Genomic DNA, 47,573 nt, shown 5'->3' on the forward strand with positions numbered 1-47,573 from the left:
CCATGGCTCACCCACGGTTGTGGCCTGAGGGGCGTCGGGCGCCGTCCGCCTCGCGCCGGGTCCGGTGGCCACCGGACCCGGCGCTATCCAAGTTCCATCACGAAACAGGGACCCATTCCAGATACAAGGGGGATGCACCGCAGGATTTTTGCAAAGGTCCCGCAATGCGTCCCCCTCACCCTAACCCTCTCCCCGGGGGGGAGAGGGGACTGTCCTAACCATCGACATCCTGCACAAAACAAAAGGGCGCGCGGTTGATCCGCGCGCCCTTCCCATTCATCCGCCTTTAAGATCAGCGTGCCGTGCTGCCGGTACCCGAGGACCCGCCCATCGAACCGGACGGCTGCTGCGTGCCGACCGGGCCGTCGGAGCCCGTGCCCATCGAGCCGCTGTTGCCCAGGCTGTTGCCGCCCGTGCCATTGGTCGAGCTGGATGAGCCGGAGCCGGTCATCGAACCGCTGCCCGTCGTCGAACCGCTGGAGCCGGTGGTGCCCGAGTTGCTGCTGTCCATGCCGCCCATGCTGCCGCAGCCCAGTTGGTTGTTGGAGGTGCAGGGCGGATTGGCCTGGTTGGAGTTGGTGGTCGAACCGGTGCTCTTGGCGGCCGGGCTGCCGGAAATGGAGTTGCTGTCGGCGGCAAAGGCCGGGGCGGCCATCAAGGCCAGAGCGGTAGCGGCGCCGATGATCAGGCTCTTCATGACGATTCCTTTCGCTGTGCTGCCCGTCGACGCCGGTCAGGCGGGCGGGCAGCCATGGTTTGGGGAACATCGAATTCCGTATTCCACGCCACCAACAGCGATGGAGCCGAATGATCGCGCCGCTTTCGTGTCCGTCCTCGAATGGCTCACCGATGCCACACCCGCGGACGCCGGAAATAAAAAACGCCCACCGAAGGGCGGGCGTTTTCTACTGGAAGACGCGTGTGCCGGTCAGGCCGAACGCACCTTGGGAAGGCTGGCGGCAAAGGCGGCGGAGCCGTGGAAAATCTCCAGCGCGTCCGGCTTGGACGACGGGCGCAGTCCGCCCAGGATCTCCCCGGCGGCGCCGATGGCCTGGACCAGCGCGTCCGGCATCACCGGCTTGCGCAGCAGGCCCATGGCGAAGCTGCGGGCTTCCGCCGCATGGTGATCGAAACCGGTCATCAGCAGCGACGGAATGCCATTCTCCTGCCACAGCCGCCGGGCCAGCACGAGGCCGTTCTCCCCACCGGCGAGATTGACATCGACCAGCGCCAGGTCGGGACATTCGCGGGCACCGACCCGCGCGGCCTTGGCGGCGTCGCGCAGGGGTCCGACCACGGTATAGCCCGCATTCTCCAGAACGGCCTTCACGGCCGGACCGATCAGCGGATCGTCCTCGACGACAAGCAACTTCAAGACGGCATGCTCCCTTGATCTAACCGAGCGGGCTTATAGCCCGCCCCGTCCGGTTTTCGAAGCCTGTTCGGCTTCGATCCACTGAACCGCCCATGTTTGTTGCGGTTCCGTCCCGTTCAAGAGGTCGAAGGGGTACCCCCTTCCGGTCATGCAGCCCTACTGAACGTCCGGTCTGGAAACATACACCATCTCCGCCTGTTTTACCCTTACGCGTGAGAGGAATGAATCCATGGCATTCGTTGAGTTGACCGAGATATCGGGGGATACCGTTCTGGTGAACCCCATCGCCGTCGCCTATCTGCGGAGCACCGCCGATGGCGGGACGGAGCTTCATTTCACCGGACAGACGGAGCCGCTGCGGGTGCCGGGCGCGCCGACCGACGTTGCCCGTTCCCTGGAAAACGCGGCCCCCACACCACCCGACCCTACCCTGTCGTTGCTGGCCTGAGGAGCAGCTCAGCCGCGGGGATAATCGGGCGCCCGCTTCTCGAAGAAGGCGGTGATGCCCTCCGCCGCCTCCGCTCCATGCAGGGCCTCGACGAAGAAGGCTGCCTCGCGGTCGAGCTGGTCGTCGGGGGCGCCGAAGCCGCTCTCGATCAGCCGCTTCGCCCGGCCGATGGCCAGCGTCGGACCGTCGGCCAGCCGCTCCGCCCAGGCCATCGCCTCGGCGAGAGCGGTGCCGGGCGCCACCACCCGGTTGACGATGGCGAGCTGCGCCAGCCGCACCGCACCGATCTTGCCGCCCTCGAACATGATCTCGGCCGCCAGCTGCGGCGTCGCGGCACGGGCCAGGAAGGCCGACGCGCCGCCGTCCGGATTCAGCCCGACCTTCACATAGGCCAGCGTGAACACCGCATCCTCCGCCGCGACGATCAGGTCGCACCCCAATGCCACCGAGAAACCGGCCCCAGCGGCGGCCCCCTCCACCGCGGCGATCACCGGCTTGGGGCAGGCCCGCATGGCACGGGTCCAGCCATGGAAGCGCTCCAGGCTGCCGCGGGTCACCTCCGGGTCGGCCTTGGCATTGCCGAGCAGCCGGCCCAGGTTGCCGCCGGAACAGAAGGTGCCGTTGGCGCCGGTCAGGACGATGGCCCCCACTCCCGGATCTTCGGCCGCCTGGGTCAGCGCATCGCGGGCGGCGGCCATCATCTCCGGCCCCAGCGCGTTCTTGGTGGCCGCGTCGTCCATGGTCAGCACCATCACGCGGCCCTGGCGCGCGACGGTCAGTTGTCCGCTCATATCTCGGTTCCCTCCCGGTTTTCGCTGCCCGGCCGGTATTTGAACATGCCTTCCGACGTGGCGATCAGGGCGCCGGTGTCGCCATGGCGGATCTCCGCCGCGATTCCGATGATCTTGCGCCCGCCGCCCCGCAGCCGGCCGGTGGCGACCAGCGTACCGGTGCGCGCCTGTCCCAGGAAGCTTGTCGACAGCGACAGCGTCACCACCCGCCGCACCCGGCCGGGGAAGGGACAGTATGTTGCGGAGAATCCGGAAACCGTGTCCAAAAGCGTCGCCAGAACCCCGCCATGCACCACCCCGGCCCGGTTCAGGTGGCGGTCGTCGATGGCCATCGTCAGCTCCGCCTCCCCCTCCTCCCAGCGACTCAAGGCGTAGCCCAGCAGGCGCTGGAATCCCGATTCCGGCTCCCCGTTCAGCAGATCGTTCATACCCTGTCCCATCACGCAGCTGTTTCGTGCGCGAAGTAAAGCGCGTGCAGGCGGTCCAGGTCCACCCGGTCGCCGCGTTCCGAAAGCACGACCTTGCCCGATTGCATCAGATAGACATGGTCGGCGATCTTCAGGGCGCGGCTGGTGTTCTGCTCCACCAGCAGGATGGTCAGCCCCTCCGCCCGCAGCCGGGCGAGAATGCGGAAGATTTCGTCGACCACGACGGGGGCGAGGCCCAGCGACGGCTCGTCGATCAGGCAGACGCGCGGCTGTTCCATCAGGCCGCGGCCGATGGCGAGCATCTGCGCCTCCCCGCCCGACAGGGTGCCGGCGATCTGGCCGCGCCGTTCCGCCAGACGGGGGAACATGTCCAACACCATCGCCTTGTTGCGCTTCCAGTCCCTGCGGCAGCCGCGCGGGAAGGCGCCCATCATCAGGTTGTCCTCCACCGTCATGTCGGGGAAGATCATCCGGCCTTCGGGGATCATCACCAGACCGTCGGCCACCCGGTCCCAGGTCTTCACCGCCTTGCGGCTCTGCCCATCGACACGGACATCGCCGGAGGTGGCGGGGACCAGCCCCATGATGGCGCGCAGCAGCGTCGTCTTGCCGGCGCCGTTCGGGCCGACGATCACCGTGGTCTTGCCGGTCTCCACCGACAACGAGACGTCCCACAGCACATTGATCGCGCCATAGCCGGCCCGAAGCGTCAGGATATCAAGCGCGTTGGTCATGACGCCTCCGCAAGCGTGGTTTCGCCGGTGTAGCTGCGGATCACCTCCGGGTCGCGGAACACCGCGTCGGGGGAGCCGTCAGCGATGATCTGGCCGAAATTCAGCACCAGCACCCGCGGGCAGAGCGCCGCGATGGTGGCGATGTCGTGCTCGATGATGACCATGGCGAGGCGGTAGCGGTCGCGCACCGCCGCCAGCCTTTCCATGAAGGCGCGCTTGCCGCTGGTCTCCAAGCCGGCCAGCACCTCGTCGAGCAGGAGCAGGCTGGGCTCGGTCGCCAGAGCCTTGCCGACCTCCAGCGCCTTGTGCTCGGTCAGGGCCAGTTCGGTGGTGGCGTCGCGGTCGGCCTTGTCGCGCAGGTTCAGGATATCGAGGATCTCGTCGACCCGCCTGGGGTCCTTCTTCCCGGCGCCGAAGCGCTGGGCGACCAGCAGGTTCTCCCGCACCGTGCAGTGGCCGAAGGGGCGCGGGATCTGGAAGCTGCGGCCGATGCCGAGCCGCGCCCGCTTCCATTCCGGCAGCTTCAGCAGCGAGGTGCCGCGGAAGTCAAGCCGGCCCGCGGTCGGCCGCACCACGCCGGAGATGACGTTGAACAGCGTGGTCTTGCCGGCGCCGTTGGGGCCGACCAAGCCGATGCTCTCCCCTTCGGCAATGGAGAAGCTGGCGCTCTTCAGCGCCTGGACGCCGCCGAAATTGACCTGGACTCCTTCAAGCGTGAGCATGGCGGTTCTCCTTCGCCGGGCGGCGGCGCAAGGCCGGCATCAGGCCGCCGGGGCTGAACAGGATCATGGCGCAGAGCAGCACCCCCAGGATCATCTGGTGGCCGTGCGGCAGGATCGGCTTGAACAGCAGCTGATCGACCAGATAGATCGCCAGCGCCCCCACCACCGGCCCCCACACCGTGCGGTAGCCGCCGAAGATGGCTGCTGCGATGGGCAGCACGGTCCAGCCGCTGGAAAAGGCGTAGTCGGGGTCGAGGAAGCTGATGAAATGGGCGTTGAAGGCGCCGACCACCCCGGTGATGAAGGCCGACAGCACCAGCATCGCCGCCTTCAGATGGGTGCTGGGCACGCCGACCACGCGGGTCGCGACCTCCGTGTCATGCATCGCCTTCAGGGCAAGGCCCCAGGTGCTGCGCCGGATGGCGTCATAGGCGAGCGCGGCCAGCACCACGATGGTCAGCACGATCAGGTAGCCGCCCGTCTTGTCACCGAAATCGAAGCCCAGAACGGTGGGGAAGCGCGGGATCGACAGCAGACCGCCGGCCCCACCGGTGACCGGCGTCATCTCAGTCGCCAGGATCTGGAAGATGTGGGCATAGGCGAGGATGGCGAGCGCGAAATAGGGGCCGCGCAGCCGCAGCGCCGGCAGCATGGCGATGGACGATATCGCCGCCCCCACCCCGCCCAGCAGCATCGCGGCGAAGACCGGCACCCCGAGCTTCATCGCCAGCACGGCCGAGGTGTAGGACCCCACCCCGAAGAAGGCGGCATGGCCGAAGCTGACCATGCCGCCGAGATTGCCCAGCAGCGCCCAGGCCACCGCCACCCCGGCGATGGTCAGCGCCGCGACGATCAGCCCCAGCACATAGGCGTTGCCGCCGAAGACCACGGGCACGCCGACATAGGCGACGGCGAGCACTGCGATCAGAAGGATGCGGTTCATCAGGGAATTCCTCATCGCGCCAGCGCCCTCCCGCCGCCGAACAGGCCCGAAGGCGAGACGAACAGCACGACCAGGAACAGGATCATTCCCGCCAACTCCTGCAGCGAGGCCGACAGATAGGTGACCGTCAGCGATTCGATGACGCCGATCATGACGGCGCCGATCAGCACGCCGGGGATCGATCCCATCCCGGCCAGCACGGTGATGATGAAGGCCTTGACCGTCAGCACATGGCCCAAGGCCGGGAAGACGGTCTTGCCGGTGTAGATGGCGAAGCCGGCGAAGGTGGCGAGCAAGGCCGCGATCATGAAGGACAGGATCTCGATCTTGCGTGGGTTGACGCCCATCAGCGTCGCCGCCGCCCGGTTCGACGACAGCGCCCGCACCGCCCGTCCCTGCCAGGAATGGTTCAGCCACCACCAGACCCCGGCCATCAGCACCAGCCCGCCGACGAAGGCCGCAACCTCCGCATTCATCGCGAACAGCGTGTCGGCGACCACCATGGAATCCTGGAACCAGGGATCGGAGGTCGACCGGATATCGGCCGCCCAGATCGACAGGATGGTGTTGGTCAGGATGATCCCCAGCCCGAAGGTGAGGATCAGCGAATTGATCTCGCGGTCCTGATCGATGCGGCTGAGCAGGGCATAGACGAGAGCCGATGCCGCCGCCACGATCACCAGCGCCACCGGGATCGCCAGCACCGGAGAGACGCCATAATTTGATTCCGCCGCATAGGCGACATAGGCGGCCAGCAGCACCAGCTCGCCATGGGCGAGGTTGATGACCCGCATGGTCCCGAACACCAGCGCCAACCCGACCGCCACGGTCGCGTAATAGCCGCCGGCGAGCAGGCCGGAGAACAATGCCTGGAGCGTCAGTTCGAACATGGGTTGCGCCCTGTTGGGGGTGGCGGGAGTGCTTGGGACGGAGAGGTTTCGGCTCCGATTACCCCCTCCCTAACCCTCCCCCGCTTCGCGGGAGAGGGGATTGCCGTCGCTTCGGCATTTATAAGCCACGCCACCAAGGATCCTGCCCCCTCTCCCGCGGAGCGGGGGAGGGATGGGGAGGGGGCATTGGCATTTCCGCTGTTGCCCCCTCCACTCACCACGGCACTGCCGGGAAGTTCATCTTTCCGTTGGCGGCGTCCTGCGGCCAGACCAGGACCACCTTGCCGCCCTGGTGCTGGCCCATGCGGTGGGTGAAGTTCAGGTTGTCGCCGTTCTTGTCGAAGGTGACGCGGCCGATCAGGGTGTTGGCGTCGGTCTTGCGCAACTCGTCGGGCAGGCCGCCCTTGCCCAGCGTCCCGGCCTCGTCGGCGCGGACCACGGCGTCGATCAGCAGGCGGGTCTGGACATAGCCGAACTGGCCCAGATAGTCGGGTTCCTTGTTGAACAGCTTCTTGTAGGTCGCGGCGAACTCCACCGCCTCCGGCTGGGTGAATTCAACCGGGTAGGGCAGCATGGAGGTGCCGTAGACATTCTCCATCAGGTCGGGGAATTCCTTGGCCATCTGCGCGGTGGCGAGCGACCAGACGCCGACCACCGCCTTGACCTGCGGCTTCAGCACCTTGGACGCCCGCAGGATGCCGACATAGTCGTTCTCGTAGCCGACCATGGCGATGGCGTCGGGGCGGTCCTGCAGCTTCACCTTGTTCATCAGCGGCTTGAAGTCGCTGGTGGAGGCATCGAACTCGTGCATGCCCACGGTCACGCCCTTGGCGGTCAGCGCCGTGTTCACTTGGCGGGCGAGGCTGCTGGTGGCGTCCTTGTTCAGATAAACGATGGAGACCTTCTTGGCGCCCATGTCCTGCAGCAGGCCGATCATGGCCAGCGCATAGCCGTCGGTGTTGTTGATGCGGAAGAAGGTGGGATAGCCGCGCTGGGTCAGTTCCGGCGACACGCCGCCCGAGGTGATGTAGACCAGTCCGGCCTTCTGCGCCGCCTCCGACGCCGGACCGATGATGTTGGAGCCGTAGCCGCCGGTGATCGCCACCACCCCGTCGCCGACCAGCTTCTCCACCGCTGCCACCGCCTTGGCGGGGGAGGTCTCGTCGTCGATGGTCTGGACCTTGAAGCTGTGCTTGCCGGCATAGCTCCTGTTCGCCATCTCGACGGCGACCGAGATGCCTTCATGCATGCCCTGGCCGACGCGGGCGAGGCTGCCGGTCAGCGGCAGTTCGGACCCCAGCAGGAACTCCCTGGCCTGCGCCGCCCCGGCGCCGAGCGCCACGGACAGGGCCAGAGCCGAAACCGTGACGAGATGGGCAAGTGTCCGCTTCATGGTCTTGTTTCCTCCCACAGGATTTTGTTTGTTGACGTCAGGCGGCCATCACCTCGGCAGCCAAAGCCCTGAGGCCGCTTTTCAGCAGCTTGCCGGTCGGGCTTGCCGGCAAGGCGTCCATGGCGACGATGCGCGACGGGCGCTTGTAGGGGGCGAGCCGTTCGGCGGCCCAGGCCTTCAATTCCTCCTCCGAGGCGCTGCGCCCGGGAACGAACTGGACGAAGGCCACAACCTCCTCGTTGCCGGTTACGGCGTGGCCGACCACGGCGGCCAGCGTCACCGCCGGATGGCTGGTCAGCACGCCTTCCACCTCCTCCGGATAGACGTTGAAGCCGGAACGGATGACGATCTCGCGGATGCGGCCGACCACGGTGACACAGCCGTCCGGTTCCAGCCGGGCGACGTCGCCGGTCTTCAGCCAGCCATCGTCGGTGATGACCTGGGCGGTCAGCGCCGGCTCGCGGTAGTAGCCGAGCATCACGTTTGGGGCGCGGACCCACAGCTCTCCCGGCTCGCCATCGGCCACGTCGCGGCCGGTGAGATGGTCGACGAAGCGCATCTCCACCAGCGGCAGGGCCGGGCCGATGGAGGTGTCGCCGCGCGGCGCATCCAGCCGGGTCTGCGTCACCGTCGGCGAGCATTCGGTCAGGCCGTAGCCGTTGTGCAGCGGCAAGCCGAACACCCGCTCCACCACCAGCTTGAGGTCGAGGTCCAGAACCGACCCGCCCGAGGACAGGTAGCGCAGCGCCGGGGCATCCGGCGTCCGGCCGGTGACGGTGGCGTGCTCCACCAGCTTGGCGTACATGGCTGGAACGCCTTGGAACACGGTCACGCCATCCTGTTCCAACGCCTGCCACACCGCGGCTGGGGCGAAGCGGGGGACCGTATGCAGGCAGCCGCCGGCATAGAGCGTGCCGAGGCAGGTGGAGGCCAGCCCGAAGACGTGGCTGACCGGCAGCACGCCGTAGGTGCGGTCGCTGGGTCCCAGCCCGCGCATCCAGCCCGACACCGAGGCGACGAACAGCAGGCCGCGGTGCGACAGCATCACGCCCTTGGGCTTGCCGGTGGTGCCGGAGGTGTAGATCAGCGCGCCGACCTGCCGCTGGTTCCCGGCATGAACCGGCTCCGGATCGGCGTCGAGCAGCAGACCGACGGCCATCGCCGGCAACTCCGCAGCGCCCAGCGGTTCGGCACCGTGGCGGGCGGCATGGGCGGCGGCATCGGGGGATACCGTATCGGTATAGAAGACCCGGCGCGGTCGGCAATGGTCGCGGATGCTGTCGATCTCGCGGTCGGACAGCCGGGCATTGACGATCACCGGCCAGGCATCGCGTTCGCTCGCCGCCAGGATCAGGGTGACGGCGGCGAGGCTGTTCTCGCAGACGATCATCACCCGGTCGCCGCCGCGCACTCCCAACCGGTCGAAATGGCCGGCGGCGAGCTCGACCGCCTCGGCGAGGCGGCGATAGCTCCATTCCTGCGCCCCGTCGAACAGGGCGGGAGCGTCCGGCGTCCGCTCCGCCCAGGCGAGCGCCGCGTGGCTGATGCGCGGCGGCAGGGCCGCCACCATGCGAGCGAAATCGGGAACCGGCCGGCCTGAGGTCATGCGGCCTCCCGGATCATGTTGCGGGCGATGACGAGCTGCTGGATCTGGGTGGTGCCCTCGTAAATGCGGAACAGGCGGACGTCGCGGTAGAAGCGCTCGATCCCGTAATCGGCGATGTAGCCGGCACCGCCATGGATCTGCACCGCCCGGTCGGCGACGCGGCCCACCATCTCCGTCGCGAACAGCTTGCAGCAGGCGGCGTCGGTGTTGACGTTCTGCCCGGCGTCGCGGCGGCGCGCGGTCTCCAGCACCATGCAGCGCGCGGCATAGGCCTCGGCCCGGCTGTCGGCCAGCATCGCCTGGATCAGCTGGAATTCGGCAAGCGGCTGGCCGAACTGCTTGCGCTCCATCGCGTAGGACAGGCTGTCGCGGATCAGCCGCTCCGCCAGACCGACGCAGACGGCGCCGATGTGCAGGCGGCCGCGGTCGAGTACCTTCATCGCCGTCTTGAAGCCCTGCCCTTCCCGCCCGCCCAGGATGGCGCCGGCCGGAACGCGGCAGTCCTCGAAGATCACGTCGCAGGTGTGGGCGCCCTTCTGGCCCATCTTCTTGTCGATGGGGCCAAGCGACAGGCCGGGAGTCCCCGCCTCCACCAGGAAGGCCGACACGCCGCGGGCGTCGCGGCTTTCCAGGTCGGTGCGGGCGAAGACGGTGAAGAGGCCGGCCTGCGGCGCGTTGGTGATGTAGCGCTTGGTGCCGTTCAGGATAAAGTGGTCGCCGTCGCGCCGCGCCGTGGTGCGCAAGGACCCGGCATCCGATCCCGATTCCGGTTCGGTCAGGGCGAAGGCACCGACGATCTCGCCGGCGGCCAGACGCGGCAGGTAGCTGCGCTTCTGCTCCTCCGTGCCGTCGATGACGATGCCCTGGGAGCCGATGCCGTTGTTGGTGCCGATCAGCGAGCGGAAGGCCGGGGAGGTCTGGCCCAGTTGGAAGGCGACCTGCACCTCGTCAGCCATTGACAGGCCGAGCCCGCCATACTCTTCCGGAATCGACAGGCCGAACAGGCCCATCTCGCGCATCGCGGCGATCACCTCCGCCGGGATGGCGTCGTCCTCCGCCACCTTATGCTCCAGCGGGACCAGCTTCTCGCGGACGAAGCGCCCCAGCGTGTCCAGCAGTTGATCCAAAACGTCCTTGTCCAAGGCCATGCGTGCTCTCCGTCCGGGGAGAATGATTTCAGGGGGAAAACCATGCGTTGAGGGGGCTTCGAGGGGGCGCCCCCTCGTTTGTTCGTTGGCCACGCTGACAGATGCGGCGGAGGCTGTCAACAAAATGAAATTGCGTTCCGTTATGCGGAATAAGCTAACTGGGCCGAAGGGCTGCTCCGCGTCGGAGCGGGCTTGCCAGCCGGAACGAAGCGGTTAACCTTTCCCGCAAATCACTGGAGGGTTTGGGATGATCGACCTTTATTTCTGGCCGACGCCGAACGGCCATAAGATCACGATCTTTCTGGAGGAAGCCGGCCTGGATTACCGGTTCGAACCGGTGAACATCTCCACCGGCGACCAGTTCAAGCCGGAATTCCTGGCCTTCTCGCCCAACAACCGCATGCCGGCGATCATCGACAACGCCCCGGCCGACGGCGGCGAGCCGGTCACCGTCTTCGAATCCGGCGCCATCCTGGTCTATCTGGCCGAGAAGACCGGCAAGTTCCTGCCCACCGACCTGCGCGGCCGCAAGACGGTGCTGGAATGGCTGTTCTGGCAGGTGGGCGGCCTCGGCCCGATGGCCGGCCAGAACCACCATTTCGTCCAGTACGCGCCGGAACGCATCCCCTACGCCATGGAGCGCTACGTCAAGGAGACCGGGCGTCTCTACGGCGTGATGGACAAGCGCCTTGCCGACAACGAGTTCCTGGGTGGGACGGACCTGTCCATCGCCGACATGGCCAGCTATCCCTGGATCGTCCCGCATGAACGCCAGCAGCAGGATCTGGACAACTTCCCCAACCTGAAGCGCTGGTTCAACGCGATCAAGGAGCGGCCGGCGGTGGTGCGCGCCTACGAAAAGGGGCAGGCCGTAAACCCCAACCGCACGCCCACGGTGAACGACGAGAGCAAGAAGATCCTGTTCGGCCAGTCCGCCGACACGGTCAAGCGCTGATCCACCCTACCGCCGGCCCGGTTCCATCCGCCGGGCCGGCGTGTTCGTATAGTAACGTAATCTTTTGCGACACCCTTTCGCGCTGCACAGGCTTTCGGGTGCCCCCGGCGTAGACAGGACCGTTTGTCAGACCAGCGTGTTGTTTTCGGTAGGGAATATCTTCCGGAGACGCCGCGCCGATGAGCATCTGGCCCCGCACCGACTCCGACGGCATCGCCAGCGATACGGCGACCGGCACGGCCACCCAATCCACTCCCCCTGTTAATCCCTCCGCCACCATCGACATCGCCCTGCATCCGCTGCCTCCCCTGCCCCAGCTGGCGCAGGTCTGGGTGGATCTGGAGACGCGCGCCGATTCCTCCTTCTTCCTGTCCTGGTCCTGGATCGGTCCCTGGCTGGCGCAGATGCCGGCCGGGGTCGAGGCGCGGCTGCTGCTTGCCCGGCGGGGGGGCGAGTTGGTCGGGCTGGCCGTGCTCTGCCCGCGCAAGCGGCGGCGTCTCGGCCTGCTGCCCAGCCGGTGCTGGATGCTGCACGAGACGGGGGACCGCGGCTATGACCGCCTGTTCATGGAATACAACGGCATCCTTGCCGACCGCCGCTTTGCCGACGAGGTGACGGACGCCGCCCTGCACTGGCTGGGCGACCGGCTTTCCGCCAACGACGAGTTGGTGCTGGGCGGACTGACTCCGGCGGCGGAGCGTGCCGCCCGGCGCGTTGCGGCGCGGACCGGCCACTCTCTGCAACTGCGTATCGCCGATTCCGCGCAATGGGTGGATATGGCGCCGGTCAGGGCGGCGGGCGGCGATTTCCGCGCCGGGCTTGGCCGCAACACGCGGGCGGCGGTCAACCGCAGCGAACGGCTCTACCGTGCCCGCGGGACGCTGGACTACCGCGTCGCCACCACCGCGGAGGAGGCGCTTGAGGATTTCGCGGCGCTGGAGGTGCTTCATCAGGCCGGCTGGAAGGCCCGCGGGCAGGCCGGCGCCTTCGCCAACCCCGCCTTCCGTCCCTTCCACGAACAGCTGATCACGCAGGGCGTGCCGAGCGGCGCCGTGCGCCTGTGCCGGATCAGCGCCGGAGGCCAGCCCGTCGGCTACCTCTACAACTTCGTCCACCGCAACCGGGTCCTGAATTACCAGGGCGGCTTCGCTTTCGAGACTGACAACCGGCTGAAGCCGGGATTGCTCAGCCATGTGCTGGCCATCGAGGACGCGCTGGCTCGCGGCGAGGATTGCTACGACTTCATGTCGACCCCGGCGGGACACAAGCCGCTGCTGTCCAATGCCGAACAGCCGATGAACTGGCTGACGCTCGGTCCCGACCGGCTCAGCCGACGGGTGGAGGCGCACTGCCGACGGGCGCGCGGGCTGATGATCGATGCGGTCAAACGGTCTCTGCGCGGCTGGACCGCGCCGGCCAAGGGCATCTGAGGGGGAGGCGTGCGAATGACCAAGAGGAAGACCGGGGCGCTGGCCTGCGTGCTGGGCGACATGGATCTGGTGCGCCCGCTGGGGCTGGCGGGTATCCGCTGCGCCGTGGTCGGGCCGCCCGGCGGCGCCACCGCCCATTCCCGCTTCACCGAACGGCTGATCCCGTGGGAGGGCGGCTGTGACGAGGCTCTTGTGGATCGGCTGCTGCGTTTCGGCGCAGCCCAGCCCGACAAGCCGGTGCTCTATATGGAGGAGGATGCCCAGCTGCTGATGGTGTCGCGCCACCGCGACCGGTTGGCCGCGGTCTTCCGCTTCGCGCTCGCCGACGGCGATCTGGTGGAGACGCTGGTCGACAAGGGCCGTTTCCAGACACTGGCGGAACGGCTGGACCTGCCGGTTCCGCGCACCCGGCGGCTGCGCCCGCTGCCGGGCAGCGAGGCCCCGGACCTTGATCTGCGCTATCCCGTCATCGTCAAGCCGCTGACCCGCCGTCCGCCCTGGGACGAGATCGAGGGGCTGGGCAAGGCGATCCGGCTGGAGGGGCCGGAGGAGTTGCGCGCGCTCTGGCCGCGGCTGATCCCGGTCGGCATCGACCTGCTGGCCCAGGAGTTGATCCCCGGACCGGAGACGCGGATCGAAAGCCACCATGTCTATATCGATGCAGGCGGCACCGTGGCGGGCGAGTTCACCGGGCGCAAGATCAGGACCTATCCGGTCGATTACGGCCACAGCACCGCGCTGACCATCACCGACATCGATGGCGAGGGGGCCGACGTGGCGGCGCTGGGGCGGGAGATCGCGGCCCGCATCGGTCTTACGGGCGTCACCAAGTTCGATTTCAAGCGCGATCCGCAGGGCCGCCTCCACCTGCTGGAGATCAACCCGCGCTTCAACCTGTGGCACCATCTGGGCGCCGTCGCCGGGGTGAACCTGCCGGCCATCGTCCATGCCGACCTGACCGGCCGCCCCCGCCCTGCCCCGGCCAAGGCGCGGCCCGGCGCCTGCTGGTGCCATATCAGCAAGGACCGGCTGGCGGCGCGCGACAGCGGCGTGCCGACGGCGCAGTGGCTCGCCTGGGTCGCGCGGTGCGAAGCGAAGGCGATCACCCCCGACGACCCGATGCCCTTCCTGCGGCCGAAGCTGGACCGGCTGCTCGCCCGCATCCCCGGCGGCGCCCGCCCGCCCCGCCTCGCCAAGCCGTGACCGAGACTCATAAGATTGCACGGCCATGAAGATCGCCCTGATCTCCGACATCCATGCCAATCTGGAAGCCTTGCAGGCGACGCTCGACGCCATCCGGGCGGAGGGGGTGGAGCGCATCGTCTGCCTGGGTGACATCGTCGGCTACAACACCGATGCCGCCGCCTGCATCGCCCTGCTGCGGCAGGCGGGGGCGGTCTGCATCGCCGGCAACCATGACCGGGCGGTGACCGGCGCCATCGGGACCGAAGGCTTCAGCGGTCCGGCGGCGCGCGCCGTCGACTGGACCCGGCGGAGGCTGGACGAGGAGAGCCGTGCCTTCCTGTCCGGCCTGCCGCTGACCGCCATGGTCGATGGCGCGCTGGTCGCCGTGCATGGCGCCCTGCACCCGGACGAGGGGAAGGAGCTGGTTCGGCTGGACGACGACGCCAAGCGCGCCTTGAGCCTCCAGGCACTGGATGGCCACGCGTCGGGGGTCCGGGTCTGCGCCTTCGGCCACACGCACCGCGCCGGGCTGTGGGAGTGGCGCGACGGCGCGGTGCGGTCGATCCCGCTGGACGGCGGCGCGACGCTGCGGCCCGATGCGGTCTATCTGCTGAACCCCGGCACGGTGGGGGAGCCGCGCGGGACGGACCAACGCGCCTGCTTCGCCTGTTTCGACAGCGATGCCGGGCACGTCACGCTGCACCGCGCCGCTTATGCGCGCCGGGCGACGCTCGCCAAGACGCGGCGGGCCGGGCTGGCGCCACGTTTTGCCGCAGTCCCGGCGCCGTTGCGCATGAAGTTGATTGGAATTCTACGGACTCTCGGAGTGTATGAGTGGGTAAAACGGACACTTCCTTCCCGCGTGTCATCAATATGACAGTCCCGTAACGCGGCTTTGCTTCTACAGCGGCACCGAATTGCGCATAATCCGGCACGGGGGGCCAATGGTGACGCCGGGCTATGGACAACATCGGTATTGGAAGCGGCGCTGCCGGCGGGATCTGGTCCCGGCCCGGCAGGACATTGTCATCCCTGATCGCCCCGCTCGCGCTGGGTCTTTCCCTGTGCCTTGCGTTCGGCGCCGCCCCGTCGCGCGCCCAGCAGGCTGATCCCGCAGCGACGCCGCCGGCCGCGGAAAGCACCACGGTCAAGCTGACCATCCTTTACGCCCAAGGCACCACCGACCTGGAGGAGACCGGCGGGCGCGGCGGCATGGCCCGTCTGGCCGGCGCGATCCGGCAGGAACGGAACAACCGCAAGCTTGTCTTGGCCCTGCATGGCGGCCAAACGCTGGCACCGTCGGTTCTGGCCTTCTACGACCAGGGCGCTCACATCATCGACCTGCTGAACGGCATGACCATCGATGCGATGGCCGCGCTGAACCGCGAATTCCACCATGGCGACGACCAGCTGAGCGCCCGTGCCTTCGAGGCCGGGTTCCCAATCGTGACCACCAACACCGTCGACCGCTCGACCGGCCGCACGCCGGACGGGCTGGAGGAGGCGGTGGTGCTGACCGCCGGCCCTTTGCGCATCGGCGTGCTTGCCGCAACACCCGTGCTGACGCGGGAGACCACCCGGACCCAGCGCACGGAATTCCGCGATCCCGTCGCCGCACTGGCCGCCAAGGCCGCGGCGCTGCGGGCCGAAGGGGTGGATCTGGTGGTGGCGATGACCGGCTATGCCGGCGACACCCACCGCAGCATCCTGGCCGCCCGCCCGGCCGACATCGTTCTGTACCAGGACCGCAGCCGCCCCTTCGCAGTCGACTATGACGGCCGCTTCCTGTCCGCCACCGTGGGGCCGCAGGCGGGATGGGTGCTGGCGCTCGACCTGACGGTGGAGCGGACGGCGCAGGCGGACGGCAAGGCACGGGTGACCTGGGCCCCCTCCCCCCGGCTGATCGACACCGCCGCCGTGGCGCCCGACGCCGCATCCGACATCCAGGCCAAGGCCTATGCGGCACGGCTGGACACCATGCTGAGGATGGAGGTGGGACGTCTCACCGGGCCGATCGATACCCGCAAAGAATCGGTGCGCACCGGCGAAAACGCCTTCGCCAACGCGGTCGTCGACATGCTGCGCGCGGCGCTGGACGCCGACGTGGCGCTGATCAACGGCGGCGGCATCCGCGGCGACCGCCGTTATCCGGCCGGCACCCTGCTGACCCGCCGCGACATCTATGCCGAGCTACCCTATCACGATGTCGGCATGGTGCTGGACGTCACCGGGCAGCAGCTTTGGGACGCGGTGGAAAGCGGCGTGTCGGCAGTGGAGCAGCTGCAGGGCCGTTTCCCGCACCTGTCCAATGCCCGCGCCGAGATCGACCTGAGCCGCCCGCCCGGCCAGAGGCTGCGCAGCCTGTCGGTCGGCGGCAAGCCGGTCGGCCTCTCCACCCGCTACCGGCTGGCGACCAGCAGCTTCCTCGCGGCCGGCGGCGACGGCTATGGCATGCTGGCCGGGGCGCCGCGGCTGGTGGAGGACCGCAACACGGACTTCGTCTCCACCCAGCTGATCAGCCAGATCACCCGCGACGGGGAATTCCTTCCGCGGCTGGACGGCCGGATGACGGTGAGGCGCTGATGGACGGCATGGCTTCCTCGATCGCCGAGAGCCCTCCGCGGCCCGGCACATTGATCCAGCCCGGAGCCCAGCCGGGCACCCAGCCGCGGTTCCCGCCGCCGAACCGGCCACGCCGCTTCGGCATCGCCGTGCGCATCACGCTGGGGCTGTCGGTGATGGCCCTGCTGGTGGTGCTGATCGGCGGCGTGTCGATGTCGTCCTTCCGCCTGTTCCGGGCGGAGGTGACGGCGCTGTCGACCACCACCCTGCCGGAGGTCATCGCCAGCGCCGACCTGCACGGATCCCTGCAGAAGCTGGTGGCGCAACTGCCGCAGCTTGCCGCCGCCACCTCGACCCCGCAGCGCCGATCCATCTATGACGGGTTGGTGACGGAGCTGGATTCGATGCAACTCCTCGTCGCCCGCATGCGCGGGCTGATGAAGGAGAGCGGCAATGAGGACGGCGAGCGCGACGGCAATGTCCGCCTGCTGGAGCAGACCCGGTCCACCCTGTTGATCCTGGCCGCCACGGTTGCCGACCTGAATGCCGAGGTCACGCGCCAGATCGATTATGGCGACCGACAGGCCGAGGCGGCGCGGGGGTTGAGCCGGCTGGCCGCCTCCATCGAGAGCATGCCCGACACCGGCGCCTGGGCCGTCCGCATCGGCGCGCTGATGGCGCGGGCGGCGGGCGCCTCGCAACTGGACCATCTCAGCCGGCTGAAGGGCGAAGCGCGGGCGGCCGAACGCACGCTGGCGGATCTGGCGCGCCTGTCCGCCGACGCGCCGGACGCGACCGGACAGATGATGTCGACGGTGCAGGAGGAATTGTTCTCGCTGCTGATCGCGCCGGGCGGGGTATTCCACAGCGCCATCGACCGGCTGCAGGCGCGCAACCGCGCCCAGGCCCTGACCGGCCAAGCCCGCGTGCTGGTGGAGACCGTCGAACGGTCCACCCGCACGCTCAACGATTCCATTCGCGACCAGTCGGCCCAACGCACCGACGCCCTTGCCGAACTGATCGCCGAGCGGTCGCGCACGGTGATGATGCTGGCCGGCGCGTCGATCATCCTGGCGATCTGCGTCTACTTCATCTTCCGGCATTTCCTGTCCTCGCGGCTGGTGGCGATGAACCGGGCGGTGCTGGCCCGGCTGTCGGCGGGCCACGCGGATGCCGGCCGGCCGCGGACCGCCGGGTCGGTGGCGTCCGGCCCGGCGGCGAATGTTCCGGTGCCGGTTCCGGTGGATGGCGACGACGAGATCACCGACATCGGCGCCTCCATCCGCTATTTCATCGACGAGATCGACCGGCGCCAGCGGGCGCTGGCCGACAACGAGCGGCGGTTCCGCGATCTGGTCGAGGGGTCGATCCAGGGCATCATCATCCACCGCGACTTCCACCCGCTCTATGCCAACGACAGCTTCGCCGCCATGCTGGGGCTGACGGTGGCCGAGGTGATGGCCCTGCCGTCCCTGCTGGCGCTGGTGCCCGTGGAGGAGCGCAACGGGCTGATCGACAACTACGACCGGCTGCTGGACGGCGGGTCCACGCCACGCCGCCGCATCCGCGCCTGCCGACCCGACGGCGGCAGCCTGTGGGTGGAGCTGACCGGCCGGCGGGTCGACTGGATGGACGGTCCGGCGATCCAGGCGGTGGTTGTCGACGTCACCCGCGAGGTGGAGGCGGAGAATGCGCTGCGCCAGTCGCGCGACGCCGCCGAACGTGCGCTCTGCGAACTGAAGGCGACACAGGCCAGCCTGATCCAGGCGGAAAAGATGGCTTCGCTGGGTCAGTTGGTCGCCGGCGTGGCGCATGAGGTCAACACCCCCATCGGCATCACCATCACCGGCGCCTCCCAGCTGCAGGCGCTGATCGAGGAACTGTCGGAACGCCATGCCGCCAGCGCGCTGAAGAAGTCCGACTTCCAGCGCTTCCTCGGCGACGGCATGGAGATGGCGAACCTGATCCTGTCAAACAGCACCCGCGCGGCCAATCTGGTGCAGAGCTTCAAGCTGGTCGCCGTCGACCAGTCCAGCGACGAACGCCGCGCCTTCCTGCTGCGCGACTATATCGACGAGCTTCTGCGCAGCCTGCATCCGACCTACAAGGCACGGGCGGCGCTGACCATTTCCGTCGACTGCCCGGTCGACCTGGAGCTGGACGGCTATCCGGGCGCGCTGTCGCAGATCCTGACCAACCTGATCATGAACGCGCTGATCCATGCGCTGGACCCGGAACAGCCCGGCGGCATCGCGATATCCGCCCGGCCTTGCGACGGCGACATGGTGGAACTGTCGGTGGCCGACGACGGCAACGGCATCGCGCAGGAAGTTCTGCCGAAGATCTTCGATCCCTTCTTCACCACCCGCCGCGGCAGCGGCGGCAGCGGCCTTGGGCTGCACATCGTCTACAATCTGGTGACCGGCCGCCTGCACGGCACCATCGGGGTGGAGAGCCGCCCGGGCCAGGGCACCCGCTTCACCCTGCGATTCCCCCGGGTAACCGATCCCGCGTAAGAGGCGCTGGGCTGGTGGGCTGACGGATCAGCGCACCGGCCCTTCGAACCAGTGGCGGCCCTGGCGGTCCTCGACCTCCACCACCCAGACGTCGGGGTCGTAGCGGGTCTGGCGGGCGATGTAGGCGTCGGCATCGGCCTCCGGTACCGGATCCGGGCCAGTGCCGCGCGCCCAGAACAGGCGGTCGCCATCGCCCTCGCGGGTCTGGACCAGCACCGTGAAGCTGCGGTCGAGCCGGTTCAGCTTCAGGATCACCGTTCCGCGGCTGGGGTCGCCCTTGCGGACCACGGTCATCGCCACCCCCTGGGCATCGGCGGCGCGGATATGGGCCGAAACCCAGAGATGCGTCGGAAGACGGTCGTCCATTCCCGTATGCGGCTCCTGTTTTTGAGGCTGCGGCCCCGGCTTGGCAATGACGTCGCCCCTCGCCCTGACCGGCGCACCGGTGTAGAGAAGAGACCATGACGACACTCGTGGACGCTCTCAACGCCGCCGTCAACCACCACATGGCCGGTCACGCCGATGCGGCGGCCGACGGCTATGCCCGCATCCTTGCCGCGGAGCCGGCGCAGCCCGACGCGCTGCACCTCTCCGGCGTGCTGTCGGCGCAGACCGGCAACCTCGCCACCGCCATCCGGTCGATCGGCCGGGCCATCCACGTCCGTCCGGCGGCGGCCTCTCCCTGGGGGCATCTGGGGGCTGCCCTGCGCGCGGCCGAATTGCCGGAGCGGGCGGAACGGACGCTGCGGCGCGCCCTGGCGCTCGACCCGGCCAATGGTGACGCGCTGGAGGCGCAGGGTGCCTCGCTGCATGCGCTGGCGCGCTATGCGGAGGCCCGGCGCTGGCTCGACCGGGCTGCCCGCTTGCGGCCCGGCCATGCGGAGACGCTGCTCAACCTCGGCACCGTGCTGCGCGACCTTCGCCGCTTCGACGAAGCGGATGCCTGTTTCGATGCCGTGCTGGCCCACACTCCCGCCCGTTCAGAGGCCCATCTCGCCCGCGCGGTGGGGCAGTTGGTGCGCGGCGACCTGCGCGCCGGCTGGGAGGGCTTCGAGCACCGCTGGCGTCGCTTCGCCGCTCCGCCCTGGGACGGCCGGCCGCCGAAAGCCGCCACCATCCTGCTGCACATGGACCAGGGGTTCGGCGACGCCATGCAGTTCGTCCGCTACGCTCCGCTGGTCGCGCAGATCGCTGCTCGCGAAGGCGGACGGGTGATCCTGGAGACGCACCTGCTGCTCTACCGCCTGTTCAACCGGGCTTTCGGCCAGTCGGTCCAGGTCCTGGTGCGGGGGGAGGAGCCGCCGCCGCACGACCTCCACTGCCCGCTGATGAGCCTGCCACGCGCCTTCGGGACCGATCTGGCGACCATCCCGGCCACCATCCCCTATCTTGCCCCGGATCCCGCCGACGTTTCCCGCTGGCGCGACCGGTTGGCGGAGCAGGACGGGGGCGGGGAAGGGAACGGCGACGGAAGTGGCGCAGCCGGCCTGCGCGTCGGGCTGGTCTGGGCCGGCAACCCGCGCCACCGCAACGACCGCAACCGCTCGATCCCGGTCGCGGCCCTGCGCCCGCTGCTGGCGGTTCCGGGGGTGCGCTTCGTCAGCCTGCAGACGGGCGACGCCCGCGCCGACCTGACCCGTCTTCCCGGCGAGGGGGTGCAGGACGCGGTGGAGCGGGTGCGCGACTTCGCCGACACCGCCGCCATCCTCGCCAACATCGACCTGCTGATCACGGTCGACACCGCCATGGTCCATCTGGCCGGGGCGATGGGCGTGCCGTGCTGGCTTCTGCTTCCCCATGTGCCGGACTGGCGCTGGCTGCTCGACCGCGCCGACAGCCCCTGGTACCCGTCGCTCCGGCTGTTCCGCCAGCCGCGGCCCGGCGACTGGACCACGGTGATCGGCACCGCTGCCGCCGTGCTGAAGGCGCAGGCGCTGCGCGCCGCCAGAGCAGCGCAACGATAGCGGCGGGCGGCAACTTCGGCGGGAGCTTTCTGCCCGCCCGCCCCCACCGGCACTAGGCGAAACTTTCCCACCTCCCGGCAATTTCTGGCGCCGCCGTGCCGATCACGCGGAGAACCAAGCAAATTCAATAAGTTATTCGGGAAGTTCCAGTTGGCACTCCGCTTGCTAGGTAGGGCGCAGAAGACCTTTGCCCTATTCTTTCGGAGACCCCGGCCATGAGCATCTTCGGTTCGATGACAACCGCCGTTCTCGGCCTGAATGCCCAGTCGAAGGCGCTCGGACATATCTCGGACAACATCGCGAACAGCTCGACCATCGGCTACAAGCGTGTCGATTCGGCGTTCGAGACGATGGTCCTGCAGTCCAGCCAGCGCCTGCACGAGCCGGGCGGGGTCACGGCGCAACCGGTCTTCATGAACAACATCCAGGGCAGCCTGACCCAGGTGCAGAGCCCGACCAACATCGCCATCCAGGGCCAGGGCTTCTTCAGCGTCACCAAGGTGGCGACCCAGGGGTCCAGCACGCTGGTGCAGACGCAGACGGGCACGGTGTCGTCATCGGCGGCCTTCTACACCCGCGCCGGCGACTTCGAATTGGACAAGAGCCGCTATCTGGTCAACAGCGCCGGCTACGCCCTGAACGGCTGGCTGGTCGATCCGGTGACGGGCGTCCTGCACAAGGACCAGGTGGCGCCGATCCAGGTGAACTCGCTGATCGACAAGCCGGTGGCGACCAGCACCATCGACCTGGCCGCCAACCTGCCGGCGACGCCGAAGCCGGGTGAAAAGGTCCCCGACAGCAGCATCCAGATCTTCGACAGCCAGGGCAACCCGCGCACCGTGAACTTCAAGTGGCGGCAGCAGGCGGACAGCAGCTGGCGCATGGTCCTGGACGCGCCGGGCTCCAACACCAAGCCGGTCGACGGCACCTTCACCGGCAACCCCGCCACCGTGTCCTTCGGCCAGAACATCGCCGGCCAGACGGCGGTCGCGCAGGTGAACGTCATCACCATCTCCGGCAACAACAGCAATGGACAGGACAACCTGCGCATCGGCGACACCTATTCGGTCAAGGTCAACGGCACCAATTACAGCCTGAAGATCACGGCCGACAACATCGGGTCGATCCGCACCTATTCGGGCCTGGCCGGCGCGCTGGCCAACCAGATCAACTCCGCATCCCCGGCGGCATCGGTGCTCGCCACCTCGTCGGGCCAGACGATCCGCGTGACCGCCCGCGATGCCGGCACGCCGTTCAAGCTGAACACGGAGGTGCAGTCCGGCACCCGAACCGACAACACCATCGTCGCCCAGACCTCGACGGCGGCGACGGCCAGTGCCGGCGAGATCGACAAGTTCCAGTTCCCGCAGACCCAGGTCGAGGTCGGCGACTCCTTCACCATCACCGTGAACGGCACGCCGATCAGCTACACGGTGACCGCCGCGACTTATCAGAGCTATTCGACGGTGAGCGACGTCGTGTCCCAGCTGGCCGGCAGGATCAACCAGCAGTTGGGGGCGACCGTAACCGCCTCGTCGGCCGGCAACATCCTGTCGATCCAGTCGAATACGGCCAACACCAACGTCACCTCCAGCGCGACCGCCACCAACTCGGCTCCCGCGGTGAACACGATGAGTTCGCTGCCGTCGGTCGCCAGCGTGGCCGGCGTGCGCCAGAGCCGCACCGTGACCCTGACCGGCACGCCCGGCGACATCGGCACGCAGTACACGCTGAGCATCAACGGCACGGCGGTGACCTACAGCACCACCGGCGAAGAAATGACGATGGAGGACATCACCGCGGCGCTGGCGAACAAGATCAACTCCAACACCTCGCTGCCGGTGACCGCCAGCGCGCAGGGCGGCGTCATCACCGTCACCGCCAAGACCGCGGCCTCGCCGAGCGGCCCCAATACGATAACCGGCAGCGGCACGGTGACGCTGAACGGGTCCACCGTTGATGTCGGCGACACTTACACCATCACGGCGAACGGCATCAGCTATCCGCTGACGATCACCAACGCCAACTACGGCATGTACAATACGCCGGACAAGGTAATGCAGTACTTCCGGTCGGTCGTTCCCGGCGCCTCAGGGACCGGCAACCAGCTGACCGCGCCCGGTGTGCCCGCTACAACAGGCTCCGTCTCCGACGCTCCCGCCGCCCAGTTCACCCTGGACCAGAGTGCGGTCGCCGGCCAGACGCCGGCCCATGTCGGCCTGACCTTCGGCAAGACGCCCGAGACGGTCGGCACGCTGACCAACATCTCCACCGCCCTGGTCGGCACCGGCACGGCGGTCAGCGCCGCCAACCAGTCCGCCGGCGCCGACGCCACCGTCACCTTCACGGTCGACTACGGCTTCGGCCCGCAGCAGGTCACGCTGAACCTCGGCAAGTACCAGAAGCCCGGCGGCCTGACCCAATATGCCGGCGAGGAGATCAACGTCACCCAGCTGGTCCAGAACGGCGCCCCGCGCGGACAGTTCAAGGACGTGGTTTTCGGCGACAACGGCACCGTGATGGTCAACTACGACAACGGGCGGTCGAAGATGGTCGCGAAGGTGCCGATCATCACCTTCAACAACCCGAACGCCCTGCAGCGCGAGTCCGGCGGCGTCTTCATCGAGAGCGAAGAGGCCGGCAAGCCGAACTTCAACGATCCGGAGACGAACGGCGCCGGTGCGGTGGTGGCGAACAGCGTGGAAAGCTCCAACGTCGACATCGCCGACGAGTTCACCAAGATGATCGTCACCCAGCGGAGCTATTCCGCCAACGCGAAGATCGTCACCACGTCGGACGAAATGCTGCAGGAAGTGCTGGGGCTGAAGCGCTAAGCCGCGGCCCTGACCTCCTGACTTCCTGATTGCCCGTTTCCCTGATCGCCTGAGGGGGCGGCGGCCATCCCGGCACCGCCCCGATCCGCGAAAGGTCTCCTGCCATGTCCCTCTTCGCAGCCTTGAACAGCGCCACGGCCGGGCTGCGCACGGTCCAGACCAGCGTCAAGCTGGTGTCGGACAACATCGCGCAGGCCAACGATCCGACCCGCACGCGCCACACCGCCCAGCAGTCGGTGGACGCCAGCGGCCAGGTCATCAGCACGACCTATCGCCGGGAAGTCGACAAGGCCCTGATGGCGCAGGTGATGGATCTGACCGCGCGCGACGGCGGGTCTCAGGCGACGGCGACCTACATGCAGCAGCTGGGCGACCTGATGCGGACGACGAACGGCACGCCCCTGCTGAACGACTATGCCGGCAAGTTCCAGGCGGCGGTGAAGACGCTCGCCACCTCGCCGGAGGACGAGACCGCGCAGTACCAGCTGGTCCAGGCCGCCGACAATTTCTCGCGCGAGATCCGCCGCGTCTCCGAAGGCGTGGAGCAGCTCGACCGCGACATGAAGACGGACATCACCAAGTCGGTCGACAAGGCCAACGAGCTGCTGAAGCAGATCAACGCGATCAACAACGACACGGTGTCGCTGCAGGGCCAGGGGTCGGCCGCCAACGCCGTCGCCGACAAGCGCGACGGCCTGATCCGCGAGCTGAGCACCTACATGCCCGTGCGCACCGTGGAGCGGCCGGACGGCCGTCTGGCGATCTTCACCCCGTCGGGTCTGGCGCTGGTCGATGCCCAGCCGGCAAATCTTTCCTATGACGGCGGCAACATCAACCTACAGGTCGGCAATCAAGTCACCTCGATCAACAACCACCTGACCGCCGGCAAGCTGGGCTCGCTGATCCAGATGCGCAAGGACGGCTCGACGACCGAACCGCCGACGCCGGCCAGCGGCGACCCGACGGCGGAAATCGTCCGCAAGCTGCGCTCCCAGTTGGACGAATATGCCCAGGCCTTCACCGGCCCGACCAAGCCCGGAGAGCCGACCAGCTTCGCCGACGCCTACGACGAGTCCGCCCCGGCCGCCGACGGCGAGCAGATCAACCAGTTCTTCACCGGAAACGACCGTTTCACCATCGCCGTGAACGCCAAACTCGTGGACAACACCGCGAAGATCAAGCGGGCCGCCATCGACGGCATGGTCACGGCCATCAACGCGTCCGGCCGCAATTTCAGCGCCGACGGCCTGCAGTTGAAGGACACCAGCTACAGCGCCATGGGCAGCGCCATCACCGGCACCTGGATGGCCGCAGCCAAGTCCGCCAACACCGCCAGCGAGTCCAACAAGGCATCGGTGCAGCTGCTGTCCGAACGCTACCAGTCCCAGACCGGCGTCAACATCGACGAGGAAATCGCCCAGCTGCAGCAGCTCCAGACCTCCTACCAGGCTTCGGCACGGGTCATGCAAGTGGCCAATGCAATGTTTGATGCGCTGGAGGCGGTGGTCCGATGAGCTCGATAACGGGAGTCAGCAGCTACTCGAAATATCTGAGTCTTGTCCGGAACCTGTCCGGCGGCCAGAACGACATCAACCGGCTGTCCGAACAGCTGACCACGGGCAAGAAGTCGGTCGATCTCAACGCCTATGGGCCGGAGGTGCAGAAGCTCCTGGACCTGCGGGCGGAGATGGCGACGAAGGACAACTACATCCAGAGCATCAACACCGCGGCCCCGCGCGTCAAGGCGACGGACAAGGTGCTGACCTCCCTGGAATCGATCGTGTCGAGTTGGACCTCCGGCACGACCTTTCCCTTCCAGCCCGGCTCCGCCAGCGTCTCCTCGGCGATCAACACCAATCCCGAGGGGATGAAGGTGGCGATCGATCCCGCCAAGTCGAAGCTGACGGTGGGCGCCAAATACACGGTCACCGCCGTGCCCTCGCAGCAGGGCGGCAACGGCACCTTCGACGTGACGGTGACGGACGGGCTCGGCGGCAAGACCACCCGCGCCATCAACCTGGGCACCACCCCGCCCAACGACGGCAAGGGCTACAACTTCAACATATCCGGCGGCCCCGGCGAGGGCGCCATGCTGAACCTCAGCTTCGACACGCTGAAGGCGGCGTCCAGCAGCAGCTTCAACGTCTCCTTCCCCCAGGCCGATCAGGTGAAGGACCGCGCCGAGGGCGCGATGCGCGACATCCAGGCGCTGCTGAACCAGCGCTTCGGCGACCGCTATCTGTTCGCCGGTTCGCGCTATGGTACGGAACCGGTCACCGACCTGCTGGCGACCAAGCAGACCAGCAAGATCACGCTGAACGGCGCCGTGGTGAACACCGACGATTACTTCGAGGTGACCATCAACGGCCAGACCTTCAGCCATCAGGTCGCGTTGGGGGACCCGAAAACCTTGACCGCCGTCGCCAAGGCCTTGGCCGACAACATCAACACCACCGCTTCCCCGCCTCTCCCGATCACGGTGTCGAACTCCAACGGCATCATCACGCTGGTCGGCCAGGATCCGGGCCAGAAGTTCGACCTGTCGGCGCGCGTCGTGAACTCCGCCACGGTGGAGAACAGCGTCGATACGCCCTCGACCACCCAGGCGCCGACGGCGGCCCTGCCGCAGATCGACCGCTTCACCCTGAACGGCGCCGCGGTCGACATCGGCGACACCTTCGAGTTCACGGTTGCGGTCGGCGATCCCGACGATCCGTACAACCAGAACTACTACACCCGGAACCCGACCGCGCCGCACGACCTGCCGCCCTACCAGGCCTACACCGTGCGCTACACCGTCAGCGACACCGATTACGCCGCCGGCGTCAACAACGTCGGACAGGTCGCCGACAAGCTGCGCCAGCAGTTCGCCACGCTGAACCCCGCACCTCCGGTGACCATCGACGCGGTGGGCAACGGGCCCGGCATCGCGCTGACCAGCACGGGTTTCGCCGATCCCACCAATCACCCCAACCGCACGTCGCTGTTCTCCACCTCGGCCAAGGTGACGAACGGATCGCTGGAGAACACCATCACGGTGGGAACCCTGCCGCCGGAGCAGGACAGCCTGATCAATGTTCCCTACGCCGAGCCGCCCGACCTGCCCTTCTACGACGCCGAATATCTGACCAAGGGCAAGAATGCCGAGGCGTACCGCAAGTCCCAGGTGACCATCGACGACAACCTGAACGTCACCTACGGCGTCAGCGCCGACGACAAGGCGTTCCAGACGCTGGTCAAGGCGATGCAGCTGGTGCGCACGGCGGCGGCCAATCCCGGAAAATGGACCGAATACAGCACCCAGGCGCGCGAGATGCTGACCCAGGCCACCGATCAGATCAGGTCGATCCACGCCAAGGTCGCCTCCGACGGCGCGACGCTGGAGACCATCAAGGACTCGCACACGGAGTCCGTCGCCACCCTGACCGAGCGCATCGCCAAGATCGAGGGCATCGACCAGAACGAGGTCGCCGCAAGGCTGAGCAGCGCGATGAACGTGCAGCAGGCGACCTATGCCGTCGCCGGCCAGACGCAGAAGCTGTCGCTGCTGAACTATCTCGCCTGACGAAAAAGGGCGGCCGACCCGGCCGCCCCCTGTTTCCTCAGACCTCCGGAACCGTCACTTCGAACGGCCGGCCGACTGGGTGAAGTTGTCGTAGGGCAGCTCCGCCACGCGGAACCACAGCTGCACCTCGTCCAGGAACGGCTTCCAGCTGTCGTAGACCGCCTTGAAGTCCGGGTTGGTCTTGGCGATGTCGTCGTACAGCTCGTAGGCGATCTTGTGGGCGGCCTCCATCAGGTCGCGCGGATAGGGGCGCAGCAGGGCGCCCTTGGCGACCAGACGCTTCAGCGCCCGGGCATTCTCCGCGTCGTAACGGGCGGTCATCGCGCTGTTCGCCTCGGCGCAGGCGGCGGTCAGGATCGCCTGATAGGACTTGGGCAGCGCCTCCCATTCCTTCTGGTTGATGTAGAGCGAGACCTGCGGCCCGCCTTCCCACCAGCCCGGATAATAGTAGTACTTGGCGACCTGGACGAAGCCCAGCTTCTCGTCGTCATAGGGGCCGACGAACTCGACGGCGTCGATGGTGCCCTTTTCCAGCGCCGGGTAGATGTCGCTGCCGGCGATCTGGGTCGGGGCGGCGCCCAGCTTGGCCATGATCTGGCCGGTGATGCCGGCGATGCGGATCTTGAGGCCGTTGAAGTCGGCCAGCGACTTGATTTCCTTGCGGTACCAGCCGCCCATCTGGGCACCGGTGTTGCCGGCCGGGAACTGCACGATGCCGTGCTTGGCGAAGAAGCTGCGCATCACTTCCTGGCCGCCGCCATACTGGTACCAGGCGTTCTGCTGGCGGGCGTTCGGACCGAAGGGAATCGCGGTGTCGAAGGCGAAGGTCGGATCCTTGCCGACATAGTAATAGCCGCAGGTGTGGCCGCACTGGACGGTGCCGTTCTGCACGGCGTCCAGCACCTGCAGGCCGGGCACGATCTCACCGGCGGCGTGCACGCGGATCTGGAACTTGCCGTCGGTCGCCTCCGACACGCGCTTGGCGATCATCTCGGACGTGCCGACGAGGATGTCGGTGCTCTTCGGGAAGCTCGACGCCAGACGCCATTGGATGGTCGGCTGGCTCTGCGCGATGGCCGGGGCCGCGAGGGTCGAGGCGGCGACGGTCGAAACGGCACCGACACCGGCCTTGGTGAGAAACGCTCTTCTTTCCACTCCCGCTACTCCGCAAGATTATTGCTGTCGCTGACGATTTCCATGACCCGCGGTGAATCAGGGAATTACAGCGGCTTAGGCGAGAGTGTAACAAATCATCCGAAGCGGCGCCCTGCATCGCATAAATGTGCATGCCTGCCTTTCGAGGGTGTCGGCGACACCCCCGAACAGCGTATGCGGCCAAGTGAGGACGGCAGGTTCAGGACGGCAGCCGCAGGCGCCCCAGGTAGACCGACAGCGGCGGCATCACCAGCGTCCGGCCGTCGGCCGTCGGTTCCGGCGGCAGGGCCCCCGGCGCGCGCGGCACCGGCAGGGCTTCCGGCTCGCCGCGCCCGCGCAGCGCGAATTCGGCCGGGCGGTCGGCCATGTTGAAGACGGCGAGCAGACGCTCCTCCCCGAAGACGCGCTCGAAGGACAGCACGTCGCCATGCTCCTCCACCGCCGCCACCGTGCCGGTGCGCAGCGCCTCCAGGTCACGGCGCAGGGAGAGCGCGGCACGCCACACCGCCAATCGGCTGCCGGCGGTCCGTTCCTGCCGGTCGACCGCCAGATCCAGATGGGCGTCCGGCACCGGCAGCCAGGGTTCGCCGATGGTGAAGGCGGCGTTGGGCTCGTCGGCGCGCCAGGGCATCGGGGTGCGGCTGCCGTCGCGTCCCTGGAAATCGGGCCAGTAGGTGATCCCGAAGGGATCGCGCAACTGATGCTGTTCGAGCACCGCGTTGGGCAGCCCCAGCTCCTCCCCCTGGTAGAGGCAGACCGTGCCGGGCAGCGATGCCGCCAGCATCGCCAGCAGGGCGTTGAAGGATTGCGGGTCGGCGCCGGCCGGCAGCCATCGGCTGGCGGCACGCTCCACATCGTGGTTGGACAGGCTCCAGCAGATCGCCTCCGGCCGCGGCACCGCGGTCAGGGCCTGGGCGAAGCCCTTGGCGCTGAAGGGCTGCTTGGCCAGCGACAGGCTGTAGGCGGCGTGAAGCCCCTGCGGCGAGCAGTAGGCCGCGATGCGCTGGCCGGCGCCGGGCTGACTCGACAGTTCGCCCAGCAGGACCCGGTTGGGGTAGCGCTCCACCGTCTCGCGCAGGCGGGCCAGGATGCCGCCGATGGCGGGGTGCATCATGTCGTAGACATGCTGCTGCAGGGCGAAGGGCTTCAGCGGCGGTTGCGGCTCGCGCCAGAGCGCGGCGGGGTTGGAGCGAAGCTGCGGGTCGTGGGCGAAAAAATCCACGGCATCGATGCGAAAGCCGTCGACGCCGCGCTCCATCCAGAATTCCGCCGTCTCGCACAGGGCGTCCATCACCGCGGGATGGTGCAGGTTCAGCGCCGGCTGGCTCGACAGGAAATGGTGCAGGTAATATTGCCGGCGCCGCGGCTCCCAGGTCCAGGCCGCGCCGCCGAACACCGACAGCCAGTTATTGGGCGCCGTCCCGTCGGGCTTGGCGTCGGCCCAGACATACCAGTCGGCCATTTCCCCATCGCGCGACCGCCGGCTGTCCACGAACCAGGTATGGGCGTTGGAGGTGTGGCCGCAGACCAGATCGACCAGCACTTTCAGGCCCAGCCCATGGGCGCGCTCGATCAGCCGGTCGAAGACGGCCAGATTGCCCATGCGGGGATCGACCGCCCGGTGGTCGGCGACGTCATAGCCGAAGTCGGTGCGCGGCGACGGGTAGAAAGGGCTGATCCACACCCCGTCCACCCCCAGCGACGCCACATGGTCCAGCCCCTCGATCACGCCGTCGAGGTCGCCCCAGCCGTCGCCGCCGCGGTCGCGGAAGCTGAGCGGATAGATCTGGTACAGCGCCGCCCCGTTCAGCCAGGAGATGTTCGGGCCGGACGACTGGGACAGGGTGATGGTGGTGGTCAAGGCAGCAGGCTCCGCGCCGGGGTTGGCGATCCCGGCGTAGCGCTGCCGGTTCACCACCCAAGCTTCCCCCGCCATGGCTAACGAAAGGTTAGCGGCCGATCGTGATCACAGGCCCTCCCCTTTCGTACAGCTCGGCCGGATGGACAGGATCTTGCGGCCGGGTACGTGCAGGCTTGGCCGCTCCGCCACGCTGCGGCTATACCAGCGCTCACCAAGGGGGAGCGGGAATGCAGCGCGGCAGAGGGACGGCGACAGTGACGGCCGAGTCGGAGCGGCGGCTCGGCCGCTTCCGGCTGCGCGAGCTGATCGGCCGGGTCGGCGAGGCCCGGCTGCACCGCGCGCTGGATGCGAACGGGCAGGCGTTGGCGCTGTGGACCATCCCGCTGGCACGGCTGTGTGCCGATGCCGCGTCGCTGGAGCGGTTCCGCCGCACCGCCGCCGCCACGGCCCAGCTGTCCCATCCCGCCATTCCCGCCGTCCTGGCCTCGGGCGAGCATGCCGGCACCGCCTTCGTCGCCACTAGGCTGGTCGAAGGGCGGACGCTGGCCGACCGGCTGGCCGACGGCGCCTTGAGCTTGGACGAAAGCGTCGCGACGCTGGACCGCGTGCTGGGCGCGTTGGACGCCGCGCACCGGGCCGGAATCGTCCATGGCGCGCTGGAGGCGGAGGCCATCCGCCACAGCGGTAGCTCCGCCATGGTCACCGGGTTCGGACGGACGGCGCTGACCGCGGCTCTGGCAAACCGGAGCCACGATCTTGCCGCCGCCGGCCGGTTGATCGAGCGGCTGCTGTCCGGCCATGACGACCACCCGGCGGTCGCGTCGCTGCTGGAGCAGGTGCGGGAGCGCGGCGCCGCCGCCTTCCCGGATGCCGCATCGCTTCGGCGTGCCGTCGCCGGCCTGACCGGCACGCCCCTTCCCGCTTCCGTGGCGACGCCGAAACGCGCACGCCGCTGGCCGCTGTGGCTCGGCGGGATGACGCTGGCGGGTGGGTTGGCGGCTGGCGCGGTGCTGATGAACCGGCCGGTGCCGACCCTGACCACCCCCCTTTCCTCGCCGCCCGCGACCGCGACAACCGCTCCCGTCACTGCTCTGGCCACTGCTCCGGCTGCAGCGACCTTGCCTCCCCCGGAGCCCGCTCCCGCACCCGAAGTGCCGGTTGCGCCGCGACGACCTCCGGTGGCGGCGGTGGCGCAAGCGTTGCGGGGGATACCTTGCGCGCTGGTGACGGTGGAGGAAGCCGGCGGACGGCTGCTCGTTTCAGGGACGGCAATGGGGGCACAGGCGGAGACTGCAGTGCGCGAGGCGGTGGAAGCGGCGGCAGGCGGCTGGGAGCATGGCTTCGACCTCGCCGCCGCCGATGCGCGGTTCTGCGGGCCGCTTGCCAGCGTCGCCGCGGCGCTGGACGCCAACCGGGGATTGGCGGAACCGCTGACGGCCAGATTGGCAACAGCGGAGGCGGCATCGGCGGAGGGAATCGGACCGCAGCTCAGCTCCGGCGATGCGCTGATTCTGGAGATCAGGGCCCCGGCACGGCCGGTGCGGATACAGGCCGATTACTTTACGGTCGACGGCACCGTCATCCATCTGCTGCCCAACCCTTCGGACAGCGGCACGGCACTGGCGGCGGGGGCATCGCGGCGGCTGGGCGACCGGGCGGATGGCGGGCGTTACTGGACCATCGGCCCGCCCTATGGCAGCGAACTGCTGCTGACCATTGCCACGGCGGAGCCCCTGTTCCTAACCCCGCGGCCGGAGCAGGAAGCGGCGGCCGACTATCTGGCCGCCCTGGTGGAGGCGCTGGCGACCTTGCCGGACGACGCGCCGGCTACGCTCGCTGTCGCCCGCTTCATCACCACCGGACCGTGACCCCCGCCCGTTCCCGTCAGGCGTTGGCGGTGAAGCGCCCGACCACCACCGTCACATTGTCCTGCCCGCCGGCCGTGTTGGCGGCATCGACCAGGGCGGCGGCGGCGCGGGCCGGGTCGCGCTCCTCCGTCAGGATGCGGGCGATGGCGCCGTCCGTGACCATGCCGTTCAAGCCGTCGGAACAGATCATGACGACATCGTCGGGGAGCAGCGTGTGGACGGCGACCTCCGGTTCCACCTCCTCGCCGGTGCCGAGCGCACGGACGATGATGTTCCGCTGCGGCGGCGTTCCCCGTCCGCCGTTGTCGAGCCAGATCTGGTACAGGCTGTGGTCGCGGGTCAGCGTGCGCAGGTCCCCGTCGCGCAGGCGGTAGACCCGGCTGTCGCCGGCATGGAAGGTCACCATCTGGGCCGTGCCCGGAACCCGCCAGAGGCCGGCGACCGTCGTGCCCATGCCGCGCCCCTGGGCGAATCCGCGAGCGACGTTCAGGTCGTGGATCGACCGGTTGGCCATCTGCACGGCCGACCGCGCCACCGACAGCGCATGGCCCACCGCCGGTTCCGTCGCCGCCGGGTCGGTCTGGGTCCGGTCGATGTCGTCGCGGTCGACCACGGTGATCGGCTCCGACGGCGCATGATCCTTCAGGAGGCCGGAAATCACCTCCACCGCCTTGCGGCTGGCGATGTCGCCGCCGGCGTGGCCGCCCATCCCGTCGCAGACGATCGCGAATTCACCGATCGCATCGACGTGGAAGTCGTCCTCGTTGCGGGACCGGGTACGCCCGACGTCGGTCAGCCCGGCGGCGGTCAGGACAAAGGCGGTGTTGGGCATGCAGGCGGCGGCTCCCGTCTCGCGAACGTCTGGATCCATGGAGGCTGGACCGATTTTCTTGGACCGGCTCCATCGGGACCGGAGCCTCGGCCTTTCGCCCGATAATGGCGCAAGCATTTGAAAAGATACAGCGGGGATTGCCGGCAGCGGACGATTGCGCCGGGAGATAGTTCGCGTACGGAATCCATGCCGCCGAACGGCCGATTGGCCTGTCTTGCCCATCTGTTCTTGGAAACCGGATGTGGTACTGTTGGTCCAGACACCGTCATACGGAGGATGGCCCGCCATGGTCGGCAACATCGGCATCGCGCTCAGCGGCCTGACCGCGCAGACGCGCCGTCTGGACGCGTCCGCCTCCAACGTCGCCAACGTCCGCTCCACCGGCGCCGTCCCGGTGGCAGGCGGCGCGGTGGCAGGCGGGACACCCGGAGATCAGCGGGCGCCCTATCAGCCGCTGGCGGTGGCCCAGGCCGATGCCAACCCCGGCACGCGGGCGACCTTCACGCCGATCACTCCGGCCTATCTGCAGGAATACGCGCCGGACGACAGCGCCGCCAATGCCGATGGCATGGTCGCCGCACCGAACGTCGATCTGACGAAGGAGCGCGTCAATCAGATCGCGGCCAACCGGGCCTATGGCGCCAACATCGCCGTGGTCCGAACCCAGGACGAGATGCTGACGTCGCTGCTGAACTCGAAAGCCTGAGGACCGGAAGCGGCCGGTTCCGACCGTATCGGTCAGACGCTGATGTTCAGGTTCTGCCCGCGCGTCGGCGTAACGTTGCCGCCGCCGCTGCCGCCCTCCACGAGGGCCGCGACCGTCGCCTGCTGCTGCTCGGCATTCCGGTTCAGCGCCTTGACGCCGAAATCCATCTGGCCCTGCACCTGCTTCAAGGCGATTGCCGCACCGGCGGTCGAGGAGGCGATGTCCATGCCCATGACGGAACCCTTGGGAGAGGAAGCTCTCAGATCACCACATTGACCCGCGCGGCGGACGTGCCGGCGGAAACAGCGGTGCTCGTCGCCGACTGTGACACAGACGCCGCCGCGGCGGAAGCATCAACGCCGCCCGCCGAACCGGCAGCACCGCTGAGCCATCGGCCGCTGCCGATCGAGTTGCCGGCGTTTCCAGGGCCGGAAGCCGCTGACCCGGCCGCCGAACCGCGACCGTAGGCCGCGGACGCCATGCCCTCGGCCCGGCCACTCTCCGCGCCACCGCCCTGCGATCCGCCACCCTGAGCCCCGCCGACCGTCAGTTTCAGCAGGGCGGCGCGTTCCGCGTTCTTTTCCTGCTGCTGGGCTTCCTTGTACTGCTTCAAGGCCGCCTCGGTGGGGATCTGCGAGACGGTCTTTCCGTTCGCCGGATCGCGGTACAGCATCACCAGCCGCGAGGCATCGGTATCGTAGCTGAAGGCGATGGTCGGGAAACGGTTGACGAGAGGCTCCGCCTCACGCGCCTCGGCGGTCGGACCGGAGGTGGTGGCCGGAATCCGGGCGCCTGCCCCACCATCGACGGCATCGCTGCCGCGGGGCGTCATGAAAGCGAACGGCCGTGAGACCGTCGATGTGGCGGATGCCACGTTCATGACCGGCTTACCCGAATCTGTGATAATCGGACATTAAATTACCGTAATCCCGGCACGCCGTAAAGGCTTTCTTTACTCTTATTTGAGTTTGCGAAACCAACCCATATGGCGAAAGGGGAATACTCAATACGGGAGTATTCGTGCCGGAATGCGGAGCTGCCGTTGCGCGGACTTGCGGCCATGCCCTCGGGCATCCTAAAGGGTTGGCCCATGGCCACGATCCTCGAAGCCCTGACTCTCGCGCTCGATCTGCACCTCGCCGGCCGCTTCGGCGAAGCGCAGGAACTGTATACCCGCATCCTCGACGCCGAGCCGGAACAGCCCGACGCGCTGCATTACCTGGGCGTCCTGGCCGGGCAGATCGGCCATGGCGACTTCGGCCTGACCCTGATCGACAAGGCCATCGTCCTGCGGCCGGAGGCGGCCGATATGCGCGCAAACCGGGCGAACCTGCTGCGCGGCCTGAACCGGCTGGACGAGGCGGAGGCCGGCTATCGACGCGCGCTGGCCCTGCGCCCTGACTTCGCGGAGGCCTGGACCGACCGCGCCTTCGCCTGCCACGGCGGCGACGCCGCTGCCGTCGATGTCGCGGCGGACCTGCTGGAACGCGCCCTGCGGATCGAGCCGTCGCTGGAGCCGGCACGCGAGAAGCTCGTCGCCCTGCTGCACGCGCGCGGACGGCTGCGGCTGGAGACCGGGCAGGTGACGCCGGCCCTGGTCGATCTGATCCGCGCGGCATCCCTGGAACCACAGGACGCCGACATCGCCTTCCTGCTGGGCAATGCCCTGTTTGCTGCGGGGCTTCGGGCGGATTCGGTGATCGCCTTCCGCAACGCCCTGGCGCTGGTGCCCGACTTCCTGTCTGCGGCGCTGAATCTGGGCATCGCGCTGGCCGCCACCAACCGCGCCGACGCAGCCCTCGCGCCGTTGCGGCACGCCGTCCGCATCGATCCGACCCATCCCGCCGCACGCGATACGCTGGCCCTGGCGCTGCGGTCGCTCGGACGCGCCGCGGAGGCCGACGTCCTGACGGCGCCCGCCGCGGAGCCCGCACCGGTGCGCAAGCCGGCCGGCAGGCGGCCATCCCCCCGCCGGCCCCGCAAGACCTAGCCGGCAGGCCGTACGGCCAGAACCACCAGCCCCATCACCGGCTCCCCGCTTTCGAAGCGCAGCCGCTCATGGTCGCAGCGCCGCAGTTCCAGCCCCGCTCCCGCCAGCGCGCCGCGCACATAGGCTCTAGCATGGGCATAGCGCCCGTGGGTGGCGACGCGGTGCGGACGGCCGTCGTCCGCAGCCAGTTCCTCGACCGTGAAGGCCAGCCGGCCGCCGGGGCGCAACGCCGCGCGCGCCGCCGCGAATGCCTCGTCCAGCACACCGAAATAGCAGAACACGTCGGCGGCCATCACGAGGTCGAAGGCCCCCGGCGCGCCGGCAAGAAAGCCGACCAGTTCCGCCGCGTGCAGCTCGTCGTAGAGGCCGCGGGCGCGGGCGCGCTCCAGCATGCCGTCCGACAGGTCGACACCCACCAGACGCCGGGCGCGTGGCCGCAGCCGGGCCGCGCACAGCCCGGTGCCGCAGCCGGCATCCAGCACGTCCAGGCTGCCGTCCGCCCTTTCGCCCGCCAGCAGCTCGGCCAGCAGGGCGGGCGCGCGGTAGTCCAGCTCCGCCAGCTTGCGGTCGAACTCCTCCGCGAACAGGTCGAAGGTCTGGCGCACATAGTCGTCGGGCGCCCGCTGGTCGGCCTCCTCGCCGGCGATGGCGGCGCCGATATGGCGGGCCAGCGGATTGCCGGGGTGGTCGCGCCGCCAGCGCCGGGCAAGCTCCGCCGCCTCCTCCGTGCCGCCCTGTTCGTGCAGCAGGTAGAGCACGGCGCCGAAATTGTCGTGGGCGTCGGCCCAGTCCGGCCGCAGCGACAGCGCCCGCCGGTAGCACGCCGCCGCCTCGCCGAAGCGGTCGAGGTCGCGCCACAGGTTGCCGCGGTTGTTCCACGCCTCCGCATGGTCCGGCCGCAGGGCCAGCGCACAGCGGAACGCGTCCTCCGCCTCCACCCGCCGTTCGGCCTGCCGCAGGACGGAGCCGAGGTTGTAGTGCGCCATCCCCTCGTCCAGGCCATGCGCGATGGCGGCGCGATAGGCGGCGGCGGCCTCGTCCAGCCGGCCCAGCGCGCGCAGGGCGTTGCCATGGTTGTTGTGGGTTCCCGCCAGCGTCGGATCGGCGGCCAGCGCGCGGGCGTAGAGCGGCTCCGCCCCCGCCGGATCGCCGGCGGCGGCCAGCGCATCGGCCTGCCGGCTGAGCCGGACGGCCGGCGGCAGTGCGCCCGCCCGCAAACCCGTCCTCCGACCACCGCGCAAGGACAAGCGTGACCCGGCCATTGCGTCTACTCCCGCCTTAAAACGTTGTGGATATCAATGGCATCTTTACCGTGATCCACCGATGATGGCACTCCCTTTGAGGGAACGGGCATCTGGGATGGGGCGGAACCGTGGCGAAGGACAGCAACAGGCTTGCGCAGGCAGTCGCACACCATCAGGCCGGGCGCCTTGCCGAGGCGGAGCACGGCTACCGCGCGGTGCTCTCCGCCGACCCGCAACATCCCGATGCGCTGCACCTGCTGGGCGTGCTGTCCCTGCAATCCGGCCGCGCGGCCGAGGCGGTCGAGCTGATCGGCAAGGCGCTGCAACGCTCCAGGGGGGTTCCCGACTACTGGGACAATCTGGGCAGCGCGCTGATCGCATGCGGGCGTGCGGCCGACGCAGCCCAGGCCCACCGCACCGCCGCTACGCTCGACCCCGGCGGAGCACAGCGGCGGCACAATCTGGGCAATGCCCTGGCCGCCCTGGGCCGCCACGGGGAGGCGGAGCGGGCCTTCATGCTGGCGCTGGCGCTGAAGCCGGACTATGCCAAGGCCTGGTACAATCTCGGCAACGGCCGCGCTGCGGGGCTGCGCCATGCCGACGCCGCCGTCGCGCTGGATCGGGCGGTCCGGCTTTCGCCCGGCATGGCGGAGGCACACAGCAATCTGGGCGACGCGCTGGCGATGATCGGCCGGCTGGACGAAGCGGTCGCGCAGTACCGACTGGTGACGCAATCCAGGCCCGACTACGCCACCGGGCACTACAATCTGGGCGCCGTCCTGCAGCAGAAGGGCGCCTATGAAAGTGCGGAAATCGCCTATCGGCAGGCGCTGAAGCGCAACCCGCGCCACAGCGCCGCGCTGAACAATCTGGGCAGCGTTTTGAAGCGGCTGGGCCGCCCCGATCAGGCGGAGCTGTGCCATCGGCAGGCATTGGACCTGCACCCCGACTTCGTCGAGGCGCGCTACAATCTCGGCAACGCTCTGCAGGCGCAGGGGCGCTACGAGGAGGCGGCAGCCTGCTTCGAGGACGCGCTGGCGCAGCAGCCGAATCTCGCCACCGCCACCTACAATCTGTCGCTGCTCGCCCTTCTGCATGGCGACCTGCCGCGCGGCTGGACCGGGTACGAGCGGCGCTTCGCCGCCGGGGAGGTGATGCCGAACCGCCGGATCGCCGCTCCGCGCTGGGGAGGCGAGCTGCTGCGTGGCAAGCGCCTGCTGATCTGGCGGGAACAGGGCGTGGGCGACGAGATCCTGTTCGCCTCCTGCTATCCCGACGTCATCGCCTGGGCGGGCGGACCGGTCACCATCGAATGCGACCCGCGCCTGCTGCCGCTGTTCCGCCGCTCCTTCCCCGGCGCCACCGTCCGGGCGGAAAGCTGCACCGGTGACGCTTTCGGCGCCATCCCGCAGGAAACCATCGAGCCGCCCGACTGTCATCTACAGGTCCCGGCCGGCGACCTGCCGCACCGGCTGCGCGAAAGCCTGTCCGCCTTCGAACCGCAGGGTCCCTGGCTGACGCCGGACCCCGCGCTGGTGGAAGGCTGGCGAGAGCGGCTGGCGGCGCTGGGCACGGGGCTGAAGGTCGGCATCGGCTGGCGCAGCCAGCTGATGACGGCGGACCGCAAGGCGTCCTACGTGATGCTGGAGCATTGGGGACCGGTGTTCGCGGTGCCGGGCGTGGTGTTCGTCAACCTGCAGTATGGCGACTGCGAAGCCGAGCTTGTGGCGGCGGAACAGCGCTTCGGCGTGCGCATCCATCGTTGGTCCGACCTGAACCTCAAGGACGACTTCGACGGGGCGGCGGCGCTGACGGCGAACCTCGATCTGGTGATCTCTCCCGCCATGTCGGCGGGAGAACTGGCGGGCGCCCTGGGCGTTCCGGTCTGGCGCTTCGGCCGTCGCGAATGGACCCAGCTCGGCACTGGCGTCCGCCCCTGGTTCCCCGCCATGCGCCTGTTCCAGCCCAACGCAGGTGAGGAGTTGGAGGCAACGATGCAGGCCATCGCCAAAGCCCTCCGCGCCGCGTTGCCGGAGGGCGCCTTTCCGCAGCCCACGCAGTCGTCCCCCCCGCCCGCACCGCCTGCCGTCCAGTCTCCGCCGGCCGGCTTCGACGCCCTGCTGAACGACGCCGTGGCCCTGCACCGCGCCGGACATGCGGCGGAGGCGGAGGCCGCCTACCGCACCGCCATCGCCGCCGACCCCGCGCGCGCCAACCCCGGCCATGCCGATGCACTCCATCTGCTGGGACTTCTTCTGCACCAAACGGGACGAAGCGCCGACGCCCTGACCCTGATTTCCGAAGCGTTGCGCCTCGATCCCGTCTTCCCCCATGCCTGGAACCATCTGGGCCTGATCCACGAGGCCGAAAAGCGGCATGCCGAATCCTCCCGCGCCTTCGCCCGCGCGCTGGCGCTGCACCCTGCCTTCCCCGAAGCCCTGACCCATCTGGGTCTGGTTCATCAAATCGGCGGGCGGGTGGCGGAGGCCATGCGGCTGCACCGCCGCTCCATCGCGCTCCAGCCCGAGAATTCGCCTGCTTTCTCCAATCTCGGACATGCCTGCGAGTTGGAAGGACGGAGCGGCGAGGCGATCGCTCTTTACCGGCGCGCACTGGCTCTCCAGCCGGACTCCGCCGATGCACACAACAACCTTGCCACCATGGCAATGTACGCAGGGCAACAGGAGGAGACGAGGCACCATCTGCAATACGCCTTGCGGATCGACCCTGGATTCGCGCTCGCCGCCTGGAATCTCGGGCTGATCGACCTGACCGGCGGCAGCCTCGCCCGTGGCTGGGACGGCTATGCCCGCCGCTTCTCCGCCCGGCAATTGCAGCGCGCCCGCAGGATCGACCGTCCGGTGTGGAATGGGGAGGGCTTGCACGGACGCCGGTTGCTGGTCTGGTCGGAACAGGGGGTGGGCGACGAGATCCTGTTCGCCTCCTGCTTCGACGCGCTGCAAGGGCTGGACGGGCCGGTGACGGTCGAATGCGACCGGCGGCTGGTCAGCCTATTCGCCCGCTCATTCCCCGGAGTCTCGGTGCGGGCGGAAACCACCGACACCGCCGGACGGGAGACGGTTGACCCACCCGATTGCAACCTGCAGATGCCGGCCGGCAGCCTGCCCGCCCTGATCCGCGACCGGCTGGACCGCTTCCCGCCCCGCCCCGCCTATCTGCGCCCCGATCCGGAACGCGTCGCGCTATGGCGGGACCGGGTCGCCCACCTGCCCGGCCTGAGGGTGGGGCTGGCCTGGCGCAGCCAGATCGTCACGGCACAGCGCGCCGCCGCCTACACGGGTCTGGCCGACTGGCTGCCTCTGCTGGACCTGCCCGGTGTCAGCGTCGTCACGCTGCAATATGGCGACTGCGCTGCCGAGCTGGCGCGGGTGGAAACGGCGACGCGCCGGCTGCATCGCTGGGACGACCTGAACCTGAGGGATGATTTCGAAGGGGTGTCCGCCCTCATCGCCAATATGGATCTGGTGATCGCACCGGCGACCGCGGTGGGCGAACTGGCCGGGGCACTGGGCGTTCCGGTCTGGCGGCTGGGCACCCGCGACTGGACTCAACTGGGCGCCGGCGTGCGGCCCTGGTACCCGTCGATGCGGCTGGTCCAGCCCGTTCCGGGCGAAGGGTTGGCTGCCGCAGCCGTGCAGGCGGTGCGCGCGCTGGCCGCGCTGGCACCGGCCTGATGCCCGCCATCGGCACGCTGCTGGCGCAGGCCTTCGACCACCACCAGACCGGCGGCTTCGAGGAGGCCGAAGCGCTTTACCGCCATGTTCTGGAGAGCGATCCGGCCAACACGGAAGCACTGCACCGCTACGGACTTCTGATTGCCCAGCTCGGCCGGCTGGAGGACTCCGATGCGCTGCTCGCCCGCACCCTGGTGCTGGAGCCCGCCGATGCCGAGGCTGCGGTCAACCATGCCAAGATCCTGCGCGCGCTGGGGCGGCCCGACATGGCGGCTCGTCGTTTCCGCCATGCCCTGGTCCTGTCCCCCGTCCTGCTTGCCGCACAGGAGGGGCTCGGCCATGCGGAGCGGGAGCGCGGGGACGCCCCGGCGGCGGCATGCGCCTATGGCCGGGCAGCGCTGCTCGGCGCCGGTGCGGCCCTGCTGCATCAATGGGGAATCGCACTCGACGGCCTCGGCCGCTCCGGAGAGGCGGTGACGGCGCTGCGCCGGTCGGCCCGGCTCGACCCGAGCGTTCCTTCGGTCGCCGCGCGACTGGCTGCGATCCAGTACCGGCTGGGCCGCCTTGGCGAATCCGCATGGTGGTATCGCCGCATGCTGGTCCTTCAGCCCGGCAATGCGGATGCCCGGCACACACTGGACGTCATCGCCGGCCGCGTCGTCGGCCACGGCAATGGGCCGACTCAGGCATAACCCTTCGGGTCAAAGGGTGAGATGGCCTCCGGTTGGTGTTGCGCAAAATGATTTCAAGATCCCACCCCTGCGACCCACTGTCATACAACCGAACGGTTGAGGCACTTTTTCGCATGGTTTGACCGCATAAAACGCAAGATTAGGGTTGTTCTGCGGTTCGGATGGGTGAACACTCATGTCACCGGCCCGTCACATTGCGGCGGGACACGGACTGATCCTATGGAGAGCGACTCATGCACACTGAAGCTCGCCTTTCGTCTCTGCAAGAAAAGCACATGCGCCTTGATCGCGCGATCCTCGATGAGGAAAAGCGGTCCTGGCCGGATGACAGCGCGGTGAAGCGCCTCAAGCTCGAAAAGCTGCACGTCAAGGAAGAGATCGATCGCCTGACGCGCTCCGGCACGATAAATTAATCCCCCCAATCACAGCATCGCCCCTCAACGGGGTTACGAAAGCCGGGTTGAGGCGATTGGCCTCACCCGGCTTTTTTAATGGCCGCTTTTTTAATGGCGGCTTTTCAACGGTAGCGTTTACCGGACTCCGCTCAGCCCGCCGGCTTTTTGAGGCGCGACAGCTCCGACGCCACTGCCGGCAGCAGATCGGCAACCTGCTGCCCCGGGCGGGTCCGGAACAACCGCATCGACGGGAACCAGGGCCGCACGGCCGTTCCCAACGCCGTCCAGTCTCCCGCCCGCGCCAGCCGCCAGACCGGGACGCCCAGCGCCGCCGCCAGTTCGCCGGTCGAGGTGGCAGGCGCGATCACCAAATCCAGCGCCGACATCAGCGCGGCGGTACCGTCCAAGTCGTTGCGCAGGTCGAGGTCGGGGAACAGCCCCGGCGCTTGGCCGAAGGCCTTGGCCGCCGCCGCCAGTTCCGTCCCGCAATCGCCATATTGCAGCGTGATCGGCACGAGGCCGGGCAGGGTCAGCACCGGCCCCCAATCCTCGATCCGCGTGTAATCGGGCATGCGGTCCGGATCCAGCTGGCCGCTGCGCCAGGCGATGCCGACCCGCAGGCCGTCCCCCAGCGCGGCAAGCCGCCGCCTCCATTCCCGCACCGCCGCCGGATCGGCCCGCAGGACTGGTTCGACCCCGGTGAAGTCGGCCAGCGTGCCCCCGAGGTGGCGCGACAGCGAGCCGATCGCAGCATGGCAATCGACCTCGGCAGCGCGTTCGTCCGGTGATGCCGGACGGGGACGGACCGTCGTCTGCGGGAAGGAGCGGGCGAACAGCGGGACGAAGCGCGGATCGCATTCCACCACCACATGCCCGGCACGGGCGATCAACTCCGGCAGGCGCTGCGCGAACATCAGCTCGTCGCCGATGCCCTGCTCGCGCCAGACCAGGATCCGCTTGCCCGCCAAATCCTCTCCGCCCCAGGCCGGCACGCCGGGGCGGCGGGCCGCCGTCACAAGATCGCGCGTGTCGAAGCGGCGGTCGTAGCCGCCCCACCCCTGCGCCAGCCGTCCGGCGGCGAGATGCAGCACCCCGCCGTTGAAGGCGGCGGAAGCGTGGCCGGGCTCCACCGCCAGGGCGCGGGCGCAGGAAAGGCCGGCCGCCGCATCCTCTCCCAGTTCGCGCAGAAGCCTGCCGCGGTTCGCCAGCCCGTCGGCCAATGCCGGCTGCAGCGTCAGCGCCAGGCGCCCGGCGCGGTCCGCAGCATCCGGACGCCCGAGGCGCCGCAGAGCCACCGACAGGTTGATCCAGCCGGCCACCAATTGCGGCGCCCGGCGCAGCGCCTGGACATGCGCCTGCTCCGCTTCGCCCCAGCGGCCGAGCCGCGCCATCATCGCGCCAAGATTGTCATGTGCTTCGGCCAGTTCAGGGTCGGCGGCGACCGCCCACCCCTGCACCCGCAGAGCGGCCCCGCTCCGCCCCTGCCCGTCCAGGGCGTTGCCGAGATTGGTCAACGCCACGGCGTCGGCCGGGTTGAGGGCGAGCGCCGCCCGGAAGCTCGACGACGCTTGCGCGGCCCGGCCGAGCGCCAGGCGGACATTGCCGAGGCTGATATGCGCCGTCGCATATCCGGGGACAGCGGCCACCGCGGCGGCGATGCGCGGCTCGCCCCTTTCCGATGCGCCCAACTGGTGGTCGAGCAGGCCGGACAGGTGCAAGGCCACCGGGTCCCGTGGTCGGCGGGCGAGCACACGCCCATAGAGGGCGGCGGCCCCGGCCGCGTCACCGCCGCGGTGGGCGGCGACCGCCTGCTCCAACAGATGGTCGGGGTCGCTATCGGGAATCGGGGCGGGAACCGGGGCCGGATCGGCGGCTTCGCCATCTCCGGCCTCCACGCCTGCCGACGGCCCGCCCCCGCCTGGACCAGCATTGTCCTGTGGCGAAGCACAGTCGCGCAGAGCCTTGGCGATCCGCCCGAGCGCCGCCTCCAGCCCTTCGCCGGGGGTGGGCTGGAACAGGCGCATGGCCGGGAACCAAGGGCGGACGCCGGTGCCGAACTGCGTCCAGTCGCGGTGGCCGAAGCGCCAGACCGGCACCCCCAGTCCACCCGCCAGTTCCCCCGCCGACATGGCCGGCGAGATCACCAGATCCAGGTTCGCCGTCAGCGCCGCCGCACCGTCGAAGTCATTCCGGAGATCCAGGTCGCCCCAGCGGTGGATGCGCACGCCGAAACGCTCTTCGGCCGCCGCAAGCTCGGCTTCGCAGTCACCGTATTGCAGGTTGACGAACACCACTCCCGGAACGGCGAACAGCGGTCCCCAATGCTCCAGCATCACGTAGGAGGTCTTGCGGTCGGTCGTCATCACCTGGCTGCGCCAGCCGATGCCGACCCGCAGCCCCGGTCCCAGCGCCGCCAGCCTCTCGCGCCAGCGCTCCACCAGCGCCGGGTCGGAGACCAGCCAAGAGCTTTGCGATCCGAAGGAGGACAGGCTGTCGCGCAGCAGTCCCGGCAGGTCGCCGGCCGCCACATGGGCGTCGACGTCCGGCGGTACGATCAGTTCCCGGCCGGTCTCGCCGACCGACTGCTCCCGCACCGTCGCCGTCGGGAAGGAACGCGCGAACAGCGGCACCAGACGGCGATCGCACTCGATCACCACATGGCCGGCACGCGCGATGAGCGCTGGAAAGCAGGAGGCGAACAGGATTTCGTCACCCACCCCCTGCTCCCGCCAGACCAGCAGGCGCCGGCCGGCAGGCGTCTCGCCGCGCCAGGGCGGAACGGCGATCCGCCGGCTCACATACCCTTTCGCCCGGAAGCGCCAGCGGTAGTCATCCCAGCCGCCGGCAAAATCCCCGCCGGCGAGCCGCAGCAGGCCGCGGTTCAGATGCGCGCTGCCCAGTGCCGGATTGATCGAGAGGGCCAGAGACATCCAGGGTTCGGCGGCATCCGCATCCTGGCGGTACTGCCAGATCAGCAAGCCGAGATTGCCGGCGGCATCCGCATTGCTGGCGTCGATCGCGAGCGCACGTCGGTGGGCCGCCTCCGCCTCTTCGATACGCCCGCGCATCTGCAGTGCCAGACCATAACCGGTCAGCGTCTCCGGCCGGCCGGGGTTGATCGCCAGCGCACGCCGGTACAACCGCTCCGCCTCGGCCAGATCGTCGCCGTCCAACCGCCGGCTGGCCATATTGGCATAGGCCTCTGCATTCCTCGGCTCGGCCGCCACCGCACGACGATAGAGATCCTCGGCCACATCGGCCTGCCGCATGGCGCCGTGGACGCCGGCCAAATTGATCAAGGCCTTCCCATAATCGGGACGCAGCCGAAGGGCGCGGCGGTACCATCGCGCCGACGGCTCCGGATCGGCGTCGGGGTCGTACCGGTTCTCCAGCGCGGTGCCGTGGTTGTTGACCACCATCGCGTCGTCCGGGCTGAGCGCCATCGCCCGGCGCAGGACCGGCGCCGCCGCGTCGGGATCCCCCAGGTCGAGCAGCGCCACGCCCAGATTGTTGCAGGCGCCCTGCATCGTCGGCTCGTGCCCCAGCGCATGTCGGAGCCGGGCGACGGCCTCCGGCAGGCGGCCCAAGCCCTGCAATGCGGTGCCGAGCGTGAAATGCAGCAGCGCGTTGCCGCCGTGGGCCTCCGCCGCAGGCGCCAGGACATCGCGGGCTTCCCCATAGCGCCCCTGTGCGTTCAGCATCACGCCCAGTTCGACCGACAGTTCCTCGTCCGCCGGGGCATCGACAAGCGCGCGCCGCAGGCAGTCCTCGGCATCCGGATGGCCCAGCCCGCGCAGGCAGATCGCCAGATGGCGCCACGCATCGGGATAGGATGGGTTGGCCTGCACCACCGCGTAGAATGCATTGGCCGCCGGTGGGATCCGGCCCAGTTCCCGTTGCAGGATGCCGTAACTGAAGCGGGCCGTGATGTTGTCCGGCCCGTGGGTCAGGGCGCGGACATAGTCCTCGACCGCCTCCTCCCGCCGGCCGAGCCGCCGGAGAACCGTTCCGCGGTTGTTGTAGGCTTCGACATAATGGTCGTCCTGGCCGACCGCCCGCGCATAGGCGTCCAGCGCATCGTTCAACCGGTCCATGTCCGCCAGGATATTGCCGAGACTGTTCCAGGCCACCGGGAAATTGGGCTGCACCGTCAGCGCAGCCCGCAAGCGCTTCAACGCCGCGGCAGGCAGCCCGGCCTGGTGGATGATCAAAGCCGACAGGTGCAACGCATCGGCGTTCGCCGGATCACCGACCAGGATCCGGCGATAGAGGGCCAGCGCCTCGGCAAGCCGGCCGGCCCGATGAAGCGGCAATGCGGCGTCGAGAAGTTCGGCGGTGGTCACGGCATCCGATCGTTTGCCGGTGCATCGTCGTCGTCGTCGCCCGCCCCGCCGTCAGCGGCTCCGCCATCGCCGGACTTAAACATCTTGCGGCAGAGTTTCAGCGCCCGGTAATAGTTGCGGGCTTCTACGAGGCGTTCGATCTCGCCCAGCGTCTTGGCGGCATCGGGCCGCGCCTGGCGCGTTTCGTCAAGGATCGATGCGAAGCGCTGGAGGTTCAGCGTCGCATCTTCCGGAAAGATGTAGACGAGCTGGATGACGAAATAGAGCTTCTTCTCGATGCAGTCGATCTGCTCTTCCTTCAGGACTTCGCGCCCTCTCAGGAAATTTGCGGTGTTGTAGAGAAAGAATGAGCCCGGACGGTCGCCGGCACCGATGACGGCGCCGTTGATGATGACCTTCTCATTGGGACGAAGAACGAACTTGAGCGGCATGAGTGCGGAACCCGGGGCTTGCGGACCCTTGCCGTCCGGCCTTTGCCGACCCGGTCGGGTCCAAAAAAGAAACGGGCGGCGGCCTGATGCCGCCGCCCGCCGGGCGTGATCCTACCCGAACTCCCTACCCGAACTCTACGCCTTAGAACAGACGCAGGATCGACTGCTGCGACTGGTTGGCCAGCGAGAGGGCGATGGTGCCGAGCTGCTGACGGGTCTGCAGCATCAGCAGGCCGGCGCCTTCCTCGTTCTGGTCGGCCAGCGTCAGCTTGCTGGCGCCTTCCGACAGCACGTTGCTGAACTCCTTGGTGAAGTTCTCGCGGGTCGTGATGATGTTCAGGTTGTTCGACAGCGACTGCGACGCGGAGCGGATCGTCGCCTTGGCGTTGTCCAGGCCGGCAACCGCCTTATCGATGTCGGCGCGGTCGGTCCAATCGTTCTGCGCCTCGTCGAGCTTCAGGCCCTGGCCGCTGGTGGTCAGGTTCACGGCGTTCACGGTGATCGAGTTGGTGTTCGTCTCGTTCAGCTGGACCGTGATGTCGTTCGACGAGTTGGCATCGGAGATCTGCTTGGTGACGATGTTGGCCGAGCAGTTGGCCGACGCCGCCTGCTTGATCGTCGCAGCATCGACGTTCACGTGAACGGTTCCGCTGTCGAAGGCGAACGCCTGGTCGCCGCCGGCCAGCTTGCCGTCGCCCTGCTCGTTCATGCCGTCGCGGGTGACCTGGGCACCGTTGGAGTTGGTCACCTGGATCTGCAGGTCGACCTTCTTCTCGATGGTCGAGATGCCGTTGCCCTGGTTGTTCGACGCTTCCAGCAGCTTGCGGTCGACGGTGAAGGTCACCACCGTGCCCGACGCGAAGCTTTCCGAG

At 68.6% G+C, this 47,573-nt stretch carries 38 protein-coding genes; 17 read left to right on the forward strand and 21 right to left on the reverse strand.

What is annotated here, in order from left to right:
- Positions 1-292 precede the first annotated feature (292 nt).
- Positions 293-697, reverse strand: a complete 405-nt coding sequence (locus VD964_RS08240; RefSeq protein WP_324867434.1) for a hypothetical protein — start codon at positions 695-697, stop codon at positions 293-295.
- 231 nt (positions 698-928) lie between these two features.
- Positions 929-1,375 (reverse strand): response regulator, encoded by a 447-nt coding sequence (locus VD964_RS08245; protein WP_324867436.1) that lies wholly within the window; start codon positions 1,373-1,375, stop codon positions 929-931.
- 229 nt (positions 1,376-1,604) lie between these two features.
- Here VD964_RS08245 and VD964_RS08250 point away from each other — a divergent pair, with 229 nt between their 5' ends.
- Positions 1,605-1,823, forward strand: a complete 219-nt coding sequence (locus VD964_RS08250) for a hypothetical protein (protein ID WP_324867438.1) — start codon at positions 1,605-1,607, stop codon at positions 1,821-1,823.
- An 8-nt stretch (positions 1,824-1,831) separates the two neighbouring features.
- Here VD964_RS08250 and VD964_RS08255 read toward each other — a convergent pair whose 3' ends face one another.
- The 9 genes from VD964_RS08255 to VD964_RS08295 form a co-directional block, all read right to left on the reverse strand.
- On the reverse strand, positions 1,832-2,614 hold the full coding sequence (locus VD964_RS08255) for an oxepin-CoA hydrolase, alternative type (protein WP_324867440.1): 783 nt from the start codon (positions 2,612-2,614) through the stop codon (positions 1,832-1,834).
- Positions 2,611-3,042 (reverse strand): PaaI family thioesterase, encoded by a 432-nt coding sequence (locus VD964_RS08260; RefSeq protein ID WP_324867442.1) that lies wholly within the window; start codon positions 3,040-3,042, stop codon positions 2,611-2,613. The genes VD964_RS08255 and VD964_RS08260 overlap by 4 nt, the downstream gene beginning before the upstream one ends.
- 11 nt (positions 3,043-3,053) lie before the next feature.
- Positions 3,054-3,776 (reverse strand): ABC transporter ATP-binding protein, encoded by a 723-nt coding sequence (locus tag VD964_RS08265; RefSeq protein ID WP_324867444.1) that lies wholly within the window; start codon positions 3,774-3,776, stop codon positions 3,054-3,056.
- Positions 3,773-4,498, reverse strand: a complete 726-nt coding sequence (locus VD964_RS08270; protein ID WP_324867446.1) for an ABC transporter ATP-binding protein — start codon at positions 4,496-4,498, stop codon at positions 3,773-3,775. Before VD964_RS08270 ends, VD964_RS08265 begins: the two co-directional genes overlap by 4 nt.
- A complete protein-coding gene (locus VD964_RS08275) occupies positions 4,485-5,441 on the reverse strand; it encodes a branched-chain amino acid ABC transporter permease (RefSeq protein WP_324867448.1) in 957 nt (318 codons plus the stop codon). Before VD964_RS08275 ends, VD964_RS08270 begins: the two co-directional genes overlap by 14 nt.
- Before the next feature lie 11 nt (positions 5,442-5,452).
- Complete coding sequence (locus VD964_RS08280; protein WP_310116834.1) at positions 5,453-6,331, reverse strand: branched-chain amino acid ABC transporter permease; 879 nt, start codon at positions 6,329-6,331, stop codon at positions 5,453-5,455.
- 214 nt (positions 6,332-6,545) lie between these two features.
- The gene (locus tag VD964_RS08285; protein WP_324867452.1) at positions 6,546-7,724 is read right to left on the reverse strand and encodes an ABC transporter substrate-binding protein; all 1,179 of its coding nucleotides are present in this window, start codon (positions 7,722-7,724) and stop codon (positions 6,546-6,548) included.
- 37 nt (positions 7,725-7,761) lie between these two features.
- Positions 7,762-9,330, reverse strand: coding sequence for a class I adenylate-forming enzyme family protein (locus tag VD964_RS08290; RefSeq protein ID WP_324867454.1), 1,569 nt, complete (start codon positions 9,328-9,330; stop codon positions 7,762-7,764).
- Positions 9,327-10,478: an acyl-CoA dehydrogenase family protein gene (locus tag VD964_RS08295; protein ID WP_324867456.1), complete on the reverse strand. Its 1,152-nt coding sequence runs from the start codon at positions 10,476-10,478 to the stop codon at positions 9,327-9,329. The genes VD964_RS08290 and VD964_RS08295 overlap by 4 nt, the downstream gene beginning before the upstream one ends.
- A 247-nt stretch (positions 10,479-10,725) precedes the next feature.
- On the opposite strand from VD964_RS08295, the gene VD964_RS08300 reads away from it, so the two are divergent.
- From VD964_RS08300 to VD964_RS08325, 6 genes are all read left to right on the forward strand, one after another.
- Positions 10,726-11,433, forward strand: a complete 708-nt coding sequence (locus tag VD964_RS08300) for a glutathione binding-like protein (protein WP_324867458.1) — start codon at positions 10,726-10,728, stop codon at positions 11,431-11,433.
- Between the two features lie 179 nt (positions 11,434-11,612).
- Positions 11,613-12,863: a GNAT family N-acetyltransferase gene (locus tag VD964_RS08305; protein WP_324867460.1), complete on the forward strand. Its 1,251-nt coding sequence runs from the start codon at positions 11,613-11,615 to the stop codon at positions 12,861-12,863.
- 15 nt (positions 12,864-12,878) lie between these two features.
- Positions 12,879-14,066 (forward strand): ATP-grasp domain-containing protein, encoded by a 1,188-nt coding sequence (locus tag VD964_RS08310; protein WP_324867462.1) that lies wholly within the window; start codon positions 12,879-12,881, stop codon positions 14,064-14,066.
- Between the two features lie 25 nt (positions 14,067-14,091).
- A complete protein-coding gene (locus tag VD964_RS08315) occupies positions 14,092-14,925 on the forward strand; it encodes a metallophosphoesterase family protein (RefSeq protein WP_324867464.1) in 834 nt (277 codons plus the stop codon).
- A 146-nt stretch (positions 14,926-15,071) separates the two neighbouring features.
- On the forward strand, positions 15,072-16,631 hold the full coding sequence (locus VD964_RS08320; protein WP_324867466.1) for a bifunctional metallophosphatase/5'-nucleotidase: 1,560 nt from the start codon (positions 15,072-15,074) through the stop codon (positions 16,629-16,631).
- Positions 16,632-16,639: 8 nt separating this feature from the next.
- Positions 16,640-19,126 (forward strand): ATP-binding protein, encoded by a 2,487-nt coding sequence (locus VD964_RS08325; RefSeq protein ID WP_324867468.1) that lies wholly within the window; start codon positions 16,640-16,642, stop codon positions 19,124-19,126.
- A gap of 27 nt (positions 19,127-19,153) precedes the next feature.
- On the opposite strand, the gene VD964_RS08330 is transcribed toward VD964_RS08325, so the two are convergent.
- Positions 19,154-19,492 (reverse strand): DUF1491 family protein, encoded by a 339-nt coding sequence (locus VD964_RS08330; protein ID WP_149228134.1) that lies wholly within the window; start codon positions 19,490-19,492, stop codon positions 19,154-19,156.
- A gap of 95 nt (positions 19,493-19,587) precedes the next feature.
- Here VD964_RS08330 and VD964_RS08335 point away from each other — a divergent pair, with 95 nt between their 5' ends.
- The 4 genes from VD964_RS08335 to VD964_RS08350 all read left to right on the forward strand — a co-directional run bounded on the left by VD964_RS08335 (position 19,588) and on the right by VD964_RS08350 (position 27,489).
- Positions 19,588-21,090, forward strand: a complete 1,503-nt coding sequence (locus tag VD964_RS08335) for a tetratricopeptide repeat protein (RefSeq protein ID WP_324867470.1) — start codon at positions 19,588-19,590, stop codon at positions 21,088-21,090.
- A 215-nt stretch (positions 21,091-21,305) separates the two neighbouring features.
- Positions 21,306-23,924 carry a flagellar hook-basal body complex protein gene (locus VD964_RS08340; RefSeq protein ID WP_324867472.1) on the forward strand — a complete coding sequence of 873 codons (2,619 nt, stop codon included), beginning with the start codon at positions 21,306-21,308 and terminating at the stop codon, positions 23,922-23,924.
- 104 nt (positions 23,925-24,028) lie between these two features.
- Positions 24,029-25,438, forward strand: coding sequence for a flagellar hook-associated protein FlgK (gene flgK / locus VD964_RS08345; RefSeq protein ID WP_324867474.1), 1,410 nt, complete (start codon positions 24,029-24,031; stop codon positions 25,436-25,438).
- Positions 25,435-27,489, forward strand: coding sequence for a hypothetical protein (locus tag VD964_RS08350; protein WP_324867476.1), 2,055 nt, complete (start codon positions 25,435-25,437; stop codon positions 27,487-27,489). The genes flgK and VD964_RS08350 overlap by 4 nt, the downstream gene beginning before the upstream one ends.
- Before the next feature lie 54 nt (positions 27,490-27,543).
- On the opposite strand, the gene VD964_RS08355 is transcribed toward VD964_RS08350, so the two are convergent.
- The gene (locus tag VD964_RS08355) at positions 27,544-28,644 is read right to left on the reverse strand and encodes a TRAP transporter substrate-binding protein (RefSeq protein ID WP_324867478.1); all 1,101 of its coding nucleotides are present in this window, start codon (positions 28,642-28,644) and stop codon (positions 27,544-27,546) included.
- A 199-nt stretch (positions 28,645-28,843) separates the two neighbouring features.
- On the reverse strand, positions 28,844-30,562 hold the full coding sequence (locus VD964_RS08360; RefSeq protein WP_324867481.1) for an alpha-amylase family glycosyl hydrolase: 1,719 nt from the start codon (positions 30,560-30,562) through the stop codon (positions 28,844-28,846).
- A gap of 197 nt (positions 30,563-30,759) precedes the next feature.
- On the opposite strand from VD964_RS08360, the gene VD964_RS08365 reads away from it, so the two are divergent.
- A complete protein-coding gene (locus tag VD964_RS08365) occupies positions 30,760-32,373 on the forward strand; it encodes a serine/threonine protein kinase (protein ID WP_324867483.1) in 1,614 nt (537 codons plus the stop codon).
- 16 nt (positions 32,374-32,389) lie between these two features.
- Here VD964_RS08365 and VD964_RS08370 read toward each other — a convergent pair whose 3' ends face one another.
- Positions 32,390-33,244 carry a PP2C family protein-serine/threonine phosphatase gene (locus VD964_RS08370; protein ID WP_324867485.1) on the reverse strand — a complete coding sequence of 285 codons (855 nt, stop codon included), beginning with the start codon at positions 33,242-33,244 and terminating at the stop codon, positions 32,390-32,392.
- A 247-nt stretch (positions 33,245-33,491) separates the two neighbouring features.
- On the opposite strand from VD964_RS08370, the gene VD964_RS08375 reads away from it, so the two are divergent.
- Complete coding sequence (locus VD964_RS08375; protein WP_324867487.1) at positions 33,492-33,911, forward strand: flagellar basal body rod protein FlgC; 420 nt, start codon at positions 33,492-33,494, stop codon at positions 33,909-33,911.
- Positions 33,912-33,943: 32 nt separating this feature from the next.
- On the opposite strand, the gene VD964_RS08380 is transcribed toward VD964_RS08375, so the two are convergent.
- Positions 33,944-34,144: a hypothetical protein gene (locus VD964_RS08380; protein ID WP_324867489.1), complete on the reverse strand. Its 201-nt coding sequence runs from the start codon at positions 34,142-34,144 to the stop codon at positions 33,944-33,946.
- A gap of 26 nt (positions 34,145-34,170) precedes the next feature.
- Entirely contained in the window at positions 34,171-34,791 is a 621-nt protein-coding gene (locus tag VD964_RS08385; protein WP_324867490.1) for a hypothetical protein, read from the reverse strand.
- A 210-nt stretch (positions 34,792-35,001) separates the two neighbouring features.
- Between VD964_RS08385 and VD964_RS08390 the strand changes: the two genes are divergently transcribed.
- Positions 35,002-35,901, forward strand: a complete 900-nt coding sequence (locus tag VD964_RS08390; RefSeq protein WP_324867493.1) for a tetratricopeptide repeat protein — start codon at positions 35,002-35,004, stop codon at positions 35,899-35,901.
- On the opposite strand, the gene VD964_RS08395 is transcribed toward VD964_RS08390, so the two are convergent.
- Positions 35,898-37,118 (reverse strand): tetratricopeptide repeat protein, encoded by a 1,221-nt coding sequence (locus tag VD964_RS08395; protein ID WP_324867495.1) that lies wholly within the window; start codon positions 37,116-37,118, stop codon positions 35,898-35,900. The two genes, VD964_RS08390 and VD964_RS08395, sit on opposite strands and share 4 nt — an antisense overlap.
- Positions 37,119-37,273: 155 nt before the next feature.
- On the opposite strand from VD964_RS08395, the gene VD964_RS08400 reads away from it, so the two are divergent.
- From VD964_RS08400 to VD964_RS08410, 3 genes are all read left to right on the forward strand, one after another.
- Positions 37,274-40,840 (forward strand): tetratricopeptide repeat protein, encoded by a 3,567-nt coding sequence (locus VD964_RS08400; protein ID WP_324867498.1) that lies wholly within the window; start codon positions 37,274-37,276, stop codon positions 40,838-40,840.
- Entirely contained in the window at positions 40,840-41,532 is a 693-nt protein-coding gene (locus VD964_RS08405; protein ID WP_324867500.1) for a tetratricopeptide repeat protein, read from the forward strand. The genes VD964_RS08400 and VD964_RS08405 overlap by 1 nt, the downstream gene beginning before the upstream one ends.
- Positions 41,533-41,765: 233 nt before the next feature.
- On the forward strand, positions 41,766-41,945 hold the full coding sequence (locus tag VD964_RS08410) for a YdcH family protein (RefSeq protein ID WP_044551486.1): 180 nt from the start codon (positions 41,766-41,768) through the stop codon (positions 41,943-41,945).
- Between the two features lie 131 nt (positions 41,946-42,076).
- Here the strand turns inward: VD964_RS08410 and VD964_RS08415 are convergent, their stop codons facing one another.
- From VD964_RS08415 to VD964_RS08425, 3 genes are all read right to left on the reverse strand, one after another.
- Positions 42,077-46,270, reverse strand: coding sequence for a tetratricopeptide repeat protein (locus VD964_RS08415; protein WP_324867503.1), 4,194 nt, complete (start codon positions 46,268-46,270; stop codon positions 42,077-42,079).
- Positions 46,267-46,701, reverse strand: a complete 435-nt coding sequence (locus VD964_RS08420) for a flagellar biosynthesis repressor FlbT (RefSeq protein ID WP_324867505.1) — start codon at positions 46,699-46,701, stop codon at positions 46,267-46,269. The genes VD964_RS08415 and VD964_RS08420 overlap by 4 nt, the downstream gene beginning before the upstream one ends.
- Positions 46,702-46,843: 142 nt before the next feature.
- A partial coding sequence (locus VD964_RS08425; protein WP_324867507.1) for a flagellin occupies positions 46,844-47,573 on the reverse strand: 730 nt, incomplete at its 5' end.

This window comes from Azospirillum sp. (assembly GCF_035628975.1).
In the GTDB taxonomy this organism is placed as follows: Bacteria; Pseudomonadota; Alphaproteobacteria; order Azospirillales; family Azospirillaceae; genus Azospirillum.

Bases quoted from the DNA above. Each gene is read 5' to 3' on its own strand.
- VD964_RS08240 (WP_324867434.1), bottom strand. From the start codon at position 697: ATGAAGAGCCTGATCATCGGCGCCGCTACCGCTCTGGCCTTGATGGCC.
- VD964_RS08250 (WP_324867438.1), top strand. From the start codon at position 1,605: ATGGCATTCGTTGAGTTGACCGAGATATCGGGGGATACCGTTCTGGTG.
- VD964_RS08255 (WP_324867440.1), bottom strand. From the start codon at position 2,614: ATGAGCGGACAACTGACCGTCGCGCGCCAGGGCCGCGTGATGGTGCTG.
- VD964_RS08260 (WP_324867442.1), bottom strand. From the start codon at position 3,042: ATGAACGATCTGCTGAACGGGGAGCCGGAATCGGGATTCCAGCGCCTG.
- VD964_RS08265 (WP_324867444.1), bottom strand. From the start codon at position 3,776: ATGACCAACGCGCTTGATATCCTGACGCTTCGGGCCGGCTATGGCGCG.
- VD964_RS08270 (WP_324867446.1), bottom strand. From the start codon at position 4,498: ATGCTCACGCTTGAAGGAGTCCAGGTCAATTTCGGCGGCGTCCAGGCG.
- VD964_RS08275 (WP_324867448.1), bottom strand. From the start codon at position 5,441: ATGAACCGCATCCTTCTGATCGCAGTGCTCGCCGTCGCCTATGTCGGC.
- VD964_RS08280 (WP_310116834.1), bottom strand. From the start codon at position 6,331: ATGTTCGAACTGACGCTCCAGGCATTGTTCTCCGGCCTGCTCGCCGGC.
- VD964_RS08285 (WP_324867452.1), bottom strand. From the start codon at position 7,724: ATGAAGCGGACACTTGCCCATCTCGTCACGGTTTCGGCTCTGGCCCTG.
- VD964_RS08290 (WP_324867454.1), bottom strand. From the start codon at position 9,330: ATGACCTCAGGCCGGCCGGTTCCCGATTTCGCTCGCATGGTGGCGGCC.
- VD964_RS08295 (WP_324867456.1), bottom strand. From the start codon at position 10,478: ATGGCCTTGGACAAGGACGTTTTGGATCAACTGCTGGACACGCTGGGG.
- VD964_RS08300 (WP_324867458.1), top strand. From the start codon at position 10,726: ATGATCGACCTTTATTTCTGGCCGACGCCGAACGGCCATAAGATCACG.
- VD964_RS08305 (WP_324867460.1), top strand. From the start codon at position 11,613: ATGAGCATCTGGCCCCGCACCGACTCCGACGGCATCGCCAGCGATACG.
- VD964_RS08310 (WP_324867462.1), top strand. From the start codon at position 12,879: ATGACCAAGAGGAAGACCGGGGCGCTGGCCTGCGTGCTGGGCGACATG.
- VD964_RS08315 (WP_324867464.1), top strand. From the start codon at position 14,092: ATGAAGATCGCCCTGATCTCCGACATCCATGCCAATCTGGAAGCCTTG.
- VD964_RS08325 (WP_324867468.1), top strand. From the start codon at position 16,640: ATGGCTTCCTCGATCGCCGAGAGCCCTCCGCGGCCCGGCACATTGATC.
- VD964_RS08330 (WP_149228134.1), bottom strand. From the start codon at position 19,492: ATGGACGACCGTCTTCCGACGCATCTCTGGGTTTCGGCCCATATCCGC.
- VD964_RS08335 (WP_324867470.1), top strand. From the start codon at position 19,588: ATGACGACACTCGTGGACGCTCTCAACGCCGCCGTCAACCACCACATG.
- VD964_RS08340 (WP_324867472.1), top strand. From the start codon at position 21,306: ATGAGCATCTTCGGTTCGATGACAACCGCCGTTCTCGGCCTGAATGCC.
- flgK (WP_324867474.1), top strand. From the start codon at position 24,029: ATGTCCCTCTTCGCAGCCTTGAACAGCGCCACGGCCGGGCTGCGCACG.
- VD964_RS08350 (WP_324867476.1), top strand. From the start codon at position 25,435: ATGAGCTCGATAACGGGAGTCAGCAGCTACTCGAAATATCTGAGTCTT.
- VD964_RS08370 (WP_324867485.1), bottom strand. From the start codon at position 33,244: ATGGATCCAGACGTTCGCGAGACGGGAGCCGCCGCCTGCATGCCCAAC.
- VD964_RS08375 (WP_324867487.1), top strand. From the start codon at position 33,492: ATGGTCGGCAACATCGGCATCGCGCTCAGCGGCCTGACCGCGCAGACG.
- VD964_RS08380 (WP_324867489.1), bottom strand. From the start codon at position 34,144: ATGGGCATGGACATCGCCTCCTCGACCGCCGGTGCGGCAATCGCCTTG.
- VD964_RS08385 (WP_324867490.1), bottom strand. From the start codon at position 34,791: ATGAACGTGGCATCCGCCACATCGACGGTCTCACGGCCGTTCGCTTTC.
- VD964_RS08390 (WP_324867493.1), top strand. From the start codon at position 35,002: ATGGCCACGATCCTCGAAGCCCTGACTCTCGCGCTCGATCTGCACCTC.
- VD964_RS08405 (WP_324867500.1), top strand. From the start codon at position 40,840: ATGCCCGCCATCGGCACGCTGCTGGCGCAGGCCTTCGACCACCACCAG.
- VD964_RS08410 (WP_044551486.1), top strand. From the start codon at position 41,766: ATGCACACTGAAGCTCGCCTTTCGTCTCTGCAAGAAAAGCACATGCGC.
- VD964_RS08420 (WP_324867505.1), bottom strand. From the start codon at position 46,701: ATGCCGCTCAAGTTCGTTCTTCGTCCCAATGAGAAGGTCATCATCAAC.